The organism is Paraburkholderia acidicola (assembly GCF_002362315.1).
Classification (GTDB): Bacteria; Pseudomonadota; Gammaproteobacteria; order Burkholderiales; family Burkholderiaceae; genus Paraburkholderia; species Paraburkholderia acidicola.
Window position 1 is genome coordinate 230,687 of the sequence record NZ_MTZV01000001.1, and the last position, 57,671, is coordinate 288,357.

Genomic DNA, 57,671 nt, shown 5'->3' on the forward strand with positions numbered 1-57,671 from the left:
TTGGGTTTGATCGCTGCCGGCGCGATCTGCATGCTGGTCGTAGTCGGACTGATGGTGTTTTCGGCCTATGTCGCGCGCCGCGTCGACCAGGCGCTTCCTGCACAGGGCAAGTTCGTCGATATCGGTGCGGACCGGATTCACTACATCGACCGCGGCAACGGCCCGCCGATCGTCTTCATTCACGGCTTGAGCGGACAACTGCGCAACTTCGCGTACTTGCCGCTGCAGGAGCTCGAAAAGACGAATCGTGTGATCGTGCTGGACCGGCCAGGCTCCGGCCATTCCGTTCGCGGTGCGGGCTCGTCGGCCGGGATTGCCGCGCAGGCGCAGACCATCGCGCGGTTTATCGAAGCGCTCGGACTGCACAAGCCAGTGATCGTCGGTCATTCGCTCGGTGGCGCGATTGCGCTCGCGATCGGCCTGAACCATCCACGCAGCGTCGGTCGTCTCGCGCTGATCGCGCCGCTCACGCACATGATGGCGCCGCCACGCGTATTTGCCCAACTGGTGATCCCGTCGTCGTGGGTCCGCGCCATCGTGTCGGTCACGCTGGCCGTGCCGCTCGGTATCCGCCACGGTCCCGCGGCGCTGAAGGCCGTCTTCGCACCCGAGGTAGCGCCGAAAGACTTCGCGATGAAAGGCGGTGGTCTGCTGGGTTTGCGCCCGCGCGGCTTCCGGACGGCATCGACTGATCTGGTGGCAGTGAACGACGATTTGCCCTCGCTGGAGCGTCGTTACGCGGCGCTGCGTATGCCGGTCGATGTGCTGTACGGTCGCGGCGACGAGATTCTCGACTGGCGACATCACGGCGAAGCGCTCACCCACAAGGTGAGTCACGCGGTACTGCATCTGGTGGACGGCGGTCACATGCTGCCGATCACGCAGCCTGCCATGACAGTCGAGTGGCTACGTACGCTAGTGGCCGTGCCGACGGCGCAGGCATCCCCGACGGCTACGACCAACGCATAACACACGGTTGCGGCATCACGGCGCAGGGCCGTGGTGCCGGTTCACCGTCACATCGTCTTGCCACGATCCCGCACGGGCGCATCCTCATCGATACGCAGCAACCGCCCCGCGTTAGCGATCACGATAAACGTCCCGACGTTATGCAGAATCGCCACCCACACCGCACCGAGCACACCGAATGCGGCAAGCGCGATGATCTCGACGGTCCAGATCAAGCCGATCGCCGCATTGATCGTCGCCGTACTACGACAACGACGGCCGAGGCGGATACACATCGGAATACGCCTTAAATCGTCGCCAAGCAGCACGATATCGGCAGACGCTACCGCAATATCGATCCCCCGTTCGCCCATCGCGATGCTCGTCGCGCCAGCCTTGATCGCGAGCACGTCGTTCAGCCCGTCGCCGACCACCAGTGGATGATGTCCGGCATCGAGTTCGCGCATGACGTAGTCGAGTTTGTCGTGAGGCAGCGCCTGCGACACGACGATATCGATGCCGACCTGTGCCGCGACCTGATGTGCCACTGCATCGCGATCGCCGGTCAGCAGGGTTTGTCGTTCGAGACCGAGTTCGCGCAGGCTCGCGAGCGCATCGGCGGCTTCTGCGCGCAATGCATCTGCGAACCCGAACCAGGCGAGCAGCTTCCCGTTCAACGCCAGTCCGACACAAGGTCCGTCGATCTCTTCCGGTGGCGGTTGCAGCGGGCTCGCATGTTCCGCAAGCAGATCCGCGCGCCCGAGCGCCGCAAGACCTTCGGGTGTATCGGCGACCACGCCGAGTCCACGCAACTCACGGGTCCGCTCGTAAGGCGTCACGTCATAACCAATCGCTGCCGCATGGCGCGCCAGTGCGCGGCTCACCGGATGCGCACTGCCCGCCCCCAGCCTTGCGGCAAGCGCGACGGCTTGCACCGTATCGATGCCGGGCTGCGCGAACACGTTCGACACGTGCAGTTCACCATGTGTCAGCGTGCCCGTCTTGTCGATTACCAGCGAATCGATTTCGGCGATCCGGTCGAGAAACGCCGCGTTCCTGAACAACACGCCGTGTCGCGCGCCGACAGCAATCCCGGCTATTGCGGTGGACGGTGCGGCGAGCACGAGCGCGCACGGACACGCGGCAACGATCACGGCCAGCATCGCCGACGAATTGGCCGACGTGAACCAGACTATCGCTGCAATCAGCAGCACGAGCGCGAGATAAGCGCCCATGTAGCGCTCTAGCACCTGCGTAATCGGCGGCTTGACCTGCTCGGCTCGTTGCAGCAGTTCGATGATCTTGCCGAGCGTCGATTGCGCGCCCGCATGCGTGACCTCGATGCGCAGCGGACCGTCGAGATTCATCGCACCGCCGAATACAGCAATCCCTTCGTCGACGTCGAGCGGTAACGACTCGCCGGTGATCGGTCCGTTGTCGACACTGGATCGGCCACGCTGCACGACGCCGTCGGCGGGAATCCGCGCACCGGCCGCGACTTCGACCAGATCGCCCGCACGTATCGCTTCGTAGGCGACTTCCTCGATCGAACCGTCGGCGCGCACGCGTCGCACCTTGCCCGACGTCAGACGGCCGAGCGCGCGAATCGCTTCCTGCGAGCCGAGCACGCTGCGTTCTTCGAGTGCATGGCCGAAGGTCATCACGATCGGCAGCAACGCCGCCGTTGTCATGTCGCCGATCGCCCACGCGGCGAGCATCGCGAGTGCGATCAGGCGGTCGGTGACGCCGTGCAGGCTCGGCGACTTCAGGCTGTGCCATGCGCCCGCGAATACCGGCCCGGCGACCAGTAACGACGCGAGCCCGGCCAGAATCTCGGCAAGCGGCGCGCCGTCCGGCGCCAGATAGCGCCACGCCAACGACAGCACCAGCAGCCCGCCCGCAAGCAGCGCCAGCGCAATCTGTCGCGTTACCGCGCGCCGTTCGGCGGCGGATAGTGCGATCGATGGTGAGTGATCGTCCGCGCTGTCGTCCAGCGTAACGGCATCACGCAGCGCGCTTTCAACAGGCTCGCTCTGCACGTTCATTGAGTTTTCCCCGGCAGCACGAGATTCGATGCATCGTGCGGATCGATCGTCGTCACGTGCCCCGCCTTCGACAAGATCTGCTGGATGCGGTCGCGATAGGCACGAGCCAGCAGACCTGGATCGCGATCGCTATCGAGCGGCGTTTCGAGCTGCAGGATCGTGGTGGTTTCGGCCTGCGCGGTACCGACCCGTTCGGTGGCGTTTGCCTGAGCGTTCTGCAAGGTTTGATCGGCGGTTTGCTGGGCGTTCTGGCGAATCGTTTCGGCGGCTGTACGGGCTTCCGCGATATTGCGGTCAGCCGTTTGTAGCGAGGTCAGCACGGCGTTGAAGGCATCGACGGCTGTGGCTGGAAACGTCGCCTGCACATCCATCCGTGCTACCTCGATACCGAGGCCCGCGTGTTCGGCCGTCAGTGCATCGAGATGACGTTGCACAGCCTGCGCGATATCGCTGCGCAACCGTTCGCGTTTCGCGGCCATCTGCGCATCCACCGATAACCGCTCGGGTCGCGCAACAAGGATTGCGTCGAGATTGCGCGCGGCCGTCACCTCGACGACCGCTGCCGCAACGATCCGCTCGAGCGCCGCATCGAGACGCTCTGTCTGCAGCACGTACGCATATGGATCGACCACGCGGTAATACAGCGTGGCGCTCAACTGCACGATACCGTTGTCGCCGGTCAGTACATAACCGGAACCCGCGAGTGCGTCGGACAACACCGGTTTGCGGTCGAGCAACGACGCCTCGTCCAGAACATGCCCAGCGCTGGCTGCAAGTGGCGTGGCCGGTGCAGCTAGCTCGGCAGCGGTCGGGTCGAAGGCCTTCGCGCGTGGATCGCGCTCAAGCGAGGTAATACGCTGTTCGAGCACACGCGCACTGCCCGGTATCAGCCGCACATTTTCGAACGGTCGTGGCCACGCCATCAGCAAACCCGCATCCTGAGTGCGCACAAAGGCGCCGAATCGCGTGACGACTGCGCGGCTGTCGGCGGGAATGCGCCGAATGTTCGACGCGGCCCACATGCACGCGGCCAGCACCGTGATCGCAGCGATGAACCAGAACGCGACGCGCACCGCCTGAGCGCCAGGTCCTAGCGACGGTGTGTCGGTGGTCGTATTCATGGCGTGCGTTTGCCGCTCTTCGTCGACGGCGGCGCACCGACGCCGATACCGAGGCCGCCAGGTCCCTGCACCAGCACGTTGAACGGCGCCGCATCGGTGCGCAGGATCAGGTTCGTGTTCGCGCCGATCACCGAGTTCAGCGTATCGAGCGAGCGCAGCATCGTGTAGAGATGCGGATCGCCCGCGTAGCTCTTGCCGTAGATCGCGGCCGCATCCTTGCGCGACGAGGCTTCGATTTCCGCGGCCTTCACGTTGGCATCGGCGATCGCGATACGTGCGTCGCGCTCGGCATCGGAGCGAATCTGTGCCGCTTCGCGACGGCCGTCCGCCGTGCGCTGCGCGGCTACGGTCTCGCGTTCGGCGCGCATGCGCTCGACGGTCGCGGACAAGGTGACGGCCGGCAACGTCAGTCGTTCGAGGCCGACCTGCTCGACATGCACGCCATAGGCTGCATAAACCTGTGCATCGACCTGACGACGCAGTTCGTCTTCGAACGCCGCGATACGCACCTGGCCTGGATCGGTATTCACCAGCGACGCCAGATCGAAGTCAGCGGACGTAGTTTGCAGCGCGGAGCCGAGCAGCGAGCGGATCTGGCGCGCGGCTTCATCGGGTTCGTTGCGCACGGCGCGCACAAACCGGCCGACGTCGTTCGCACTGGCCGGCACGCGCCACGCAACATAGGCCTGCACGATGATGCGCAGACCATCGCGCGTGCCGACGTCCTGCATGCCGCTCGACGTGGTATGCAGGCGTAGATCGACGGACTCCGCTGCTTCGATCGGCGCCGGCAGCCGCCACGCAAGCCCCGGTTCGAGCAGCACGCGCACCGGTTCGCCGAAGCGCGTCACAACCGTCGCTTCGCCCGCCTGCACCTGGATGAAACTCGCGACCGCAAATGCCGCGGCGACGCAGAGCACACACAGCGCAACGCGCCAGTAAAAACCGCCACCGCCCGCTGATGCGCTACCGTGATCATGATCATCGTCAGCACCGTGATGGTGATGATGACCGTGTGCATGCGAATGATGAAGACTCACGATATCTCCCGATGCAACCCTGTGTGCAGCAGAACTGTCTGTGTCGATGAGCGAAGCATGGTTCAGTAGGTCCTGTGTTTGCCGGTGGCATCAGCTGCGTCGGCCGGGCCATAGGACCGCAAGTCGAGCGTCGCACGATTGCCGTCCATCAACCTGTCATCGATGATGGTTGTGTGTGCGTTCAGCAGGCCTTTCTGCAAGCCATGCAGGTAGTACTCAAACGCGAACGCGGGGTCGCCCACCTGGGCCGCCGCCATGTCGGCGTTGAAACCGGTCTGCTGTACGCGCGCGGCCGACGTGATCTCCGCCGCCTCCGCATCCGCTCGTGCGGTCGCCGAATGAGCCTGTTGCTGCGCCTCGCCGAGTGTCTGTGCAGACAGTCCACTGGCCTGCGCAACACTCGCCTGAGCGAGAATCTGCGCCGCCTGCACGCTGTGATACGCGACCGATGCCCCCGCCGGCGGATGCACGCTCTCGATGATCACCGCAACGACGTCGATACCGCTTCCCGCGCGGTCGAGTTGCGCCTGGATCGCGTGCTTCACGCTGTCAGCCATGGCGGTCTGACGTGTTTCGAGCAGCGATTCGAGCGTGTGTGACGCGAGATAGCGCACCACCTCGCGATTTGCCATGGCACGTACGGTATCCGGCACATTGGCGACCCGATACAACGCGGCACGTGCGGCTGCATCGGAAAGACCGATCCGGTAATCGAGCCGCACATCGGCGTTCACGGTCTGAAAGTTCTGCCGGTCGCCGCTCCCGCCCGCAATCACCTGGCTCGTCTCGCCCTGATGTGCGACGTCCCATAGACGGTTGAACACTTCGGGTGTGCGTGCATCGGCGGGAACGCGTGGCGCGGCGATGCTGCTGTCTGCCAGCGAGCCGGAGACGACGACCTGATGAACCGCGCCGTTATCGATCGTGCGGCTGGTGCCAAACGGCCACGGCAGTCCGACATGCAAGCCCGGTTGCCAGACCGATACCGGCGCGCCAAAGCGCTCATAAACCGCGCGCTGATCGGGACCGAGGATCGCGATGCCGGTGAGCAGCCATGCGCAGACACCGATCGTGATGCACGCTGCGGGCAGCAGGCGCACGAAGCTGAGCAGCACCCAGTTCTGCCGCAGATCGATGCCGTAGCGTCTGCGTAACTCGGTGCTAAAACGCGCGAGTGGCGAAGGACGCCAGCGCAGCAGGCTCGCGAGCAGACTGTCGGGTACGCCGGCATCGCCTTCGCGTGTACGCCGCGGTGCGAACCATGAAAGTACGGCGCGTAGCGCGAATTCGCTAGCGATCGCCGCACTGAAAACGGCCGCGATGCGCAGCGGCCAGCGCGAGTAAACATCGGCGTACGCCAACCATGCCGACGATGCCGCCGCTACGAGCGCAACCGCAAGCGCCACGCGCAGCACATTGGCCAGCGACGCCGATGCGCGCCCGCGATCGGCACGCATCGACTGGAACAGCTCGGCGACGAGCGTACCGAAGGCCAGCGCGAGCGCGGCCACCGCCAGCACGAGCGCGGCCTCCGGCGGTTGCATGGCCGCCGCGAGCACCAGCCGGATCGGCGGATTCCATGCGAGCCATGCCATGTAGACCGAGAGCGCCGCACATGCCAGCACGGCCCAGGGTTGCCAGCGGATCGAACGCAGCGCTGCGCGCACGGCAGCGCCTGCAGCGGTCCACCAGGAAAGTCGCCAGATAGAGAGAGAACGGGGCAGCAGCAACGGATCGTCTGCGTGCAGCCCGCCGACGTTCGCCAGTCGCGCGGCAAGTGCGACCGCCAGTACGTTGAACCATGCACTCGATAGCGCGGCACACCAGCGGGTATCGAACCAGACACCCTGGATAAACAGCAGACCGCCGAGCAGTGCCGCCAGCGTCAGGCTGATCCATGCCATTCGCGCAGCGGCAAGCGTATCGCTATGCGTGTGCTCGTTGTCGCCTTGCAACTCATGCGGCATGGACATCCCCGGTAGACTTCACCTGACCGGTACTGTCTGTAGGTTGCTTGTCAGGATTGTTGGGCAGCGCCTGTGGCAGGCGAGCCGAATTTAGCGTGCCGGAGTGCGAAATTCAAGCAAATCGTGCGGGCTCCGTTCGAGCGACGGAAGCCCGCAGTTCTCGCGTTGGCTTATGCGCCGCCGGGTGAAGGCGGCACCGGTTGTGCCGATTGATACGCGCCCCACGCCGGAACCGGTGCGCTCGCACCCAGATTGAAAACGATCGTCGCGCCGTTTTTTACAGTATCGAACGGCAACCAGGTGCTGTTGTACGCAGCGCCATTGACCGTCATCGACTGAATGTAGGTTTGCGGCGTGTTGGCGGTGATCGTCAGTGTTTTGCCGTTGCCGAAGTAGATCGTCTCGTTCGTGAACAGCGGGCTCGCAACCGTGAAACCGGGTTCAGCGGGAACCATCGGATACAGCCCGAGTGCCGCCCATATGAACCAGCCCGACGTCGCGCCTTCGTCGTCGTTGCCAGGCAACCCGGACGGCGTGGCCAGGTACTGGGTCGCGGCGATATTGGCCACCACCGCCTGGGTTTTGTCAGGACGGCTCGTCCAGTTGTAGAGCCAGGGCGTCGCAAACATCGGCTCGTTGGTCATGACGAGCTGCGGCTCGAATGCGGTGAGCCGGCTGATCACCGCCTGATCGCCGCCGAGCATGTTGAAGAGACCTCCGATGTTGAACGGCACCATCCACGTATATTCTTCGGCCGTTCCTTCGACTGGGTCCGACGACGTATAGGCCGGCCAGCTACCGTCCTGGTTGCGCGGCTGCAACTGCGTGACCGACACGTTGTTCACCTGGGTCGCATTCGGTTTCATCAGATTGACCCAGTTATGCGAACGTGTGAGCAGCACCGCTGCGTTCGTCGAGTCACCCATTGCCTGCGCGAAACGCGAGACGGCGAAGTCGGTGGTCGCATATTCGAGCGTGGTCGACGACGTGCCGTTCGAGTGGCTCGAATCGACGACGATGTTGTCGTCGTCGGGTAGATAACCGAGCTTTGTGTAATCGCTCAGGCCCGGCAGCACGGCGATGTTCACGCATTCGGCCGACGGGTTGGTCTCGTCGTTGAGCATGATCTTGAGCGCGGAGGCCGTGTCGAAATCGGTTGCGCCGTACAGATAACTCTGGGCGATGATGGTCGACACGGTATCGGCGGGCATCACGTTGCTGTTGTTCGTGCCTTCGATCCACTGCGGAAAGGCATTGCCACACGCAAGACCATCATTGACGAGCGACTGCATCATGTCGCTGACGTCATGCGGAGCGATCACGGCAAGCAACGGCATCAACGAACGATACGTATCCCAGCTCGAAAACGTCGTGTACTGCACACGTGTCTGGCCCGCGCTGTTCTTGCCGGTTTGCCCCGGCTTGCCGTTCGCATCGAGTCCCGACGAACTGCCGAACACCGGATAGTTGCCATTGACGTCACTGATCACCGATGGCGCAAGCGATGCGTGATAAAGCGCTGTGTAGAACTTCGTCGTATTGCTCGCGCTGCCGCCGCTCACCTGGATCGTGTTGAGTCGCGTATTCCATGCAGCGTCGGCGTTTGCCGCGGCGGTATCGAAGGTGACAAGTGCCCCGTTCGCGCCCGCCTGCTCCTGCTGCAGGTTGGCCTGCGCATTGGCGACGCTGGTGTAGGAAAGGCCAACGCGCATGTTGACGACGAGCGGCGTATTGGCCACCGGTGTGAACGTCAGCGTAGCCTTCGAGCCTTGTGTTTTAGCGGTGAAAGACTGGTCGAACGTCGCATAAAAGTAGACGGTGTAGGACTGGCTATCGTTACAGAAATTGCCACCCTTGAACGATCCCGATACCGTCGTCGGCGCACTCTTCCCACCCCATGCGATATTGCCGCCGGACGAATAGTCCTCCGATTTAGCGGTCAACGTCAGTTGCGCCGACTTGCCCGCAGGCCAGGTAAAACGTCCGAGCCCGCTGCGCAGCGTCGCCGTCAGTTCCGTATGAATCCCGTTGCTGAGCGTTACGCCGTAGTAGCCAGGCTTCGTCGTTTCGTTCGTCGAGGAGAATGCGCCGGAGCTTCCGCTTGCAGTGCCCGGCATGACCGGCAGCCCACCACCGCCGTCGTGACACCCTGTGCCGCTCAGATGCGTCAGGCTGAAGTCGCTAATCGTCGTGGCGCCGTCGAAGTAACCGGTCGTCGTCCACTGATTGATCCCACCTGGGTTCGGCGTATCAGGGCCCCACTGCACCATACCGGCAGGCAATCCTGCCAGAAGCGATGTGCCGCCGCCGTTGTTCGTGCCGATACGCTCGTTGACGTATTGCGTCAGCTGCATGACCACAGGTGTTTGTGCCACAGCTGTGGTCGGCGTGGTTGTGCCACCCGTAGCCGGCGTTGCGGCACCCGCGCCACTACCGGCGGGTACGGACGTCTTTGCCAGGCTGTTGACCGAATGAACATCGCCACCACAACCCGCCAGCACACTGACTGCTGACAGCACGCAGAAAATCTCCCTGATTTTGCTCACGGTCGTCTCCGTTCTTTTAATGTCGTTTAGCACATTCGCTAAACGAAACGCATAACCGATGTTTAGCAGGTGTGCTAAACAATATCTTTAAATTCAATTAGTTAGATTATGCGACGGAGTTTAGTCGGGTTGATTCGCACGAGTCAACTGCGTCTGGTCAAAACGCAGTGATGACTCATGCATGCGGAATGTCGAGGGGTCACTTCTTGCGACACCGACCGCGTTAGCGCATCGACGCCGTTGCGGACGAAGGCGTCGATCCCGTCGACGCCTCGCCTGATTTACGGAGCGGGAGGCGTCAGTTTGCGGATCTCATTGTTGGCGATATCAGCTGCGTAGAGGTTACCGCTGGTGTCTACCGCTACGCCCAAGGGATCGTTGAACGAGACAGCACCACCAATGCCGTTCGCCGAGCCAGACTTCGTCGACCCAGCCAGTGTGGTGACCACGCCCGCCGGTGTGATCTTGCGGATCACGTTGTTGTTGCTATCGGCCACGTAGATGTTGCTGCTTGCGTCCACCGATACACCAAAGGGGCCGTTGAACGAGGCAGCCGGGCCTGTGCTATCGGTCGAACCCGATGCCGCGGAACCGGCCAGTGTGGTGACCACGCCAGCCGGTGTGATCTTGCGGATCTCGTTGTTGCTGGTATCGGCCACGTAGAGGTTGCCCGCGCCATCGAGTGCCACGCCACCCGGAAAGCTGAACGAAGCCGCCGCGCCGCTGCCATCGGCCGAACCAGCGGCTCCCGCGCCGGCCAGTGTCGTGACCACACCAGTCGGTGTGATCTTGCGGATCTTGTTGTTGCCGCTATCGGCCACGTAGACGTTGCCGCTCGCGTCTACCGCCACGCCATTGGGATTGCTGAACGAAGCAGCTGCGCCTGTGCCATCGGCCGAGCCGGCCGCCCCCGAGCCCGCCAGTGTGGTGACCACGCCAGCCGGCGTGATCTTGCGGATCTCGTTGTTGTTGCTATCGGTCACGTACACGTTGCCACTTGCATCCACGGCGACGCCAAAGGGACCGTTGAACGAAGCAGCCGCGCCGGTGCCGTTGGTCGAGCCGGCCGTCGCGGAGCCAGCGAGCGTGGTGACCACACCAGCCGGCGTGATCTTGCGGATCGTGTTGTTGTTGCTATCAGCGACGTAGACGTTGCCAGTAGCATCCGCTGTCACTGCAGCGGGGCCGTTGAACAAAGCTGCAGAACCAGTGCCGTCGGTCGCGCCGGACGCCAGCGAACCCGCGAACGTCGTGACGGAGTACGTGGCAGGCGCACAGATCACCGCCACGTTGGTCACGTTGGCCGTCACTGAGCCACTACCGTTGTTGATTGAGCAGTAGATGGTCGGTGACACCGAGCCTACCGTCACCCCATAGCCGGCTTTAATGTTCGCGGGGACCAGCGCCGCAAAAGTAAACGCACCGTTGCCGGTCAGCGTCAGGGAATCCGAACCATTGTCGAGTAACGTGAGCGTCTCCCCGCCCGACAGGCCGGCGACGGTACCGCTGACGGTAAAGCCGGGCCATGGCGACACGGGAGGTGACGCCGTCGAGGTGACCGGTGGGGGTGACGATGTCGACGAGGACGTGCCGGGCGAGTTCGAACCTCCACCACAGGCAGCAAGGACCACGCACAGGGCAGCGGCGGCCAGGGGACTCAGCGGGAACAATTTCATGATTAGTTTGCGCAATGGGTAACGAAGCACAAGGCGTGTGAGACATCACAGCCGCCGGGCAGCACAGTTATGAGCATTTCCAGAAAAAGCACCCTGCCGTATGACCCGCCGTCAGGGTGCGGATATTTCATGTGCCCTGCACAGGGCGCAAGACCATATGCGTATCCGAGTGCCCATTGAGGTAATCGAGCACGTCGTCAAAGCTCACTGCACCCTTGTTCTGGCGATCGATCTCGCCAAAATGACTGGCGGCCCATCCCCAGCCGCTCGCGAGTGCGCCCTGCTTCGTCATCAGATGCGTCGATGGATTAGCAGCCTTGTCGAATAGCGTTTTCAGATGACCCACGATCGTGCTCTGGGTCAGGTCGGGTGTCAGCGACGGCGTGCCGGGCGCGGGCGGCGGCACCCGGTCAAGATGCTCGCCCACCTGAAGGAAGCCACCTTGCAGCATTGGCGCGGCAAACGCTGGGGTCAGCGCCGCAGGAGCCATCATCACGGCGGCTAGCACCGAAGCAGTACACAAAGCCCTCATCACCATGGTTGATCTCCTTGATTCAATGGGCCGCAGCTGTTTGCACAGCAGCCGTCGCGCTCGTGTAAAAGGTCCGAAGCTGCGCACGCATGGGAGCACGGGACGAGTTGGTTAGATAGATCATATGGCCGCCATCGAAATCACCGATGGTGATCCGGCTGGCGAGCGCCGGTAGCGCGCCACCGTTTTGCAGGTCCAGTTCCGTCTGGAAGAACGGGCAAACATTGTCGTGGTAACCGTGCAGCACGAGGACCTTCAGTTTTGGATCGATGGTCATGGCTTCGACCAGGTCGGGCACACTCGTGTCCGACAAGGCGCCGTTGTGATTGTGTATCCAGTAGTTCGCCGCAATGTCGGCGCCATACAGCTGGGTAGGATCGGCAGGCTGATACCCGGTTTCACTCTGAATCAGCGGCTTTATCGCGCCATAGAAAGCGCCATCCTCATAATTGCTGATGCCGTATTTTTGGGGAGATGCTGTGCTTATGCGGCCGTCGTACGCATCGAAAGCGGAATTCGACAGTCCCGATGAAGGCTGGAGACTCGACGGGTATATCGACAGGCCAATCAGGCTGTAATAACTATTATATTGCGACAAACTATTGAACTGGCTATTTTTGGTTAAGGTAGCCAGTGGAATTCCGGTTATCCCTTGCAGATCGGTTAAATATTGCGCCGGCGGATTCGGATTGCCTATCTGGGAGATAAACTGAGTCGTAGTGAAATTTCTCAACGTGTTCGAATAGTCCGCTTCCGACAGGTTTCCCCGTGCGGTACCGAGGCCATACCAGCTGGACACCATGCCTTCGGTCGGGAATATGCCAACCGTGTTCACGTTCTGGTTGGTTGCATAGTTCATCACCGGAGATTGCAGGACATAGCCAGTCAGCACGATCGGCGGTTTGCCGGTTGGGTCGGTCACATAGTGACTGGTGCCCGCCTGCTCCAGCAGATTGGCCACGATCGGCGTACGGATGCCGCTATACGATTCGCCATAGAGATACTTCGGCGAGCTCTGGCGGTTGTAGCGGTTGATGTAGGCCGTAATGAAGTCGCGGAATACCTGTGCATCCATATTGGTATTCCACAAGTCCAGATTGGTCAGTGGCGCGATGGCTTCGGAAAATCCGCTGCCGGGAATATCGACGTACACCAGATCGGTCTGGTCCAGCATCGACTCAGCGTTGGGGATCAGCGGATAGCTGTCTTGCGCGTAGGGACCGGGCGGCACAGCCGGCGCATTCAGATCCAGGCGCTGCGGCGCCCATGAGCCGAGATGCAGCCATATCGAGGGCTCACCGGGGCCTCCGTTGAAAACGAACGTGATGGGCCGCTGATCGTGTGGAATATCGTCGCGCGTATAGGACATATAGAAGATCGACGCTTCGGCGCTTGCGGACCCTGTCGACGATGCAGGCGGCGCAGCAGCGATCAGATGTCCTGCGCGAGCCTCGTACCCGAATGTCTGACCGTTCAACGTCATGGTCAGGTGTTTTTGCGCGGGCGTTTCATTGACCGAACTCAACGGAATATTACCCGCGGCAACCTGGGCGTTCGTGGATCCAGCAGCGCCGTTGGGACCGTTCTTATAAGCAGGGTCTCCGGTGAGCGCGTCCGGATCATTGCCTTCTGCATAGGCATTGGAATCGGTGACTGCGGAATCGGCAGGCCACACAAATGACGCACTGGATGGCGTACCGGTGGTATGCGTTGCCGCCGTCTTGTCGACGCTTCCTCCGCAACCCGATAGAGCCAGTGCGGCGATGGTGAGCGGCACGCCCCAGGACGTGATTTTTTGCATTGTTAATGCACTCCCCTGATGATTGCTAAAAAACAATTAACGGCTTTCTGTTGTGAAGGGACGGTTTTGATAAAACAGGCCTTCGATATCGTGCAGGGAATCTATGAGGACGAAAAATGACGGTCAACCTCTTTCGCTCCAGGTTTGGCACATATCAATTGGAATTGAGGATTTGATGAGAATTCGTTGCTGGTTTTTAGATCTGTTAAAAGAGCTTTGTCACATTAATTCTTTCGAATTAACTACAGCCGCTTAAAGCGCAGTAATGGTTCATGCAAGCGGACGCTCGTATAAGCGGTTTGCTTTAGCGAATTTTCTGGACAAACGGCCCATACGCACGATCGGGCAAGGTACGCGGTTCCGACTACAATGAGGACTCTCCGCTCCCCACCCTCTCGAACCCACGATGACCTATCTCGACGCCAACGAAATTACGGGCTGGCATGCGCATGTCTACTTCGACGCCGAGCGGCGCGATGCGGCCCAGGTGTTAAAGCAGGCGATCGAAGCGCGCTTCGCCGATGTGCTGCAGGTCGGCCGCTTTCATGAGCGCCCGGTCGGCCCTCACCCGTTGTGGTCGTATCAACTCGCGTTCGACCGTGAGCATCTGGTTGGAATTTTCGAGTGGCTCACGTTGAATCACGGCGTACTGGATGTGTTTCTCCATCCGAACACGGGCGACTCGCTGCGCGATCATCGCGATGCCGCCGTGTGGATTGGCCGTTCGTATCCGTTGAATCTTGCCGCACTGGGGCGCTGACGCATTCGTCGCACAGCGCCCCCTCTGCACGACTAGTCCAGCGAAACGCCATCGAACCGGTGGCTGCCGAGCGGCGACAGCAGAAGCCCCTTCACGCGCTTCGATTCCGGCAACGACACGATCGAATGCGCGATCGGCGTGAACGGCACCTGTTGCTTGAAAACTTCCTGCGCCTGCCGGTATAGCGCGGTGCGCGTGGCGACGTCGGAACTGGCACGCGCCTTGACGATCAGTGCATCGAACACAGGATCGCACCACTTCGACAGATTGCTGCCGTGTACCGCATCGCAGCCGAGCAGCGCGCCGAGCCAGTTGTCGGGGTCGCCGTTATCGCCCGACCAGCCGTACAGGATCACGTCATGCTCGCCACTTGCCTTCGCCCGCCGGTTGTATTCGCCCCACTCGTAGCTGACGATTTTCGCGCGCACGCCGATCTTCGCCCAGTCCTGTTGCAGCAGCTGTGCCATCAGTTGCGCGTTCGGATTGTACGGACGCTGCACCGGCATCGCCCACAGCGTGATGTCGAAACCGTTCGGAAAACCCGCCTGTGCGAGTAGTGCTTTCGCCTTCGCCGGATCGAACGGTGCATCCTTCAACTTGTCGTTGTAGGACCACTGCGACGGCGGCATCGGATTGGTTGCGATGCTTGCGTTGCCCGCGAACACCGCGTTGAGGATGGCCGGCTTGTCGACGGCCATATCGAGCGCGCGGCGCACCTCGACGTGATCGAGCGGCGGGTGCTGCGTGTTGTACGCAACGAAGCCAACGTTAAAGCCGACCCCGGACACCAGCCGCAAGGCCGGATTGCGCTTCACGACTTCGACGTCGGCGGGACGTGGGAATGCCGACACCTGGCACTCGCCGCTGGCAAGTTTCTGGATGCGCGCAGCCGGGTCCGGCGTGATCGCGAAGATCAGATGCGCGAGCTTGACGTCGTCGGGACGCCAGTAGCTCGGGTTCGCATCGAAGCGAATCAGCGCGTCCTTCTGATACGAGCGGAACACGAACGGCCCGGTGCCGACCGGCAACTGGTTGATGTCCGCCTCGTGATGCGTGTGGCTCAACTGCGCCGCGTATTCGGCGGAGAGGATCGATGCGAAGCTCATCGCGAGATTGCGCACGAGAATCACGTCCGGCTGCTTCAGATGAAAGCGCACCGTGTAGTCATCGACCTTCTCGATGGTGTCGATGTTCTTGTCGAAACCGAGATCGCTGAAGTACGGAAAGCTGACCGGATAGGCCGTGCGGAACGGATCGTCGGCATGGAGCATGCGATTGAACGTGAACAGCACGTCGTCCGCATTGAAGTCGCGCGTCGGCTTGAACCACGCGGTCGTCTGGAACTTCACGCCATGCCGCAGATGAAACGTGTACGTGCGCTGATCCGTCGATACATCCCAGCTTGTTGCGAGTGCGGGTTCGAGATCGAGCGTACCGCGGCGAAACTGCACCAGTTCGTTGTAGACCGTGTAGGTACTGGCATCGAAGTCCGTGCTCGTGGTGTGTTGCCCTGGGTCGAAGCCCGCCGGGCTGCCCTCGGTGCAGAACACGAGGGTCTTGTCCGGTGCTGCTTCTGCAGATGAAGCAAACGACAGCGAGGCAGCCAGCAGGCCAGCGGCAGCAACGCAACGGGCCGTGCGTGCGAGATATCGGGAGGGTGTGTGGGTCATTCGAAGGCGATGAGTGGATGGCGAAATGAGTTGCAAAATGAGCGGCACAACGAGTTGCAGCCGAAGATTCTCGTTGGCGGCGCAATGGATCGCTAACAATAAATCCGTACAACCATAGGTGCAGCGCTGCTAAGCACAATAGCGCACCACTCACCCCATCGTGCCTGAAAAAAAATGACCCGGCACGTTGTCCACCCGTGCCGGGTCATTCTGCTACCGCACTGCAATCAGGCTGCTATTACTGGGCCGTCGGCGCAGTGATGCCATCGATATCCGGTGCCCATCCCGACGGATTCGAGAATATCAGCGTATTCGCTGCGCCCGCTTTGAACGCACCGCTCACCGATAGCCTGGAGATGGTGCCCCAACCGCCGCTCGGCGGAAACGCAACGGTGACGGGCGCGGCACCGTTAAAGCTGATCTGCGCGGAGCGCGGCGAGGAGTCGCCGTTCGCATAGCCGATCTGAACCGTGTAGTTGCCATCCGCAGGCACAGAGATGCCGGTCATCGTCAGTGTCCCACCGTTGCCGACATACCCAACGTCTGCGCCGCCCGAGCACCCGGAGCAGGACGATACCCGTGCGCCGCCCGCGAGGATGCTGCTGGACGCTTCGGCTTCGTAAGCGGCCTTGAACGGCGGCAGGCGAACCGGACCGGCGACCAGCGCAACGGTGCTGATCTCAGGCGTCGGTGCCGAGCTGTCGGCGCTCGAGATCGTCAGCGAGTTCTGTCCCGTCTGCAGGCCCACGTACACCGTCACCGTGGCGACGCGGCCGTCCCGGCTGGTCGGCGGGAATGCGAGCGTGGTCTGCGTTCCGCCGTTCGTGCTGAGTTCCGCCTTCAGCGTCTCGCGGCTGCGGTTCACGTAGGCGATCTCGACGAAGCCGCCTGGCGCCGTCGATGTCACGTTGCTGAACGTCACGGTACCGAGGCCCTTCACGATCGTGCCGCCATCGCAGGTCGCGCAACGTGTGATCGACGCACCACCGCCGACGGAACTCGGCCGGTAAGTGGTAGATGCGACATCGCTACCTTTGACAAGCAGCATCACGACACCGCCCGCAGGGACGACGGCCGCGGTATAGGAACTCTTGAACGCGCCAAGGTCCTGCATCGCCAGCACGTCACGCACGGTTGCACGCGCAGTCGGTACGAGACCGAGTTGTTGCCAGGTGACCGTCATCGGCGCATCGTCCGCGCCGTTGTTGAACAGCACGACGGCCCGTTGCCCGTTTCCGGACAGCAGCTTCGACCAGACCTGTTGCGCACCCGACTGCCCGACCATCACACCCTGCACACCCAGCAGATCCTGATCGATTGCGATCACTTCGGGATTCGTCATCACCTTGATCGTGTCGGCGGAGATCGGCTTCGACAGATCGTCGCCGAGAATCAGCGGCGCACCTGCGATCGCCCACAGACTCATATGCGCCTGGTCATGAACGGCCGTCATACCCATGCCCGCCACCATCATGTCGGGATCGTTATAGTAGCCGGTGTGCTGTCCTTCGGGATGGTAATTGCCGAGAAAGTTGCCCACCACGCTGCCGAAGTTCGGCGCACCGCTATTCGGCCCGTAGATGTCGCCCGTCGTTCTCCACATCCGGCCGACACCCGCGGCCCAGTCCCAGGGTCCCTGTTGGTAGTCCGGATAGGCGGGATTGCTGCCAATGGTGCCCCAGTCGCAGATGCTGAACGTGATGCGCTGTCCGGTCTGGATGAAGGCGTCATCAATGGCATTGGCAATCGCCGTATAAGCCTGCTGCGGATCGTAGCCCGCGTTATTGCCGCCGCAGAAGTCGACCTTGACGAAGTCGAAGCCCCATTGCGCGAACTGCAGGAAATCGTGCTCGTAGTGCGCGAAATCGCTACCGACGAAATGCGTACCGTTGGTGCGCGTGCCGCAACCTTGCGGGCCGGCGTCGATATAGATGCCCGCCTTGAGACCCTTGCTGTGGATGTATTGCGCCATCGCCTGCATACCGCCCGGCCATTGCGTGTTATCGATGATGAAGTTGCCGTTCGCATCGCGCGTGCCGGAGGTCCACCAGCCTTCGTCGATGTTCACATACTGGTATTTCGTGCCCGTGTTGATCTGCGTATTCAACGCGACCATGCCGTCCGCTACGCCCTTGATCGTGTCGAAGTTAACGTTCTCCGCGAGGCTGTTCCAGGACGACCAGCCCATCGGCGGCGGAACCACGGCGATTTGTCGCGCGGTGCGCCGTTGCTGCATTGCGGCGGATTCGGCGGCGGCACTGGAGGATGCCGCACTGGAAGACGCGGCACTCGCATTCGCCACGCTTTTCGTCACACTGGCGGCCGAGCCGCCTGCACCGGCGTCGCCGCCACAGCCCGACACACTCAATACCAGTCCTAATAACAACGGGACAATACACTGCCTGTAGCCAGACAAAGCCATGTCAGTCTCCTTGTTGAAATCGCGTCGCCGCGTGATGCAGGATGGGTTTCGGAGGTGACTATATTCAGCAGTGCAGCGGGTTTCCAGATTTTTCGTGCTATCCCATCAAGTGAGAGTTTTTATGAGTAGTGGATACGCACGCTGCGGGTATACGCCCGAGTCGACAGACTTGTGTGTCAGCGAGATGACCGTCATGGTCGACGTGTAGCACGACGAACCGGCCGTGCTCACGCGACGGCCGGTGCCGACTTTATTTGCCGGATTGCAGCCGTCTGTCGTGTTCGCCGAGTGCCGGTGCGCTGCGCCGTGCGCCCCGTTCGCGGCGCCGGCGATTCAGCGTAGCAAGCCTGCGTCTGCCTTGCGTGAGCGAGACGACCGCATAGAACGCGACCGGTGCGAATACGAGCCCCAGCAGCGTGGCGGCCAGCACCCCGCCGAATACCCCGGTGCCGATCGAACGACGACTCTCGGCGCCGCCGCCACTCGATATCACCAGCGGCACGACACCGAGCAGGAACGCCGCCGACGTCATCACGATCGGCCGGAAGCGCATCGCTGCGGCATCGACGACGGCGCGCATCAACGGGGCACCGCGGGCGTGCAGATCGCGGGCAAACTGCACGATCAGGATGGCGTTCTTCGCGGACAGACCGATCACGGTGATCATCCCGACCTTGAAGTACACATCGTTAGGCATGCCACGCAACAGCACCGCCGACACCGCGCCGATCACACCAAGCGGGACCACCATCAGGACCGACAGCGGAATCGTCCAGCTTTCGTAGAGCGCGGCCAGCGCCATGAACACGGCGAGCAGCGAGAGGCCCACGAGCAGCGGCGTCAAATGCGCGGCCACGGTTTCTTCGCGTGCCGCATCCACCCAGTCGTACGCAACGCCAAGCGGCAGCGCCGCCGCGAGCCGCTCCATCTCGGCCATCGCCGCGCCCGAACTGTAGCCCGGTGCCGCACGACCGCTCACGTCGAGCGACGGATAGCCGTTATAGCGGCTCAGCACCACGGGACCGACCGTCCAGTGCGTGGATGCGATCGCCGACAGCGGCACCATCGCGCCCGACGAATTGATCACCGCCAGATTCATCAGGTCCTCGACGCTCATCCGCGTCGCGGCATCGCCCTCCACCATCACGCGACGCATGCGGCCCGACGCCGGAAAATCGTCGACGTAATACGAACCGAAGGTACTGCCGAGCAGATCCGACAGCTTGTCGAGCGGCACGCCGAGCGCGTAGGCTTTGGCGCGATCGATATCGAGTTCGATGCGCGGCGCGTCCGGCAGATCTTCCGAGCGTATCGACGCCAGCACCGGGTCGGCCTTGGCCTGGGCGAACAGCTGGGCACGCGCCGCTTTCAGTGCTTCGATACCGACCCCGCCACGGTCTTCGAGCCGCAGCACGAAACCATCCGAGTGACCGAGACCGGGCACGGCAGGCGGCAGCTGAGCATCGATTGAACCGTCGAGAATCTTGCTGAACTGCTCGTTCAGTTTGTCGCGCAGTGCCATCGCGCTGATATTGCGTTTGCTCCAGTCCTTCAGTTCGACGAAGGCCATCGCGACATTCTGGCCGCTGCCCTGAAAACTCCAGCCGATCACCGTCGTCACGTTCGCAATCGCGGACTCGCGGTGCAGGATCTGTTCGACACGTTCGGCTGCAGCCAGCGTGCGCGCCTGGGTCGCGCCCGCCGGCATCTGGATCATCACCTGCATCTGCCCTTCGTCTTCAGTCGGCAGGAAGCCGCCGGGCATTTGCCAGTACAGCACCGCGCAGAGTCCGACCAGCACGACATACGCGCCGAGCACCGGGCCCATACGTCGCACGGTGCGCGAAGTCAGCCAGCGGTAGCCTTTCGAAGCGCGTTCGAAACCGGTGGCGAAACCGGTCGCGCAGCGCGCGGCAAACCCGAGCGGACCGCGCCGCGCATCGCGCTGCTGCGGCGTCTGCTTCGGCGCCTTCAGCAGGTTGGCGCAGAGTGCCGGCGTCAACGACATCGCGAGGAACGACGACACCAGCATCGAGGCAATCATCGCCACCGAGAACTGCCGGTAGATCCCGCCGACGCCGCCCGGAAAGAACGCCATCGGCACGAACACCGCGGTGAGCACGACGGTCACGCCGATAATCGCGCCCGTGATCTGCGACATCGCCTTGCGGGTCGCCTCGCGTGGTGCGAGCCCCTCTTCGTCCATCACGCGGTGCACGCTTTCGACGACCACGATTGCATCGTCGACCAGAATGCCGATCGCCAGGACGAGGCCGAACATCGTGAACACATTGATCGACAGACCCAGCGCATACATGGCGAGAAACGCGCCCATCAGCGTGACCGGAATCACCACGGTCGGCACCAGCGTATAGCGCAGGTCGCGCAGGAACAGCCACATCACGCAGAACACCAGCACCACGGCTTCGAGCAGCGTGATCACGACTTCGTGAATCGCAATCTGCACAAAATGCGCGCCGTCGAACGGGATCTCGACCTTGACGCCAGGCGGCAGGCTCTTCGCCAGTTCGGCGAGCCGTGCGCGAATCGCATTCGATGTTTCGAGCGCATTGCCGCGCGGCCCGAGCTGAATACCGACGGTGGCCGACGGGTGACCGTTCAGCCGCGAATAGAACGAATAGTCGGCGCGACCGATCTCGATGCGCGCGACGTCGCGCAAACGCACGGCGGACCCGTCGGGTTTCGCCTTCAGCACGATCTGGCCGAACTCTGCCGGCGACAGGAGCTGACCCTTCACGATCACCGACGCGGTGGTCTGCTGGCCAGCGACGAACGGTGCATCGCCGACCGTGCCGGCCGTGATCGCGGCATTCTGCGCGGCAATCGCCGTGTTGACGTCGCCCGCGGCGATATCGTATTCGCGCAGCTTCACCGGGTCGATCCAGATACGCAGCGCTTCGTCCGCATCCCAGAGCTGGGCCGAGCCGACGCCGGGTGCGCGCTTCAGTTCACGCAGTACGTAGCGGCTCAGGTAATCGCTGAGTTCGACGGAATCGAGTGTGCCGTCGGTCGAGGTCAGCCCCACCAGCATCAGGAACGTATTGGCGGCCTTGAAAACGCCGATCCCCTGCTGCACGACCTGTTGCGGCAAGCGCGGCTCGACCTGCTTCAGACGGTTCTGGATGTCGACCATCGCGATGTCCGGGTTCGTACCGGGCGTGAACGTCGCGTCGATTTCCAGGTTGCCGAGCGCGTCGCTGGTCGTCTCGTAGTAGAGCATGCCGTCCGCGCCGTCGAGACTCTCCTCGATCACGCTCGCCACGTTATTGTCGACGTTCTCGGTCGACGCACCCGGATAGGTGGCCGAGATGATGATCCGCGGCGGAGCAAGGCGCGGATACTGGGCAATAGGTAATTGCGGAATCGCCAGCGCACCCGCCACGATAATGGCAAGTGCAACGATCCACGCAAAGACCGGGCGGTCTATAAAAAATGATGGCACGCGCGAACCTGATCAGCTCTGGATTAGAGTAAACGCCGATGCACCGGGTATTTGCCCGACGTCGGCCAGCACGTTACCACAGCCATTTATGCGGAAACGACCTGGACTTCGTAAAATTTGAAATGCCGCTCTGATTTTGGCACACTCCGTATCCGTCCGAACCGATCCCCCTGCCGAGGCGTTGCCGCGCGCTGCGCCGCACACACGGTTTTGTCTTCCGGCTTTGTCTTCCGGCTTTGTCTTCCGGTTTTGTCAGCATTTGCCCGCACCACCTGTTTTTCACCCTACTGGTAACCGTTCGGAATGCCGGCTCCGTTTTTGTCTATCGTCTCTCCGTTTTTCCGGTCTATTTCAACGGGTTATTCAAGCTCACGCAGAATTCTTTCAAAAACACAAAATCATGCTTGTAACACATTCTGGATACTCCAATACAGGCTTCAGTGCGTTAATTGGTACTGAATCGCTAGGAATAGCGACACCGCACACACTGGGGGAATGATGAAAGCGAACAGGAAGGTTTTCAGCAACGTCGTGGCATCGTCGCTGATCGTGAGTCTGCTGGTCCTCGCCGGATGCAACAAGACCAGTCCGACCGATGCCAACCAGGCGGCTTCGGCGGCCTCCGCCGTCGAGCCTGCCTCGGCTGCCGCAAGCGCCTATACGCCGCCGACCGCCGATCAGCTTGAACAGATGGTCGCGCCGATCGCGCTGTTCCCGGACAAGCTGGTCGCCCAGGTACTGGCGGGCGCCACCTACCCGGATCAGGTCAGTGCAGCTAACCAATGGCTTACGCAGAACCCGTCGCTGAAAGGCGCCGCCCTGCAGAACGCGGTGAACCCGCAGCCCTGGGACGTCAGCGTGAAGTCGCTGACGGCGTTCCCCGCGGTATTGGGCCAGATGGCCGGCAATATCCAGTGGACGACCGCGCTGGGCGAAGCCTACGTGAACGATCCGAACGACGTCATGAACGCGATCCAGGTGATGCGTCAGCGGGCCCAGCAGACCGGCAATCTGAAGTCGTCGCCGCAACTGGCGGTTTCGTCGGTGGCGCGCCCGGCACCGCCGCCGCAAGTCTATTCGAACGATCCCGATGAGCCGGATGTGTATGCCGGACCCGCCGTCGTCGAGCCGCCGCCGCAGACCATCGTCATCGAGCCGACCCAGCCCGATGTGGTGTACGTGCCGACCTACAACCCGGCCGTCGTCTATGGCGAGCCCGTTCCGGTCTATCCGGGCTATGCGTATAGCCCGCCGGTCTACTCCACCGGCGATATCGTTGCAGCGGGGGTCATCTCGTTCGGCGTCGGCATTATCGTCGGCTCTGCGATCAGCCATCACTATGGATGGGGATGGCATTCGTGGGGAGTGAACTGGGGCGGCGACCGTCGCGGCTATGGCGGCGGCGGAGGTTATGGCGGTGGTGGTGGTGGCGGTGGATGGCATCGTCCGTCGGTGGTCTACAACAACACGACCTATGTCTCGAAGTCCACCACGGTCATCAATCGCGTGAATAACATCAACAACTCGCGCGTCACGAACAACAACTACGGCACGAACAATAACTTCGCGCGTAACAACACGACGAACAACGTCGTGAACAACAACCAGGGGCGTCCGAACTTCGGCGCGGCTCCGGGGAACCTGAACCGCGCGCAGGGACAGGGACAGGCACAGGCTCATCCGGGCCCGATGACGGTGCCGCATTTCACGCAGAACGACCTGCGTCCGGGCGCACGTCCGGCGCCCGCGGAAGCCCAGCGCGCCGGTCAACCGCCGCGGCCAGAAGGCGCTCGTGAAAACAGCTTCGCCGCTGGCACACAACGTCCCGCAAACGGCGCCGCGATACCTGGACGCAATGAGCAGGCGCGTGGCGAGGCCGGGCGTGAAGCGCAATTCAATGGTGGACAGCGGCCCCAGGGAGAGGCGCAATTCAACGGTGCGCAGCGGCCCCAGGGGGAAGCTGCGATGGCGCAGCAACACAACGAGCAGCAAAGACAGCAGCAGGAACAGGAGCAACAGCAGCGGCAGCAGGCCGAAGCGCAGCAGCGCGCGCCTCAGATGAATCAGGAGCGTGCAAATCAGGCTGCCGCTCAGCAGGCCCGTGAAGCGCAACGTCCTCAGGAGCAGGCGCGGCCGCAGGAACAGCCGCGTCCTCAAGAGCAGCCGCGGCCGCAACCGCAGCAGCAACACTTTCAACCACAACCGCAGCCGCAGCAGCAACACTTCCAGCCGCGTCCGCAGCCACAGCCACAGCAGCAGCACTTTGAGCCGCGTCCTCAACCCCAGCCGCGGCCGCAACCACAACCGCAATCGCACCCCAGTGGCGGCGGTGGCGGTGGCCACCGCGAAGAACAGCGGCACTAATCGCTGGCAGCACGCGGTGCCGGCTGGTTCGGCGGCATCGCTCGATGCACCTGCAAGGCCGGCCTCGCGCCGGCCTTCGACTTGGACTTAGACGCACCCCGCAGTCCCACTCGGCTTAACCGGCTGTGTAATCGGCCGCAGACAACGACGCGGACCGCCCTTCAACACCGAAGCGTTCCAGCACGAAGTCGATCATGCTGCGCAGCTTCGCCGTCGGACGACGGTCCTGCGCGTAGATCAGATGCATCGGCGTGGGTTTGTACGACCAGTTGGGCAACACAGGGAGCAGGCGACCGGCGGCGAGATCGTCGGCAAGCAAGGCTTCCGGCTGCAACACGATCCCCGCGCCGTGCAATGCGGCGGTCCGCAAAGCCGTGCCCTGATTCGCGGTGAAACGGCCCTTCACGTCAACTTCACAGGTTTCGCCGGCCGGCCCAAGCAGATGCCAGCGGTCGTAGCGTTGCCAGTACGACAGGCCCAGGCAGTTATGGCTACTCAACTGCCGGGGATGGTCGGGCTCACCGTGGCGTGCCAGATAGGCCGGCGCGGCGGCCAGTACCCGACGATACGGCCGCAATGGCCGCGCAACGAGTCCTGCCGCGTGGATCTCACCGATCTGGATACCCAGTTCATAACCCTCGTCGATCAGGTCGGGCGGGCGGTTATCGAGCGTCAGATCCACGCTGACGTCGGGGTGCCGGGCCAGGTACTCGGCCAGCACCGGGACGAGACTTTCGTTGCCGAAGCTGACGGGCGCAATAAACCGCAGCCGGCCACGCGGACTCGCCTGCAGTTCCAGCGCACTACCCTCGGCCAGTTCGACTTCGGCAAGCACCTGCCTGCAACGCTCGTAATAGAGCCGCCCGACTTCGGTCAGTTGTTGCCGGCGCGTCGTGCGATGAAGCAGACGGGCACCGAGCCGCTCCTCGATGGTCCGGATATGTTTGGCTGCCATGGTCGGCGAGACCTGGCTAGCCTCGGCTGCGGCGCTGAAACTGCCGCTCTCCACCACGCAGATGAACATCGCCATACTGGCCAGCTTGTCCACGATTGAAAACCTGTAGGTTTCGAATGGGTGAAATCATCGCATGTTTATCTGCGCGGGACGGTGCGTAACACTACGAACCCTGGCGCCCGGTTCTGCGGCGCCACTTACCAGCCACTTACCGGAGAACTGTTATGCCCACCTTGCACCTCGAAATGCACCCCGGCCGTACGCTCGAACAGAAGCGCGCCTTTGTCCGCGAAGTGACGCGAGTGACGGTCGAAACGCTGGCCTGCCCGCCGGAGAGCGTGGACGTCGTGATTACTGAAGTGTCGCGCGAGGCCTGGGGTAAAAACGGCAAGCTGCTCGCGGATGGTTGAAAAGCATCGCCCGATCACACCAGCACTTCGGTGTTTTCATATAAACGGTCGAGCAGCGTGCGCAGCACTTTCACTTCCGCTTTCGTGAAACAGTTCAACGCGATCGCCTCATAGTGCTGTGCAATGGGCACGATTTCGCGCGTCAGCGCCGCCCCTTCTTCCGTCAGCGAAAGCCGCAGCGCACGCGCATCCTCTTCGCTGCGCTCGCGGCACACGAACCCCTGTTCGATCAGACGATCGATGATGCGCGACAGCGCCGACATATCGACACACGCCCGCACGACCAGTTCGGACAGCCGCTGATGCGGCGTATGTCCGAGCGACGCGCACACGCGCCATTCCGTCAGGCTCAACCCGTAGGGTTTGAGCGCCTTTGAAAAAGCGTTGCCCATCCGGCTGCCGGTCCTCGCCACCAGGTAGGGAATCGCCGCTTCCAGATCGTGATTGACCGCGATCGAGGTCTGCCCTTTCTTTGCCATGTCCGCCCTGCCCGTCGTCATTTGATTGCGGATTCAAGTATACCCTCGGGGATCTTGCGCGGACCAGAGCCCGACGTCATGTTTCGTCACCCAGGGTGTTCCCGTTTGATTAATTGAAATTTCAAGTATAGACTGCACGCTCCATTACTTGATTTTTCAACCATGCCGCTATGAAAGACAAAATCGCACTGGAAGAGCACTTCGCCATCGACCTGACCATCGGCGATTCGCAGGTCTATGCGCGCCCCGAGGTATGGACGCACCTGCGCGCCAACCTGCTCGATTTCGAGCAGCAGCGGCTCGAGAAGATGGACGAATGGGGCACGGCGTTTTCGATCCTGTCGCTGAACTCGCCCGCGGTGCAGGCCATCCCCGATCCGCACAAGGCACTCGTCGTCGCGCAGAAAGCCAACGATATCCTTGCGGAACAGATCAGTCGTCATCCGACGCGCTTCGGCGGTTTCGCTGCGGTGCCGCTGCAGGATCCGGACGCCGCGGCACGCGAACTCGAACGCTGTGTGACGCAACTCGGGTTTCACGGCTTTCTCGTCAACGGCTTCTCGCAGGTCGGCGACGAACGCACGGTGGCCTACTACGACGCGCCCCGTTTCGCGGACTTCTGGCAGCACGCTGCCGCGCTGAACAAACCGTTCTACATGCACCCGCGCGATCCGCTGCCGGAGCGCGAGCCGATCTATGAAGGACAACCGTGGTTGACCGGCCCGACCTGGGCCTTCGCTGCGGAAACGAGCGTGCACGCGTTGCGTCTGATGTCGAGTGGTCTGTTCGACCGCCATCCGCAGTTGCAGATGATCCTCGGGCATTTCGGCGAAGGCATCCCGTTCAACATCTGGCGGATCGATCACATCCTTCGCAAAGGCCGGCGTGGCATGCCGTGCGAGCACGAGATCGGCGATTATCTGCGCAATAACGTGCACATCACCACTAGCGGTAACTTCCGCACGCCGACGCTGCTATCCACGCTGCTCGAAGTCGGCAGCGACCGCGTAATGTACTCAGTCGACTATCCGTTCGAGAAACATGAAGACGCGGCGCGCTGGTTCGATCACTGTGAAATCAGCGAGAACGACCGGCGTAAGATCGGACGCGACAATGCGATCCGACTGTTCGGTCTGCAATGAAAACGCATGAGCGCGGAGAACCCATGAGCGCAGCCCCCACCGCCGCGATCGATATCGCGGCCATCGTCGACGCGCGTCCGGTCGGTCGCTTCCAGGTGTGGCTGATGATGCTGGTGGGTCTGTCGGTCGTGATGGAAGGCTTCGACGTGCAGGCGATGGGTTTCGTCGCGCCGTCGATCATCCATGCATGGGGTGTATCGCGTGCCGCGATGGGACCCGTGTTCGGTGCGAGTCTCGTCGGTATGCTGCTGGGTTCGCTCGCGCTCGGCCCGCTCGCCGATCGTGTTGGACGCCGTCCAGTGCTGATCGGCTCGACTGCGTTCCTCGCCGTCTGCATGCTCGCCACCGCATTCACCACGACGCTGCCGCAGTTGCTGACGTTACGTTTGATCACGGGCCTTGGGCTCGGCGGCATCATGGGTAACGCGATTGCGCTCGTCAGCGAGTACAGTCCCGCACGCAAACGGGCCACGCTGATGATGTGGGTGTCATGCGGCTTCACCGGGGGTGCCGTGCTCGGCGGTGTGATCTCGGCGGCGCTGATTCCTGTCGCGGGCTGGCAGGCGGTCTTTCTGCTAGGCGGCTCGATTCCGCTCGTGATTGCCGCTGCGATGGTTGCGTACCTGCCGGAGTCGATGCAGTTCCTCGTGCTGCGGCAACGCGGGCTCGAACGCGTCGGCGGGTGGTTGCGCAAGATTGCGCCGGATCTCGCGTGTCCGCCCGGCACCCGTTACCTCGTTCACGAACGGGCGACCGACAGCATGCCGGTCCGCGCGCTGTTCGAAGCCGGCCGCGCACGCGTCACGCTGCTGCTGTGGGCCGTGAATTTCATGAACCTGCTGAACCTGTTCTTCCTCGCCAACTGGCTGCCGACCATCGCCGCCGATGCCGGCTACGACGTGGCGCACGCCGCGCTGATCGGCACGATCCTGCAGGTTGGCGGCGTAGTTGGCACGATCGTGATGGGGCCGCTGATCGATCGCTGGGGGTTCTTCCGTGTGCTGACGCCCTGCTACCTGATCGCCGGCATCGCGATCGCCGCGATCGGACAGACCGCGCAGATGTCGCTCGCATTGATGCTCGTGTGCGTCGCGATCAGCGGCTTCGGTATCGTCGGTGGGCAGCCGGCCAACAACACGCTCTCCGCGTCGATCTATCCGACTTCGCTGCGCGCGACCGGCGTAGGCTGGAGTCTGGGTGTGGGTCGCGCGGGATCGATTGTCGGTCCGATCGTCGCGGGCACGTTGATGCAGTTGCACTGGTCATCGGCGCATCTCTTTCTGGCCGCGGCCGTGCCTGCGCTGGCGTCGTGTGCTGTATTGATCGTGCTCGCGCGCGACCGGTTGTTCGCGACTGGACACAACGCGGTGTCTGCGCAAGAAGCGGAACCGGTTCAGTGAGGACTAGCGCCTTCGCGTGCATCGCGACACCGGGCTTCAGTCACGCGGTGCAGTGATAAAGATTGTCAGTACTGCCGCGGCGGCACGCCGTCGAACGCATCCTGCAGCAGCGCGCGAATCGACATGTAGTCAATTTCGCGCGGGTTCCAGTAGGGATTCGCGCTTGCGATCTGCGCGGCCCGGTCGAGATCGCTCGCTTCCATGCCGATGTCCTTGAGCGCGACCGGCGCGCCGTTCGTCCGCGCCAGTTCGTAGATGCCGGTGGCCGCATTGTCGTGTCCGACAGCGCGGGCAATGCGGGTCATCGCGTGTGGCGCGGCTGCCGCGTTGTAGGCAAGCGCATGCGGCAACACGATCGTGTGAGTCTGCGCATGCGGAAGATTGAAACTGCCGCCCAGCGTGTGACACAGCTTGTGATGCAGCGCCATCCCGACACTGCCCAGCACGTGACCGCACAGCCACGCGCCATACAGCGCATCCGAACGTGCCTCGATATCGAGCGGCTGGGCTACGACCTTCGGTAACGCACGTGCCAGCGCGGCGATACCCTCTTGCGCCATCAGACTGATCACCGGATTCGCATCGCGCGAATAGAGCCCTTCCGCCGCGTGTGCGATTGCGTTGATCCCGCTCGTCAGCGACATCGGCGCAGGGAGTGTCAGCGTCAGTTCCGGATCGTAGATGACGGTTTTCGGCAGCACGCGCAGATCGGTGCCAGTGCGTTTCAGGCCGTCTTCCGTCAATCCGAAGATCGGCGTCATCTCGCTGCCGGCGTAGGTGGTCGGCACGGCGAGAATCGGCAGCCCCGACTCCAGCGCGATCGCTTTTCCGAGGCCGATCGTCGAGCCGCCGCCCACGGCGATTGCGCAGTCCGCGTTCAGGTGTTGCGCAACGGCGCGTGCCTCGATGGCCAGTTCGAGCGGTACGTGCATCACGGCCCGATCGAAGACGCCCGCGGCCCGTGTGCCAAGCCGCGCGGCGATCACTTCGCCGAGCGCACGCTGTTCGGGCGTGCAGAGAATCAGCGCACGCTCGGCGCTCAGGTGCAACACCTCGCGTTCGAGATGCTGCAAGCTGCCCGCACCGAACACCACACGCGCGGCGCGCGCCGTGTAGACGAAATCAGGCGTTGGCATCGGTTGCCTCCGCTGCGGGCGACGCCGACGACGGCGACGACGCGCTCTGCTGCCCCACCTCGTAGTCCACCTGATGCCGCGCCGTGCGGGTATCGCCGAGTTGCTGCCTGACGCGCAGATGCTCGGGATGGTTCGCATACGCATCGAGCGCCTCGCGCGATTCGAAGTCGCTGACGAGGACGACATCGCACGCGTAATCGACAGCGCTGGAATCGATGCCGATTTCCAGATGACGCATACCCGGAATCCGCCCGCGCAATCCTTCAAAGCCCGCTCTAACGCGTTCGCATGAAAGACGTTTTTCCTGCGCGGTTTCGCCGCGAACCTGCCACATGACGATGTGCCGGATCATACGGTCGCTCCTGCAGAAGCAGGATTCAGCACGAAGTCGTAGTCGAGCGTGTAGAACGGCACGCTCATCGACGTACCGTCGGGCGCAACGCCGGGCGCGTGCTTCACCCATTCGACCACCAGTGTCGAGCGCACGCCGAACACCGCGTCCGAATCGAGGTACTGGTCGCCCTGGCGGAACACGTGGGTGATCAACGTCTCGTAGCCCGGCGCCTTGATCCAGAAGTGCAGATGCGCAGGCCGCCACGGGTGCCGCCCGAGCGCATCGAGCATGTGCCCGACCGGACCGTCGTGAGGGATTGGATAGGCTTCGGCAAGAATCGAGCGGAAATGGAAACTGCCGTCGTCCTGCGTGTGCAGTTGGCCGCGCGCGCTATGCACCATTTCGCCGACTTCGCTCGAGGTTTTCTGCACATCGTAAAAGCCGTCTTCGTCGGACTGCCAGACATCGAGCGACGCGCCCGCGACCGGTTCGCCATCCACGCCGCGCACATGACCGCGCACGAAACAGGGGGCGCCGAGCGCACCGTTCGACAGATCGTCGCCGTTCTCATAGACGGGCGCACCGTCGACGAAAAACGGCCCCAGCACCGTCGCTTCGGTGCAGGCGGGCGGCTTGCGGTTGTTTTGCGTCGTGACGAGCATCGACAGGCCGAGCGTGTCGGACAGCAGCACGAACTCCTGGCGTTTGTCGTCGGTGATATGGCCGGTATCGGTCAGGAACTGGATCGCTGCAAACCACTCGGCTTCGGTGAGCTTCACCTCGCGCGCAAACGCATGCAGATGCTGAACCAGGCTCGTCATCACGGTATGCAGCCGCGCGTTGCGGCAGCCGTCCATCGAGGCGAGCACCGCCTGGGTAATCGTGTCTTCACTGATATTGCGCATCGCGGGTGTCTCCGTTTTTCGCGGCCGCAAGCCGCGCCATATGCGGATAGTAATCGCCGATCGCCTGGAAAAAAACGCGCTATAGTGAAATGATATTTCCATCAGGCGGAAGAATAAGCGTATGGATCGATGGACCCAGATCGAGTTTTTTGTCCTGACTGCGGAAACCGGCAGCCTGTCGAAGGCGGCGGAAAAGCTCAACATGTCGAACGCGGCGGCAAGCCGGACGCTGACCGCGCTGGAAGACCGGCTCGGTGCGAGGTTGATCGAGCGGACGACGCGCCGGCTCTGGCTGACCGATGCCGGGCGCGAATATCACCGGCGCTGCAGTGCGTTGCTCGCCGAAATGGCCGAAGCCGATGCGGCCGCCGGCGACGCGGCGATGAACCCGAGCGGCACGTTGCGTGTGACGAGTTCGGTTTCCTTCGCGATGATGCATATCGCGCCGTGGCTGCCAGAATTCAGTCAGCAATACCCGCAACTGTCGGTGCAGATCATGGCGGCCAACCGGTATCCGGACTTTATCGAAGCCGGCATCGACGTCGCGATTCGCACACGCGAGCACGAAGGCGATTCGGGTATCACAGTGCGGCGGCTGGCGGAAACGCGCCGCGTGCTGGCCGCGTCGCCCGGTTATCTGGCGAAGCACGGTCGCCCGAAGACTCCGGACGATCTCGCCCGTCACCGCATGCTCGTCTATCACCTCGCAGCAGATCCCTACGTGCTGCACCTGACGCGCGGCACCGAGACCCGCGATCTACCGATCACCAGTGCGCTCGATTCGAACGAAGGCCAGGTGATCTGCGCAGCCGGTTATGCGGGGATGGGCATCGTGATCCAGCCGCTGTATATCGTGCACGACGATATCGTCGCCGGGCGCCTCGTACCGGTGCTCGAGGACTGGCAACTCCCCCGCCTCACGATCAATCTCGCGTATCAAAGCAGACGGCACCAGCCGGCGAAGATCCGGGTGTTCACCGAAGGGTTGATCGAGCGGGTTGAACGGCTCGACCTTGCGCGGAAATGGACGGACGTACCCAGCCGATGACGGTGGGTTGATCGCCGGGTTACGCCTTCTTCTTGCGCGCCGCGCTGCCGGCGTGCCTTCGCGCCGCCGGTTTGCGCGTGGCTTCGCTCCCCGCATCCGACGTTCGCTCGCGGCTCCACTGCTCGAGCAGCATGCGGGTCTGATCGCCTATCGTCGCCTTCAGGAGCGCAGCGTTTTCAGCATCGACGCTTTCCCAGTTGAGCAGTGTCAGCACCGTACGATGCGCGACGTGAAAAATCACGATTTGCCCGTGCAGACTGAACATCCTGATCAGCGTGACCGGATCGTCGACCGCGCGCCCGGTGATGCGTGCAACCAGCGCCGCGGCAGCCGCGTTGAACGGCTTGCGAACCCGGTTCATCAGGATTTCGGTGGCGCTGGCCGGCTCGGACCCGGATTGCTCGCGCGCGAAAAAAAGGCGCTTGCCCGGCACGGCGGCCTTGGCGTAGATGCTGTCCGCGGTGGCTTCCTGGATGCGGATCAGCGCGTCGATCAGTTCGCTCGTCTTCGCGTCGTCGTTGCTCAGCACTTCGTGCGCGTTCTCGATGGCGGGGCCGAAAATCTCCCACGCGTCGTCAGCTAGCGCTTCGATACACGCGCGATAGAGCCCTTCCTTGTTCTCGAAGTAATACTGCAGCGCCGGTGCGTTGACGCCGGCAAGCGCGGCGATGTCGCGGGTCGACGCGCCATCGAAACCGTTTTCACCGAACAGCTCGACCGCCGCGTCGATGATTCTGCGCCGCGTCTCGTCGCCTCGCGCGTAACCGCCCTCCTGCGGACGGCGAAGCTTCTTTACGTCGTTCATAGACCCCTCTCGTATCAGACGGATACAAATATATCACTTGACACAATTTTAACGACTGGAATAATTATGCCAACTGGAAAAAATTGGAAAACACGATGTCAACCACTGCGGGAACCTCTCCGGGCAATCTGCCCACCGACCAAGCATCCGCCGTGCCGGGCCGCCGCCCCGGGCGCCGCACGCTGCTGATCGGCCTTGGCATCATTGCGCTGATCGTGGCTGCGGTATGGCTCGGGCGCTGGTGGACCGTCGGGCGATTCATCGAAACCACCGACGACGCCTATCTGCAGGCGGACAGCGTCACGGTTGCGCCGAAAGTCGCCGGTTACGTGACCGAGGTCTACGTGGCCGACAACCAGGTCGTTAAACCCGGCGATCCGCTCGTGCATCTCGATGCACGCCAGTACCAGGTGGCGCTCGACCAGGCCCTCGCCACCGTCGATGCACGCCATGCCGACATCGCGCGCGCCCAGGCGGAAATCCAGCAGCAACAAGCCAATATCGAACAGGCGCAGGCCCAGCAGCAGGTGGCGCGGGTCAGCGCCCGCCATGCCAGCGACGAAGTGCAGCGTTACGCTCCGCTCGTCGCGACCGGCGCCGAAACCAGCGAACGCCTTGCCGAGCTGACCAGCACGCGCGACCAGGCCGCCGCCACGCTTACCGCAAACGCGGCCGCGGTCGATGCGGCCCGCACGCAGATCGCCTCCACCAACGCCCAGCTCGCGCAGGCCCGCGCACAGCTCGAAGCGGCCCAGGCGAGCGCGCAGCAGTCGCGCCTCGATCTCGAGAACACCGTTGTGCGCAGCGTGCTCGGCGGCAAGATCGGCGATCGCTCGGTGCGGGTCGGCCAGTATGTGCAGCCCGGCACGCGGATGCTGACGGTCGTGCCGGTGCAGAGCACCTACCTCGAAGCAAACTTCAAGGAAACGCAGATCGGCCACATGCGCGTGGGACAGCCGGTCGAAATGCATATCGATGCGTTGCCGGGCCAGACGCTGCATGGTGTCGTCGATAGTTTTTCGCCGGGCACGGGTTCGCAGTTCGCCCTGCTGCCGCCGGAAAACGCCACCGGCAACTTCACGAAGATTGTCCAGCGTGTGCCGGTGCGCATCCGTATCGACACCGGCCCGGAAACCCGCAGCGTGCTGCTGCCGGGACTGTCGGTGAGCGTCGAGGTCGACACACGCTCGGCGCGCGAACGCGACCAGCGTATCGAAGCCGAGAATCATCGTGGCTGAACCGACCGCTAACGCCATGTCTGCCGTCCCTCCGGCAGCACCGGCCCCAGAGCGCGCGAGCGTCACCGACTGGATCGCGGTCGCCGCGGGTTCGCTTGGCGCGCTGATGGCCACGCTCGACATCTCGATCACGAACTCCGCGCTGCCGCAGATTCAAGGCGAAATCGGCGCGACCGGCACCGAAGGCACGTGGATCTCGACCGGCTACCTGATGTCCGAGATCGTGATGATTCCGCTCGCCGCGTGGCTCACGCGCGTGTTCGGTCTGCGCAATTTCCTGCTGGCCAACTCCGCACTCTTCATCGCGTTCTCGATGATGTGCGGCTGGTCGCACACCCTACCGATGATGATCGCCGGCCGTATCGGCCAGGGCTTCACCGGCGGCGCACTGATTCCCACGGCGCAGACCATCATCCGTACGCGGTTACCGCTGTCGCAGTTGCCGGTCGGTATGACGATGTTCGGGCTGATCGTGCTGCTTGGACCGCTGCTGGGCCCGGTGGTCGGTGGATGGCTGGCCGAGAACATCAGCTGGAGCTGGTGCTTCTTCCTGAACCTGCCGGTCTGTCTCGCGTTGATGACGCTGCTGATCGTCGGTCTGCCATCGGACCGGCCGCATTGGGAAGCGTTTTTCAAGGCGGACTGGCTCGGCATCGTCGGTCTTGCGATCGGCTTGAGTTCGCTCACTGTCGTGCTCGAAGAAGGTCAACGTGAGCGCTGGTTCGAATCGAGCGTGATCGTCGGGCTGACGTGGCTCACGGTCGCGGGCTTCGTGCTGATCGCGCTATCGCAGCTCACTGCTAAAAAACCGATCATGCGTCTGAGCCTGATGCGCAATCCGCGCTATGCGAGCGTGATCGTGATCGTGTCCGCGGTCGGCGCCGGGCTCTACGGCGTGTCGTATCTGGTGCCGCAGTTTCTCGGCATCGTAGCCGGCTACAACGCACAGCAGTCCGGCGCGATCATGCTGTTGTCGGGATTGCCCGCCTTCCTGATGATGCCGGTCCTGCCGAAGCTGCTCAGCAAGGTCGACTTCCGGATCCTCGTAATCAGCGGGCTGCTGCTGTTCGGATTCAGCTGCATGCTCGACATCGGTCTGACCGCGCAGAGCGTCGGCCACGACTTCCTCTGGTCGCAGCTGATACGCGGCACCGCGCAGATGCTCGCGATGATGCCGCTGAACCAGGCATCGATGGCCGCGGTGTCGCGCGAAGACTCCGGCGACGCCGCCGGTCTCTACAACATGGCGCGCAACCTGGGCGGCTCGATCGGACTGGCGGTCATCGGCACGGTGATCGACCGACGCACGACGTTCCACACCGCGGTCATCCGCGAATCGCTGAGCGCGAACTCGCTGCTCGGACAGGACCACATCGCCGCGAGCGCGGCCGGCTGGTTCGCGCGCACCGGCGACATGGCTTACTCGCAGATGCGTGCGCTTGGGCAGATCGCCGTGCAGATCCAGCAGCAGGCCGTTGTGATGACCTACTCGGAAACCTTTTACCTGCTCGGTATCGCGCTGCTTGCGTGTATCCCGCTCGCGTTGCTGCTAAGAACGCCGCCCCGGAATGTGCCACCGCCGTCCGCCGGCCACTGAGAATCGAAACGATCGCCATGATGTCTTTCCGCCTTTCCGCTTTATCCCTTGCCGCGCTGGCTTCTGCGCTGGTTTCTGTAGCAGCGCTGACGGCCTGCTCGGTCGGCCCCGACTATCGCGGCGCCCCAACTGTCGCCAGCGACGCCACCGGCAGCGGCACGTTCGTGCGCACACCGGCTGCGGGCGTTGCGGCCACGCACGCGCCGAACCAGTGGTGGCTCGCACTCGGCGACCCGCAGCTCAACGATCTGATCGACGCGGCATTCGCCCACAACCCCGATCTGCATATCGCCCAGGCGCGTCTGCGCGAGTCGAGAGCACAACTGCAACAGCAGCGCGCCAACGAACTACCGAAGGTCTCCGCCGACGCCGCCGCGCTGCGCACGCGCGAACCCGATCTCGGTTCGTTCAGTGCGCTGCAATCGCCGGGCGGTGCGGGCTCGTCGACGGGTGGCGGGCCGTTGCAGTTCTACACGGCCGGCTTCGATGCGACATGGGAGATCGATCTGTTCGGCGGCACGCGCCGCGCGATCGAAGCCGCGTCGACGGAAGCGCAGGCTGTCGATGCCGACCTCGCCGATACGCAGGTCTCGCTCGCCGCGGAAGTCGCCAGTGCCTACGTCGATCTACGCGACCAGCAACAGCGTCTCGTGCTCGCGCAGCACCAGGCCGAAGTCGAACAGCACATGCTGACCTTGACGCAGCAACGACGCGCACGCGGCACGGCTGCCGACATCGACATCGAACGTCTGACTACGCAGGTCGAGAACACGCGCGCGACGTTAATTCCGCTCGATGCGCAGGTGACGGATTCGCTCGATCGTCTGGCCGTGCTGACGGGCCGCGCCCCCGGCGCGCTCGACGCACAGCTGGCCGGCACGCAGCCGCTGCCGGTGATGCCTGAGTCGGTGGCGATTGGAGACCCGGCATCGCTGCTGCAACAGCGGCCCGATATTCGCGCAGCGGAGCGCAGGCTCGCGTCGAGCAATGCGCAGATCGGCGAACACATCGCCGATTTTTTCCCGAAGGTCACGCTGCTTGGCGATCTCGGGTTTAGTGCTGGCGACCCGGGGCATCTGCTGCGCAAGAGCAACTTCAGTTGGGTCGGTGTGCCGTATCTGCAATGGAATCTGCTTGATTTCGGCCGCACGCTTGGCAGCGTGCATGCGGCCGAAGCATCGCGCGACGAGGCCGAGGCACGTTATACGAAGGCCGTGCTCGGCGCGCTGCAGGACGCGAATTCGTCGCTGTCGCGCTATGGGCACCAGCGCGAGCATGTCGTGACGTTACAGAAAGTAGAAGCATCCGCCGATCATTCGGCTACATTGATGCGGCAACGCTATACGGCGGGGGTGTCGAACCTGATCGATCTGCTCGATACGCAGCGTGAGGAATTCACCGCGCAGCAGAATGTGGTCGCGGGGCAAGCGGAGTTGTTGAAGGATTTTGTGTCGCTGCAGAAGAGTCTGGGGCTGGGGTGGCGGGTGCAGCAGGGATAAAGGTTGATCGCCGAATTTGCGCGGACCGATAAACCCGGTCCGCGCGAAGCGGTGCCAACCGATCCCCGCTACGGTGAGACCGTCAAAGCCGGGCTCGTCTTGATCGACAGGGAGTTGACCGTGCACTTGCCGCTAAGCGGCTGATTGAGCGCGCTGAGCGTGTTGGTCGCGTTGTTCCAGGCGCCGTTGATGGTCGTCGGACCGCACTCACCGAGACCGCTGACTACGTAGCCAAATCCGAAGTTTTCAAGGCTGAAAGTCGTGGCACTGGTCGCTACCAGCTTCCACGGCAGACCGTTGAGCACCGGTAAACCGCACAAACCGCCCCCGGTGATAGCCGCAGAATTGATCTGCGCATAGGAGCCATCCGAAGCCACCACGCCGCTCATTGTGATGGTACAACTCAGGTTCGCGTAAATCTGGGTGCTGTTTGTGATCGAACCCGTCGCGCTGAACGAAATGCCTACCGGTCCAATTGTCGCAGCGAACGTCGCTGCAGAAAACGCGACACACATCGCAACGACGGCGCCACCGCACACGCGCGTCTTTAATGATTTCATGATCTCCCCTCCTTAAGCCGGTCTGCGCCACGCAATGTGGCGCAGACCGATCCCCGTTACGGCGAAGTTACGGCGAAACCGTGAAGGCCGGGTTCGGGTTGACTGACAGGCTGTTGATCGTGCAGTTGCCGCTAAGCGGCTGGTTAGTCGCGGTCAGGGTGTTGGTTGCGTTGTTCCAGGTGCCCTGGATCGTCGACGGACCGCAGTTCGAACCGAGCACGCTGAAGCCCACATTCGCCACATTGCCTGCTGTCGTGCTGGTTGCGACCAGCTTCCACGGCAGACCAATGATCTGCGGCACGCCGCACAGCCCACCACCGGTTACGACCACCGAATTGATCTGCGCATACGAGCCATCCGCAGCGACCACGCCGCTCAACGTCACGCCGCAGGACACATTCGGAGCGATCGGATTGCTCACCACGATCGTGCCGGGCGCGCTGAACGACTTCCCTGCCGGTGCAATCGTCGCCGCGAGCGCCGCCGTAGACAGAACAGCACACATCGCGACAACTGCACCACTGCACACACGCATCTTCAAGGATTTCATGATTTAACTTCCTTATTTGTGGCAACAGAGTTGCCGGAGGATGAACACAGCACAGCGATGCGCAATGGCGCCGCTATTCGAAACACTGCCCTGCTGAACTACCGAACTACTGAACGGCCAAACTTCCGCTGACCGGACCGCGCAGCGCGCTTCGTAACCCCGCTGCCGCCGGTGTCGCCCGTTCGACCGGGTATCGGATAGATACCGCGGACGCTCGGACCGCATGCCTGATACGAAGGTCTATTGCACGAGCGAACCGGGCGCGACAAAGAACCGTGTCACGCCGGTACTGCCGGCTGAGTGGATCGAGGGACTGCCGGATGCCAGGTCCGTCGCTGCAAGGCCGACGGGACCGGGATTCGATTGCGGGACTGGCGGCATCGTGTGCGACACGCGCTCGCGTCCATTGAGGTGATCTGCCATCCATGTCTCCATTCAACGATTATTAGCTATATCGCTATTTTTATTCGTTTTGCATTTATCGCCGGCGTCTTAACCGATTTCCGGATCAATCCAATCCGTTAAGCAACACTCTTCCCGCTCCCTTTTATCGTGAAGGAAGACCGGTCACACGTAATATGCACATTGCGTTTGATTGAGCGATACCCTCGCGGCACACCCAAAAGCGTGCGCGTCTCTCATGCAATGTGGTTCCTCGTGGCTATGGACGTTGTCTGTACCGTGTCCTCGCTGGCCTGTATTCGGATAATTGTGCTGGGCGTACATTAGTCCCGCTGGCGTCGGGTGTACATAGAGCCTTTGATCCAAACCGGTGCAGGCAGCCAATGGTATTGCCCAGATTCGCTCTCCGCAATGTTTCAAACAGTCGAATTAATCGGCACACCCGTCGAACCCCGGTGATCAATGCGTCTCGCGATGCAATATGAGTTATTGTGAATAAAAGGTACCCGCCGCTTAATGTTTGGCACAATGCGCCGTCAATGCGTCTGGGTGGATAGTTAAAACGGAGAGCATGCATGTCGTTATCGCGTAACGCCGGGAAACTCAATGCCGGGAAAAGCACTACTGAAAAACGCACTGCAACATCGATATGGGGATGGTTGGGATGGATCGCCTGCGGGGTCGCGACGATCGCAGTGACGCTGGGCTTGATGGCATGGTTGGCGCCTGCACAATCCGGCAGGATTGCGGCGACGGTGACACCCGCGACAACCCCGCCGCAGCCAGTGGAGACGGGCAAATCCGCCGCACAGGTTGCACCTTCTCTACCCGTGCCGCAAGGGCCTGCCGCAGGCAGTCCTGTCGACATGCTCGCGCGATTGGCAGCTGCGCGTAGCAACGCCGCATTCCAGCCCGGCGGCATCACCAGCGACACCATGAGCGATGCGCTGCAGCATGCGTTTTCCTATCCGAACTTTAGCGCGCTGGAGAATCGCGCCGATGCGGAGGGTCTGTTCGAAGCAGCGGCATGGGCGGATGCCTGCGCGCGCGGCACATTGAGCGCAAGCGAGCAGTCGTTGCGCTGCAGCGATACGCGCCTGCACGACGCGCGCTACGCCGACGATCTGCTGCACAAGGCCGCGGCGGCCGGTCAACCCGCAGCCTTACTCGCGCTTGCGAACCTCTATCCCGCGGAATGGCTCAACGTCCCGCTCGCGGGCAGCGATACGCTCGGCGACCGCGTGCTGACACTCGCGGCCCAAGGCAACGCAAGCGCGCTTGCGCTGCTCAGCCAGTGGTGCGCCTCGCCCAAAGCCTGCACCGATCCGCAGTTGACGCGCAACACGCTGGCGCTGCTGCAACTGAGTCTCTTCAAGACCGGGACATCGGAGGTCGGCCTGTATCTGATCGGTAACGCCGACGAGCAGCGGGCGGCCATCAACCGCGCGGACTCACTCCGCAAGTTGCTAAGTTGGCCGTCCTAGCGCGGCACGCCATCGTCTTCATCTCCGGGCGCCGTATCCGCTCCACACTCAACGCCGGTTCGATCCCGACACCACATCGATCCACACCGCCAGCACCAGGATGCTGCCTTTGACGATCATCTGCCAGTAGGCATCGACGTCGAGCATCGACATGCCGTTGTCGAGGCTCGCCATCACCAGTGCGCCGATCAGTGCGCCATGCACGGTGCCCGAGCCGCCGCGCATCGACGTACCGCCGATAAAGCACGCAGCGATCGCATCGAGTTCGCCCATGGTGCCGGCCGACGGCGAGCCGGCCGCGAGTCGCGCCGTGTTGACGATGCCGCCGAACGCGCACATCAAGCCCATCAGCGCAAAGATGGCCAGCTTCACGCGGTTGGTGTTGATGCCAGAGAGCCGCGTCGCCTCGAGATTAGAGCCGACCGCATAAATACGCCGGCCGAATACCGTCTGCGTCGCGATGTATGTGAATACGCCGAGCAGCGCGAGCAGCAGCAACACCGGCACCGGAATGCCGCCGTAGCGGTCGAGCGTCGCGACGAACGCCAGCAAAATCGCACCGGCGCCGACAATCTTCACGATGTCCTGCCACAGCGGCACAACCGGCAACTGATAACGCTGGCGCGAGCGCCGCTGCGAGACCGTCAGCACCGCGATCAGCACGAACAGCACGACCGCGAGGACATCGCCGGCTAGACGTGGCAGATAGCCCTGACCGATAAACACGAAGCCATCCGATACCGGCGCGATCGTCGAGCCACCGGTCAGACCGAGCAGCACACCACGAAACGCGAGCATGCCGCCGAGCCCGACAATAAACGACGGCACCCGCCGGTAGGTCGACCACCAGCCGCTGAACATGCCCACCAGCACACCGAGCACGAGCACCACCGGCATGGTCGCCGCCAGCGGCCAGTGGCGGTTCACATCGAGAATCGCCGCCACGCCGCCCAGCAGCCCGAGCAGCGACCCGACCGACAGATCGATCTCGCCGGCAATGATCACGAACACCATGCCGCACGCGAGCATGCCGGTGATCGACATCTGACGCAGCAGGTTCGACAGGTTGCGCGGTGTCACGAAGGCGCCCTGCGTGAGAAACGAGAAGAACGCCCAGATCGCGGCCACTGCAATGAGCAGCGCGAGGATCTTGTAGCGCGCGAACAGTTGCTGGGCCTGCTGTGCCGCATCGAAGGACGGCTTCGATACCGTGCGCTTCGGCTGGCCGGAGGTGGCGTCGGGAATCATGCCGCTCATGCTGCACTCGCTGAAGTGGGATGGGAAGAAGACGGCGCGGACTGCAGCGCGGCGGCGAGAATAGATTCCTGCGTGAGGCCGTCGTTTGGAAAATCGCCACGCAGTTGCCCTGCTCCGATCACCAGCACGCGGTCGCTGATACCGAGCACTTCAGGCAATTCCGACGACACCATCACGATTGCCACGCCGCGCTGCGCGAGCTGGAAAATCAGTTTGTAGATCTCGTACTTCGCGCCGACATCGACGCCACGGGTCGGCTCATCGAGAATCAGCACCTTCGGATCGGTGAGCAGCATTTTTGTCAGCACGGCCTTCTGCTGATTGCCACCAGACAGACTCGCGATCGGTAGCATCGGGTTCGCGGCGCGCACCGACAACAGCTTCATCTGCGCGTGGATCGTATCGAGTTCCGCGCTCGAATCGATCCGGCCTGCGTGTGCAAAACGGTTCAACACGGCGAGCGTGATGTTGTAGCCGACGCCGAGCTGCGGCACGATGCCGTGCCGCTTGCGATCTTCGGGCACCATTGCGATGCCCACGCGGATCGCATCGAACGGTGTGCGCACGCGCAGAGGCTTGCCTTCGAGCTGCAACGTCGCATGGCTCACGCCATTCCACGCACCGAAAATAGCCTGCATCAACTCGGTCCGCCCCGCGCCGACCAGTCCTGCCACACCGAGAATCTCGCCACGCCGCACGTTGAACGAAACGTCGTCGACGCGCTTGCGGCGCGGGTTCGTCACATCGAATACCGTGACGTGCTGCACTTCGAACACGACCTCGCCGATCGCATGCTCGACACGCGGAAACAGGTTCGCGATTTCGCGGCCGACCATCAGTGCGATGATCCGCTCGGTGGTGAGCGTACTCATCGGTTCGGTGGCGACATGCCGGCCGTCGCGAATCACCGTCACCGTATCGCACACCGCTTCCACTTCGTCGAGCTTGTGCGAGATATAAACGCACGCGACACCGCGCCGCTTCAGGTCGCGCACGATGTCGAGCAGGATGTTCGTCTCAGTCGCGGTCAGCGACGACGATGGTTCATCGAGAATCAGCAGTTGCGCTTCTTTGGCCAGCGCCCGCGCGATCTCGATCAGTTGCTGATGGCCGCCGCCGTAGTTCATCACGGGCTGCGCAACGTTGATGCCGTCGATGCCGAGCCCGCGCAGCAGTTCGTCGGCGCGCTGATACATCGCCGCGTAGTTCATGCGCCCGCCAGGCAGCGTGATCTCGTTGCCAAGAAAGATGTTTTCGGCCACCGACAACTGCGGTACCAGCATCAACTCCTGGTGGATGATCACGATGCCGGCGCGCTCCGTGTCGCGCACGTTTTGCGCTTCGAGCGGTGCGCCCTTCCAGAGAATCTCGCCGTCCCACGTACCGTGCGGATAGACGGCCGACAGTACTTTCATCAACGTCGATTTACCAGCGCCGTTCTCGCCGCACAGGCCGACGCATTCGCCTGGCATCACGGTCAGATCGATGCCGTCCAGCGCTTTTACGCCGGAGAACGTCTTGACGATGCGGTGCATCGCCAGCAAGGGAGTCGCCATTCACTGTTCCCGTTGCAGGAGAAAACGCGGCGCGCCCCACGCCGCCGTAGATCGCGGCGTGGGGCGGCACGCACTCAGGCCGAACTCACGCGAGGCGTTACTGGCTCGCGATCTGCGCCTGCGTATAGAAGCCGTCTTTCACGACGATGTCGACGTTCTGCTTGGTGAGCAGCGTCGGCTGCAGCAGCACCGTATCGACCTTCTTGCGACCGTTGTCGTATTGCGCGTTATAGGCCGGCTTCTCACCCTTCGCAAGCTGCACAGACAGCTTGGCAGCTTCGCTTGCGATCAGCTTGAGCGGTTTGTAAACCGTCATCGTCTGGGTCCCGGCAATCAGCCGCTTGACCGCCGCGAGGTCCGCGTCCTGCCCCGAAATCGGCACCTTGCCGGCCATGTGCTGCGCCGCGAGCGCCTGGACCGCGCCACCCGCGGTGCCGTCGTTCGACGCAACGATCGCATCGATCTTGTTGTTATTTGCGGTAAGCGCGTCTTCGACGATACGCAGCGCGGTCGAGGCGCTCCATTCGGGCACCCACTGCTGGCCGACGATCTTGATGTCGCCGCGATCGATGGCCGGCTTGAGCACCTTCAACTGCCCTTCGCGCAACATCTTCGCGTTGTTGTCGGTCGGTGCGCCGCCGAGCAGGAAGTAGTTGCCCTTCGGCTGCGCATCGAAGACGCCCTTCGCCTGCAGTTCGCCGACTTTCTCGTTGTCGAACGAGATGTAGGCATCGACGTCGGCATCGAGAATCAGCCGGTCGTACGAGACGACCTTGATGCCGGCTTTCTTCGCCTCGGCAACGACGTTGCCGAGTGTCTTCGAGTTGAACGGCACGATCACGATCACATCGACGCCGCGCGAGATCAGATTTTCGATCTGCGAGATCTGGCGCTCCTCGCTCGCGTCCGCCGATTGCACCGACACTTTCGCGCCGAGCTTTTCGGCGGCGGCGACGAAGTAGTCCCGATCGCGCGACCAGCGTTCGACGCGCAGGTCGTCGATGCAGAAGCCGATTTCGGGGTGATCCTTGCTTGCATGCGCGAGCGGCGCAGCGAGCGACAGACTGGCGAGTACCGCTCCACAGACGAGCGAACCCAGAACGGAACGGCGGGTGGCAAATCTCATGTCTCACTCCTCTCTTTTAATCACCGGTATACCGGTGTGGACGGCTCGCAGGGTGGACCCTGCGGCCGGATAGCAACGCGGGCCTTTGTCATGCTTGCAGTGCTTTCGGCTCGTACGGTTCTGGCAACCGCTCAGCGGCCGCCGTAGATCGCCTGATTCACGACGCTCTCCAGATACTCCTGGCGGCCGCTCGCATGCTGCGGATCGAGGCCGCGCGCAAGCGCGTCGCTAGCGAGCGACGTAAGCGAATAGCCGCCTGCCAGAATCCTGCGACCGAACTCCGTATCCCAGCCCGCGTAGCGCTGTTGCCGGAACTGTTCGAGGCGATCGTGCTCGATCAGCTTCGCGGCGCGCTCGACGGCAAGCGCGAGGTTGTCGATTGCACCGATGTGGCCATAGAACAGATCTTCCGCGTCGATACTCTGGCGCCGCACCTTGGCATCGAAGTTCATCCCGCCGGTCGTGAAGCCACCATGCCGCAGAATTTCGTAGAACGCGAGCGTCAGCTCTTCGACGCTGTTCGGAAACTGATCGGTGTCCCACCCGTTTTGCGGATCGCCGCGATTCGCGTCGACACTGCCGAACACACCGAGCGCGAATGCTGTCGCGATCTCGTGATGAAACGAATGGCCCGCCAGTGTCGCGTGATTCGCCTCGATGTTCACGCGAATCTCGTTCTGCAAGCCGTATTGCGTCAGAAAACCATGCACGCTGGCGACGTCGTAATCGTATTGATGCTTGGTCGGTTCCTGCGGCTTCGGTTCGATCAGCAGCGTGCCCTTGAAGCCGATGCGGTGCGCGTGCTCGACGACCATGTGGAGAAAACGCGCGAACTGTTCGCGTTCGCGCGAGAGTTCAGTGTTGAGCAGCGTGTCGTAACCCTCGCGGCCGCCCCACAGCACGTAGTTTTCGCCACCCAGTTGATGCGTCGCGTCGAGCGCGTGACGGACCTGCGCCGCGGCAAATGCGAACACTTCGGGGTTCGGATTGGTCGCCGCACCGGCCGCATAGCGCGGATGCGAAAACAGGTTCGCGGTGCCCCACAGCAATCCGACGCCACTGTCCTGCTGCTTGCGCGCGAGGTAGTCGACCATGCGCGCGAAGTTCTCGCTGTATTCCTTGAGATTGCGGCCTTCTGGGGATGCGTCCGTGTCGTGGAACGTGTAGTACGGCGTGCCGAGCTTCGAGAACAGTTCGAACGCGGCGTCGGCCTTCTGCTTCGCACGCTCCATGGCGTCGCCGGGTTCGTGCCACGGCCGGCGGAACGCGCCGTGACCAAACACGTCGGCGCCCGGCCAGACGAAGGTGTGCCAGTAACATACGGCGATGCGCAGATGGGCTTCGAGCGTCTTGCCGAGCACCATCTTCGTCTTGTCGTAGTGATGGAACGCCAGCGGGTTGTCCGAGTCCGGTCCTTCATAGTGGATCGGCGGAATGTGCTCGAAATACGACATCGATGTCTCCTGTGTATGTCTAGTTCTATGTCTATGCTGCGCTGCAATGCTCGCGCGCTCGGGGCGAATGCGGCTCGCCAGGTGACGCCATGCTGCCGTGCCCGCGCAAGACCGGCAATTACGAAATTGCGTAAGCGGCTTGATGTTTCTTACCGCCTCGCCGCGCATACCGCGCAGGGCGGAGGTTCCCGGACTAGAATTGCTGCACGTTTCGTAATCGTTTCGTAACCGCATCATCCCGCGAGCCCCGCCCACCGATGACCCGAGTCCAGACGCACCCCACGCCTCAGACGACCCATCGGATCGCGCTGCTGTTCAACGCGAACAAGATCTACGACCGCGAGATCATCGGCGGAATTGGCAAGTACCTGCTGTCCACGCGGGTCGCATGGGACCTGTTTCTCGAAGACGATTTTCGTTGCCGCCTGACGGGTATCGAGCGTTTCGAAGGCGACGGCATCATCGCGGATTTCGACGACCCGGCTGTGTCGGATGCCTTGCGCGGTTGTGCGCTGCCCGTCGTCGCGGTGGGCTCATCGTTCGAAGACCCAACGCACTATCCGCCCGATCTGCCCTACATCGCCACCGACAACGCGAAGCTCGTCTCGCTCGCGTACACGCATCTGATCGGCGCAGGGCTGGCGCATTTCGCGCTCTACAGCCTGCCCGAGGCCGAGGAAAACCGCTGGGCGCAGCAGCGCGAGCGCGCCTTCACACACCTGCGCGCCGCAGACGGTCACAGTGCCGCCGAAATCAGCGCCGAGATTTATCGCGGCCTGTCCACCAGCGCGCCTTCGTGGAATCAGGCAAGCGAACAGCTGACCAGCTGGCTCGCCGGCCTGCCGAAACCGGTCGGCATCATCGCAGTGACCGATGCACGTGCCCGGCATCTGCTGCAGGCGTGTCTGATGGCCGGCATCGCGGTACCGGAGCAGGTGGCAATCATTGGCATCGACAACGATCCGCTCACACGGACGCTGACGCGCATTCCGCTGTCGTCGGTGATTCAGGGTACCGAGGAAATGGGCCGCACCGCCGCGTACCTTTTGCATCAGATGCTGCACGGTGCGCGTTTTCCGGGCCGGCGCATTCTGGTGCCGCCGGTCGGTATCAACGTGCTCGAATCGAGCCGTCATCAGCCGCTTGCAAGCCCCTATGTGATGCGCGCGCGTCACTTCATCCGTCAGTACGCGTGTCAGGGCATTCGCACCGAGCAGGTCGCCGATTACGTCGGCGTGTCGCGCTCGTCGCTGGAAGAACATTTTCGCCGCGAGCTGAGCTGCACCGTGCATCAGGCCATCCTGCGCCACAAACTCGATGCGGCGAAGGCGATGCTCGAGAAGCGCGACGTGTCGAGCGCGGAGGTCGCGATCCGCTGCGGCTTCACCTCATTGCAGTACATGTACGCTGTGTTTCGCCGCGAACTCGGCTGTACGCCGCGCGAATATCAGGAGCGCCCGCGCCCGACGACATCGACGAACTGATACACGGCACCCTCTTCTCTCTTTCTTCCAGACCCATGATCAGCACAGCGCAAATATCTTCCGAAACGTGGGGCCGGTTGCCAGGCGGCGATCCGGTCAGTTTGTTTACGCTTCGCAATACGCACGGCATGAAAGTCGCGATCAGCGATCTCGGTGCAACGCTCGTGTCGTGGCACGCGCCGGATCGGGCCGGACGGCTCGGCGATATCCTGCTCGGTCACGACAACCCCACCGACTATCACGCGGCGACGACCTATATGGGTGCGCTGATCGGCCGCTGGGCCAACCGTATTGCCGGCGCGCACTTCACGCTCGATGGCATCGACTACGCGCTCGATCGCAACGAGGGCGACAACTGCCTGCATGGCGGCGCTGCCGGATTTCATCGCGCGTTGTGGCAGGCTTCCGACGAGGACGGCACGCTCGTGATGCGGCTGGAGTCGCCAGAAGGCGATGGGGGCTTTCCCGGCAACGTCACGGTACAGGTGCGCTATGCACTCGATGACGACGGCGCGTTGACGCTCGATTACGAAGCCGTCACGGATGCACCGACGCCGCTCAACCTGACAAGCCATCCTTACTTCAACCTGACGGGCCAGGCCGGAACCGACGTGCGCGGCCATGTCATCTCGATCGATGCGGACGCATTCTTCGAAGTCGATCCCGCGATGATTCCGGCGAAGCGCGCGGATGTCGCCGGCAATGCATTCGATTTCCGGCACAGCGCGCCGCTCGGCGCGCGGCTCGACTGGCCGCACGCGCAGCTCGCGCGCGCCAGTGGGTTCGATCATTGCTATGTGCTGCGCGACGCCGTGGATGAACCTGGCGAGATGCAGCCGTGCCGCCGCGTTGCGAGTGCCTACGACCCGGGCAGCGGCCGTGAACTGATCGTCGAAACGGATCAGTGGGGCTTGCAGTTCTATACCGGCAATCACCTGCAAGGCGTAAGCGGTCGTCAGGGCGTCGTGCTCGCGCGGCATGCGGGGCTGTGCCTCGAAGCCGGCGGATTTCCCGACCAGATCCACATGGCCGACGGCGAGCGGACCGTGCTGCGGCCGGGCAAGGTGTATCGCCAGCAGACGCGTTATCGAGTGGGTGTGCGAGGCTGAGTGGCTTCGCGCCGCTCACATCGAACGGCTCGAGCCAACGACAAACGACCGGCGCACAGGCCGGTCGTTTGCATTGCGTTGCGATGCAACAGACGCCTACTTCTTCGCCGCCGCGGCAATAACAGCCGCCACCGCCTTAGGCTGGCTCAACATCGCGACGTGACTCGACTTGACACGCGTCACGGTCGCGCCGATCTGCGTCGCCATGACCTGCTGCAAGCCCGGATCGATCATGTGATCCTGCTCCGCGAGCACAAACCACGACGGCTTCGTGTGCCATGCGGCGGTCGTGACCTTGTCGTCGGTACAGCCCGAGAACCACGGACCTTGCGTCGCTGCGACGAGACGCGCTTCCGGCAGCGGCAGGTCCTGCGCGAACTGATGGACGATCGCGTCGGTGGACAGCGTCAGGAAGCCGCCGGAATCCTTCTGCAACTGGCTCACCCACGTCGGCGCCGGCTTGCCCTTCAGCATGTCGTTGATCGACACGCCGCTATCCGGTGCGAAGGCCGCGACATAGACGAGTGCCTTGACCTTGTCGTCGTTACCGGCCTGGCTGATGACGACCCCGCCCCACGAATGGCCGACCAGCACCACCGGGCCTGTCTGCGCGTCGATCACGCGTTTCGTCGCGGCGACGTCATCCGCCAGCGAAGACAGCGGGTTCTGCACCGCCACCACGTGCGCGCCACGCGCTTCCAGCAACGGAATCACCTTGCTCCAGCTCGATCCGTCGGCGAATGCGCCGTGGACCAGCACGACGTTGGTGCCCTTCAGGTCACCCTGCGCCTCGGCCTGCGCAGCCTGCGCGGCCTGCACGGAGAACAGGCCACCGAACAGGCAGGCCGCTGCGAACCACTTCTTCATCCGGGTATTCATGCTGGGTCAACTCCTCAAAGGTGATGTCGAGGCCAGAGCATCGCAAACGGCGCTCCGCACCGGTATCGGTCAAATGACCGACCCGGGCGGGAAGCCGCTTCGCGTATAGTCGTCGCCACACTTCTGCTTACGATTTGAGGAACCCGATCATGCCGGCCGGCGGCCTGGACATACGCACCTTCGACGCCGTCAAGGCGCTCGCCTTTATCGGCGACCTCAGCATGGGGCAACCCACCGATCACTCGCTGCGCACCGCGTGGCTCGCCGTGCAGATCGCCGGCGCGGCCAGTTTCAGGGCGGACATCTGCGATACGGTGCGCGAAGCATCGCTGCTGCGCTGGTCGGGCTGCACGGCCAACGCGGCGGAGTTCACGAACACCTTCGGCGACGACGTCGCCGGCCGCGCGGCGATGCTCGCCGAGCGTCCCGACTGGGCCGAACTGCTCAACGCGCAAGGCGGCCCGGCGCAGGCGATTGCCCCGCTCGCCCAGATTCATTGCGAGGTATCGGGTGAAGTAGCGCGCATCCTCGGCCTGGGTAGCGAGACCGAAGCGACGCTGCGGCATATCTTCGAGGCGTGGGACGGCAACGGCATGCCGAACCAGTTGAACGGCAACGCGGTCCCAGCGGCGGTGTTCGTCGTGGCGCTAGCGGGCGATCTGGAGATTTTCAGCCGGGTTTACGGGCTTGAACACGCACTCGTACTGATCGCGCACCGCGCGAATTTCCGCTATCCGGCCACGCTGACGATCCCCGTCAATACGCACGCGGCACAGTGGCTCGATACGCTCGCGCAGCTCGCGCCGGCCGCACTCGACGCCGCCTTGCTGACGCCGCAGATGCAGCACAGCACGTCGCCCGACCTGATCGCCGATGTACTCGACCTGAAACTGCCGTGGATGACCGGCTATTCGCGCACGGTCGCCGCGACCGCTGCAGCCTGCTGCGCGCGCCTCGTCGCCGATCCCGAAGCGGGTGAACGTGTCTATCGGGCCGGTCTGATCCACGGGATAGGACGCGCGGCCGTACCGAATGCGATCTGGGACACGCCGTCGCGCCTGTCGGCTGCACAGTGGGAGAAGATTCGTCTCGTGCCCTACTGGACCTCGCGTGCCGGCAAGCAGATGGATCCGTTGAATCAGGCGACGGAACTGGCGTCGTATGCGTACGAACGCCTGGACGGCAGCGGGTATTTTCGCGGCGTGGGTGGCCCGGCACTCGGCCTTGAAGCGCGCATTCTTGCTGCGTCGGCCGCGTGGGTCGCGTTGCGTTCGACGCGGCCGTGGCGCGACGCGCTCTCCGATGTCGCAGCCAGCGAATTGCTACGTGCCGAAGCCGCACAGGGACGCTTCGATAGCGAGGTCGTCGAAGCGCTGCTCGCAGGCGAACCCGCTACGCAATCGGCTGCGCCGCGCAGCACGCGTTACGCGACCGAAACAACGCGTCTATCCTCGCGCGAGATCGATGTGCTGAACCTGATCAGCCACGGCGCCAGCAACAAGGAAGCGGCACGGGCGCTCAATCTCAGTCCAAGCACCGTGCGCACGCATGTCGAGCGGGTGTTTCGCAAGCTCGAATGCACGACGCGGGCCGCGGCGACGTTGAAGGCGTCGGCGATGGGATTGCTGCGCTAGTCGCAGCAACTGCCCCGCTCAGACTGGCTCCAGATTTCTCGCGCAGGATGGATCTAGTGAAGGAACCACGCATTGATTATGCTGGCGGGAAAATCATCGTCCAAGAGACTCCCCGTGAACGAAAAACCAGGTCCCCTCTCGAACCGCGCCCGTGTGCGGCGCGAACCGGAACGGGCGCGCTACGAGCGCGCCGTGCTCGATGCAATCGTCGATGCGGCGTACTTCTGCCACATCGCCTTCACCGATGTGCGCGGTACGCACTGCATCCCCACCGCGTGCTGGCGCCAGGGTGACTACCTGTACGTGCATGGCTCGAACGGCAGCCAGATGCTGAAAGCCGCCGCCGACGGCACCCAGGTCTGCGTGACCATCACGCATATCGATGGGCTGGTGCTTGCGCGGTCCGCATTCAATCACTCGATGAACTATCGGACCGCCGTTATTTACGGTGTTTGCGAAGTTGTGGAAGGCGAACATAAGGCCGAATCGCTCGATGCACTGGTCGAGAAGATCGCACGCGGCCGCTCGCACGAAGCGCGGCGCGCCAATGCGAAAGAACTCGCGGCGACGACGGTGCTGCGCGTACTGCTCGACGAGTATTCGTGCAAGGTCCGCACGGGCGGTCCGAACGACGACGAGGCCGATCTCGACCGGCCAGTCTGGGCTGGTGTGCTGCCGTTGGAACTGGTGCCGAAAGCGCCCGAGGCGCACGATGCGCGGGTCGAGGCACCCTCGTATGTCACTGAATGGGAAAGCGGCGCGAGCATGCCGGGACGCGCTGGGTAGGTCGCTACGGGTGAACTGTGTCTGGTATCGCCCGTGCGTCGAGAGAGCCGGCGCGGCACGCAAGCGCCGGCTGATACTACTGCTTACCGCGGCGCGTTCAGCTCCTGTTCGCGCCGCTGCCGCGCCTCTTCGTCAAGCCGCGTGTCTTCCAGTTCCTGCAGCACCGCATCGAGATCGACAGGGCGCGTGTCGGCTTCAACGTGTCCGGTCAACTTCGCATCGACGTCGAGGCTGCCCGCCTCGAACAGCGCCCAGATCTCCGTTCCGTAATCGGTGTCGAGCAACTGCGGCGCGAACCGTCCGCAATACGTCGCGAGATTGTCGACATCGCGTTTGAGCATCTCGGCGGCTTCGCTGTTACCGGCAGCATCGACGGCTTGCGGCAGATCGATGATCACCGGGCCATCGGCGGCCAGCAGGATGTTGTATTCGGACAGATCACCGTGAATCACGCCCGCGCACAGCATCCGCACCACCTGGTTGAGCAGTAGCGTATGCAGTTCGAGCGCGCGTGCTTCGGTCAGATCGACATCGTTCAGACGCGGCGCGACATTGCCCGCACCGTCGACCACCAGCTCCATCAACAACACGCCATCGGTGCAGATGTACGGCTGCGGCACACGCACCCCGGCGTTGGCCAGCCGGAACAGCGCATCGACCTCTGCGTTCTGCCAGTGTTCTTCCTGCACCTGACGACCGTAGCGCGTGCCCTTCTCCAGCGCGCGCGCTTCCCGGCTGTTCTTGACCTTGCGACCCTCGCGATACGACGCGGCCTGACGGAAGCTGCGCTGTTTCGCGTCCTTGTAGACCTTCGCGCAACGCGCCGAGGTGCCGCTGCGCACCACATACACGGTGGCTTCCTTGCCGCTCATCAACTGACCGACGACTTCATCGATGAGCCCTTCTTCGAGCAGCGGTGCGAGCCGTTTAGGGATTTTCATACGCCTCCCGGATGCGGTCCGCGAGACAGACGGGCGAAGCGAGGGAGGTGTGAGCGCGCTATGGTGATGCGCGCGGCGGGCTGGCGGGCAAACGCCGCGAACGCTGTCGCCCGCGAGGTTGTTGCCGGAGAAAAGGGAAAAGTCATGCCGGATTATACGGTGCTAAGTGGACCTGGCCGCTGCGTGCCACAAGGTCCACGGATAACCGGCTAGTCCGCCAACCGCTTTGGACGCGCCTCGCGCTCCAGATACCCGAGACAAAGCGACTCGAGTTGATGGCGAAATTTGCGCATCATCGATTGCGGCGACTTCGCCTCGAGCAGCAAACGGATGGGGCCGAGCAATGCGCCCATGAGCATGAACGTGGTCATGCCAACGTCGTCAAAATCCGCATCGGAAGCCGTCTTCAGCATGGCCTCCAGCGCCACGCGGTTGCGCGCCCCGACCTGGCGAACATAGCTGCGCGAATCGAGTTCGAGGGCAACCGCGTAGAGCGCACGCGCTTCGTCGAGGTCCTCCGTCTTTGCTTTCACGAATGCGCTCACGACCGTCTCCACCATCGTCGACAGATAGGCGTTGTGTACCGACGCAGCGGCATCCTCCATCGTTCGCACGATCCTTTCCAGATGCCGCTGCAGCACGGCAAAAAGAAGCGCCTGCTTTTGCGGAAAGTACTGGTAAAGCGTTCCCACCGATACGCCGGCTCGTTCGGCGACCCGGATCGTCGTCAGGCGCTGCAGCCCTTCCGCCAGCAAAACCTGAATAGTCGCATCGAAAATCGCGTCCACAGTCGCCTGGGAACGCGCCTGCTGAGGCTGTTTGCGGGCGTCCAGCCCCTGTCCGTTATCGATGCGCATATGCGAATTCACAATCTGAATGATTGTTCGTATTCTAGTCGAACGTCTTGCAGCGACGAAACCACCATCGAATCATCGGAAAGAAGGAGTGCATCAATGGCTGAAGTAACGCGTGCCGGTACTTTTCAACTTGGCGACCTGCACGTTACACGCATGGGTTATGGCGCGATGCAACTGGCAGGTCCGCGCGCTTTCGGGCCGCCGAAAGACCGCGCGGCGGCGATAGCCGTGCTGCGTAGTGTGATTGAAAGCGGCATTACCCACATCGATACGAGCGATTACTACGGCCCGCACGTGACGAATCAGCTGATCCGCGAGGCGCTCCATCCGTATCCCGACGCGCTCACCCTGGTTACGAAGGTCGGTGCGCGCCGTGGCAGCGATGGGTCATGGAATGTGGCGATATCGGCGGCCGAATTAGAATCGGCGGTGCATGACAACCTTCGCCATCTCGGTGTCGATGCGCTGGATGTCGTGAACTTTCGTGTGATGTTCGACGTACTGGCACCGGCCGAGGGTGACATCGAAGAGCCGTTGACGGCGCTCGCAAAGCTGCAGGAAAAAGGTCTGATCCGTCACATCGGGCTGAGCAATGCGACCGCGCGACAGGTGGCGCAGGGACGCACGATTACCGACATTGTCTGCGTGCAGAACAGGTACAACCTGGCTTTCCGTAACGATGACGCGTTGATCGACAGTCTTGCGAAAGACGGTATTGCGTACGTGCCGTTTTTTCCGCTCGGCGGTTTCTCGCCGTTGCAGGCCGATGCGCTGAATCACGCTGCCGATCAATGTAACGCGACACCGATGCAGGTAGCGCTTGCGTGGTTGCTGCAGCGCTCGCCTAACATTCTCCTGATACCTGGAACTTCGTCGGTCGCGCATCTGGAGCAGAACATCAGCAGCGCGAGTCTTCATTTGCCGGAGGATGTCCTCGCGTCGCTGGACACGATCGGGGCCGCGAAAACGTAAGGCCAGGTCGGTCGCGTTTCGCGACTGACCTGGCATCGGTGAAGTCGGCCCGGAGGTCATTCGTACGTAAACACCCCGCCGAACTTCTCCATATATTCAAGCACCATCCCCGAGCCGCGCACGACGCAGGTCAACGGATCTTCGGCGACGAACACCGGCAACCCGGTTTCTTCGGCAAGCAGACGGTCCAGATCGCGCAGCAGCGCACCGCCGCCCGCGAGCATGATGCCGCGCCCGGCGATATCGGCGCCGAGTTCCGGTGGCGTGTGTTCCAGCGCGATCTTGACCGCCGATACGATCTGATTCAGCGGATCGGTGAGCGCTTCGAGAATCTCGTTGCTCGACACGGTGAAGCTGCGCGGAATGCCTTCCGACATGTTGCGCCCGCGCACTTCCATTTCCTTGACTTCAGAGCCCGGGAACGCCGAACCAATCCCTTTCTTGATCGCTTCGGCGGTCTGTTCGCCGATCAGCATGCCGTAGTTGCGGCGGATGTAGTTGACGATCGCCTCGTCGAACTTGTCGCCGCCGACGCGCACCGAGCCCTTGTACACGATACCGCCCAGCGAGATCACGCCGACCTCGGTGGTGCCGCCACCGATATCGACCACCATCGAACCCGTCGCTTCCGATACCGGCAGGCCAGCACCGGTTGCTGCGGCCATCGGTTCTTCGATCAGATAGACCTTCGATGCGCCCGCGCTGTGTGCAGCCTCCCTGATCGCACGCCGTTCGACCTGGGTCGAGCCGCACGGTACGCAGATCATGATGCGCGGCGACGGCGCGAAAATATGCGGTGCATGCACCATGCGGATGAACTGTTTGATCATCTGCTGGGTGATGGTGAAGTCGGCGATCACGCCGTCTTTCATCGGGCGAATCGCTTCGATGTCGCCTGGCACCTTGCCCAGCATCTGCTTGGCTTCCTTGCCGACCGCCAGAATGGTTTTCTTGCCGTTCGGCCCGCTCTCCTGACGGATCGACACGACCGAAGGCTCGTCGAGGACGATACCCTTGCCGCGCATGTAGATCAGTGTGTTTGAAGTACCGAGATCGATCGCCAGATCGTTTGAGAAGTAACTGCGCAGAAAGCCGAACATTCAAAATCCTGTCTCGCCCGACGCGGGCGGTTGGCCCACTACGGGCAAGCCTGCCGCGGTGGGGAGACGAGAGAGTAACAGTTTCGAAGATGGCGAGGCTTCGTGGCACTTGCACGAGGTTAGCTGCGGGGACACAAAAACCGGGGAGTTCGGCGCTTCGCTGGCCCCTCAACTCCACGCTCTCAAGACAGATCGGCCTTGCGCCGCGGGCTCGACGACCGCACCGACTCTATGGCCGCACCCGGCACGCCAGGCCACTTTCTGGTACTTCTCACCCATTTGTTCGGCGCACTGTAACGAATCGTCTCGACCTCTGCGCGCCTGTTTTCCGGTCCGACGGGCATGCCATCGTCAGTCGCGATCGCTCCCGATTCCTTTTGTTTCTTGCGTTCCGCCAGCTCGTCTGCCTTTGCCTGTTCATCCATCACGTTGTTCTCCCGCTATGAGACAGTAATCTGGGTTGCGCGCACAGTCCTGAAGACCTGAGACGACAACCTGGCGTTTCATTTAACGCGCCAGCGTTGACTAGCCGGTGCGACCACCGACACCGAGCCATTTCCTGGCTTCACTTATCCACTGCTTCGGCTTTCTGTAGGGAGTATGGGCCGGCACCTCCGGGGTTCCCGGTGTGCTGCCCTCAGCCGTGGTCTCCTGCGCAGTTCGTCGTTTCCTGCTCTCTTCCAGTTCTTCGAGGTTAACTTGATCGTCGATCATGATTTGCTCCTAATAGGCGAGGTGAAACACTTCACCCGCGACAAAGGCGTCTGTGTAAATCGCGGAAACCATCGCGACCAGGACCCGCCCCGTGCGCAACCACGCGAGCAGTGTCGAACGCGCGTTCTCAGCGCAGAGAATGCGAGGACGAGTACGACTGAACAGGTTCGATGGCTCTGGCCTGCGGGTGAAAAGGCAGAGGAACGGTGCGTTGATTGGTGTCGGTCAACCGTGCGAGCGCACTCGGTTAACTCAAGAATCGGCCCGGCATCAAGGCCTGAAGGATTTCCAGAACCAGTCGCTGGTTTGAACCCACTGTATACCCTCTGCGCGGGAAGTACAGCGATTCCGGTATACGCAAGAATGCGTACCGTCAACTCATTTTCATGATCTTTTCGTGGCCTGGTTCGTCTCCAGCCAGGCCGCCATTGCCGCAAACCGGCGCCGCGTCTCATGCGCAAAAATTCGCGCGGCCAGCGGATCGAACAGTAGACCCAGCAGCCTCGGACGCAACTTCAGGTTGAACGTGTAGATGAGTTCGGAGGTGCCGTCCGGCAGATCCCGGTGACGCAGCGACGCACCCCAGTACTCGAACAGGCCACTCGGCGCGACGATCGTCGCCGCAGCGAGCCGGGGCGGTTCATAGCTGACGAAGCGGGTCCGCATACCGGGTCCGTGCAGCGCGCCTCGACCGACGTTCAGCGTCACTGCACCGACATACGGGTAGGTCCCGCCGCCCTCGACTTCCGCCTTCGACAGCAAGGTGTCCCATTCCAGTCGCTTGTCATGGTTGTGAAAGGCTTCGAATGCGGCAGCCGCCGGGGCTGGCATTACGAAGACCATCTGCCGTCGAGCCATTGCCGATCCGCTTCTTCCGATGAACGCCCTCATGGTAGCCGCTGCCCTCGGCGTTAGTTCAGAAAATCCTGAAGTAATTGTTTTGTTTCCAGGATTCTTCGCTTTTTCGGCCAACTGCACCATGGGCTTCAATCTGTTAGCAAAGTAACCGACGCTCCCACGCCCGCTTGAATCGAGGCTCGACACATGCAGCTGGACATCTTTCGCTCGCTCTGGGGGTACCACGGCAACCGTCGAGCCGCCTTCGCCAGCGCACGCGCTGCGGGGCTCGCTGGCATCGAGGCACGGCTGCCGCTCGAGGTCGAAGCGCGCATCGCGCTCGCCCAGGACCTTGCCGATCACGCGCTCGACTACATCGCGATCTGCTTCACCGATAGCGCCGTGCTGCCCGACCAGCGCGCGACGCCCGCCGCGCATCTGCTCGACCTGAACCGCAAGCTCGACTGGGCCGCCGAACTGACGCCGCGCTTCGTCAACGTGCTGGCCGGCAACGACCGCTGGCCGCTTGCGCAGCAAGTCGACTTCTTCGGCGGCGCGCTCGAACTGGCGCAGCGTCATGCGCTGATCTGTAGCTTCGAGACGCATCGCGCGCGTTCGTTGTACAGCCCGTGGGTCACGCTCGATCTGATCCGCCAGTTGCCGGCA

The 57,671-nt window shown here is 62.7% G+C and carries 48 protein-coding genes and 1 pseudogene (2 of these 49 running past the window's edge); 17 read left to right on the top strand and 32 right to left on the bottom strand.

Going from position 1 to position 57,671, the window contains the following annotated elements:
- Nucleotides 1-969 carry the 3' portion of an alpha/beta fold hydrolase gene (locus tag BWP39_RS00685; protein WP_096716467.1) on the top strand. It extends 15 nt beyond the left edge of the window, so the window shows 969 of its 984 coding nt (coding positions 16-984); its start codon lies off the left edge, out of view; it ends in the stop codon at nucleotides 967-969.
- Nucleotides 970-1,016: 47 nt separating this feature from the next.
- Here BWP39_RS00685 and BWP39_RS00690 read toward each other — a convergent pair whose 3' ends face one another.
- The 8 genes from BWP39_RS00690 to BWP39_RS00725 form a co-directional block, all read right to left on the bottom strand.
- Nucleotides 1,017-2,993 (bottom strand): heavy metal translocating P-type ATPase, encoded by a 1,977-nt coding sequence (locus BWP39_RS00690; RefSeq protein WP_096716468.1) that lies wholly within the window; start codon nucleotides 2,991-2,993, stop codon nucleotides 1,017-1,019.
- Nucleotides 2,990-4,114: an SPFH domain-containing protein gene (locus BWP39_RS00695; protein WP_096716469.1), complete on the bottom strand. Its 1,125-nt coding sequence runs from the start codon at nucleotides 4,112-4,114 to the stop codon at nucleotides 2,990-2,992. Before BWP39_RS00695 ends, BWP39_RS00690 begins: the two co-directional genes overlap by 4 nt.
- The gene (hflC, locus tag BWP39_RS00700) at nucleotides 4,111-5,154 is read right to left on the bottom strand and encodes a protease modulator HflC (protein WP_096716470.1); all 1,044 of its coding nucleotides are present in this window, start codon (nucleotides 5,152-5,154) and stop codon (nucleotides 4,111-4,113) included. The genes BWP39_RS00695 and hflC overlap by 4 nt, the downstream gene beginning before the upstream one ends.
- Before the next feature lie 62 nt (nucleotides 5,155-5,216).
- Entirely contained in the window at nucleotides 5,217-7,127 is a 1,911-nt protein-coding gene (gene hflK, locus BWP39_RS00705; RefSeq protein WP_207556514.1) for a protease modulator HflK, read from the bottom strand.
- A 164-nt stretch (nucleotides 7,128-7,291) separates the two neighbouring features.
- Entirely contained in the window at nucleotides 7,292-9,667 is a 2,376-nt protein-coding gene (locus BWP39_RS00710; RefSeq protein ID WP_133116807.1) for a GH92 family glycosyl hydrolase, read from the bottom strand.
- A gap of 281 nt (nucleotides 9,668-9,948) precedes the next feature.
- The gene (locus BWP39_RS00715) at nucleotides 9,949-11,202 is read right to left on the bottom strand and encodes an NHL repeat-containing protein (protein ID WP_207556515.1); all 1,254 of its coding nucleotides are present in this window, start codon (nucleotides 11,200-11,202) and stop codon (nucleotides 9,949-9,951) included.
- A 268-nt stretch (nucleotides 11,203-11,470) separates the two neighbouring features.
- On the bottom strand, nucleotides 11,471-11,881 hold the full coding sequence (locus tag BWP39_RS00720) for a hypothetical protein (RefSeq protein WP_096716473.1): 411 nt from the start codon (nucleotides 11,879-11,881) through the stop codon (nucleotides 11,471-11,473).
- Nucleotides 11,882-11,897: 16 nt separating this feature from the next.
- Entirely contained in the window at nucleotides 11,898-13,676 is a 1,779-nt protein-coding gene (locus tag BWP39_RS00725; protein WP_096716474.1) for a S10 family serine carboxypeptidase-like protein, read from the bottom strand.
- 406 nt (nucleotides 13,677-14,082) lie between these two features.
- Between BWP39_RS00725 and BWP39_RS00730 the strand changes: the two genes are divergently transcribed.
- The gene (locus BWP39_RS00730; protein ID WP_096716475.1) at nucleotides 14,083-14,436 is read left to right on the top strand and encodes a DOPA 4,5-dioxygenase family protein; all 354 of its coding nucleotides are present in this window, start codon (nucleotides 14,083-14,085) and stop codon (nucleotides 14,434-14,436) included.
- 32 nt (nucleotides 14,437-14,468) lie between these two features.
- Here the strand turns inward: BWP39_RS00730 and BWP39_RS00735 are convergent, their stop codons facing one another.
- The 3 genes from BWP39_RS00735 to BWP39_RS00745 form a co-directional block, all read right to left on the bottom strand.
- Nucleotides 14,469-16,106 carry an ABC transporter substrate-binding protein gene (locus tag BWP39_RS00735; protein ID WP_096716476.1) on the bottom strand — a complete coding sequence of 546 codons (1,638 nt, stop codon included), beginning with the start codon at nucleotides 16,104-16,106 and terminating at the stop codon, nucleotides 14,469-14,471.
- A gap of 238 nt (nucleotides 16,107-16,344) precedes the next feature.
- Nucleotides 16,345-18,528, bottom strand: coding sequence for an alpha-galactosidase (locus BWP39_RS00740; RefSeq protein WP_207556516.1), 2,184 nt, complete (start codon nucleotides 18,526-18,528; stop codon nucleotides 16,345-16,347).
- 250 nt (nucleotides 18,529-18,778) lie between these two features.
- On the bottom strand, nucleotides 18,779-21,991 hold the full coding sequence (locus tag BWP39_RS00745) for a multidrug efflux RND transporter permease subunit (protein ID WP_096716477.1): 3,213 nt from the start codon (nucleotides 21,989-21,991) through the stop codon (nucleotides 18,779-18,781).
- 498 nt (nucleotides 21,992-22,489) lie between these two features.
- Here BWP39_RS00745 and BWP39_RS00750 point away from each other — a divergent pair, with 498 nt between their 5' ends.
- Nucleotides 22,490-24,355, top strand: coding sequence for a DUF3300 domain-containing protein (locus BWP39_RS00750; RefSeq protein WP_096716714.1), 1,866 nt, complete (start codon nucleotides 22,490-22,492; stop codon nucleotides 24,353-24,355).
- Nucleotides 24,356-24,470: 115 nt separating this feature from the next.
- Here the strand turns inward: BWP39_RS00750 and BWP39_RS00755 are convergent, their stop codons facing one another.
- The gene (locus BWP39_RS00755; RefSeq protein ID WP_096716478.1) at nucleotides 24,471-25,403 is read right to left on the bottom strand and encodes a LysR family transcriptional regulator; all 933 of its coding nucleotides are present in this window, start codon (nucleotides 25,401-25,403) and stop codon (nucleotides 24,471-24,473) included.
- Between the two features lie 131 nt (nucleotides 25,404-25,534).
- Here BWP39_RS00755 and BWP39_RS00760 point away from each other — a divergent pair, with 131 nt between their 5' ends.
- Nucleotides 25,535-25,720 (top strand): 4-oxalocrotonate tautomerase, encoded by a 186-nt coding sequence (locus tag BWP39_RS00760; RefSeq protein WP_096716479.1) that lies wholly within the window; start codon nucleotides 25,535-25,537, stop codon nucleotides 25,718-25,720.
- 14 nt (nucleotides 25,721-25,734) lie between these two features.
- On the opposite strand, the gene BWP39_RS00765 is transcribed toward BWP39_RS00760, so the two are convergent.
- Nucleotides 25,735-26,199 (bottom strand): MarR family winged helix-turn-helix transcriptional regulator, encoded by a 465-nt coding sequence (locus BWP39_RS00765; RefSeq protein ID WP_096716480.1) that lies wholly within the window; start codon nucleotides 26,197-26,199, stop codon nucleotides 25,735-25,737.
- 170 nt (nucleotides 26,200-26,369) lie between these two features.
- Between BWP39_RS00765 and BWP39_RS00770 the strand changes: the two genes are divergently transcribed.
- Nucleotides 26,370-27,341 (top strand): amidohydrolase family protein, encoded by a 972-nt coding sequence (locus tag BWP39_RS00770; protein WP_096716481.1) that lies wholly within the window; start codon nucleotides 26,370-26,372, stop codon nucleotides 27,339-27,341.
- Nucleotides 27,342-27,364: 23 nt separating this feature from the next.
- The gene (locus BWP39_RS00775; protein ID WP_096716482.1) at nucleotides 27,365-28,741 is read left to right on the top strand and encodes an MFS transporter; all 1,377 of its coding nucleotides are present in this window, start codon (nucleotides 27,365-27,367) and stop codon (nucleotides 28,739-28,741) included.
- Nucleotides 28,742-28,806: 65 nt separating this feature from the next.
- On the opposite strand, the gene BWP39_RS00780 is transcribed toward BWP39_RS00775, so the two are convergent.
- The 3 genes from BWP39_RS00780 to BWP39_RS00790 are packed head-to-tail and all read right to left on the bottom strand — an operon-like array spanning nucleotide 28,807 to nucleotide 31,116.
- Nucleotides 28,807-29,877 carry a maleylacetate reductase gene (locus BWP39_RS00780; protein ID WP_096716483.1) on the bottom strand — a complete coding sequence of 357 codons (1,071 nt, stop codon included), beginning with the start codon at nucleotides 29,875-29,877 and terminating at the stop codon, nucleotides 28,807-28,809.
- Nucleotides 29,864-30,229: a Dabb family protein gene (locus BWP39_RS00785; protein WP_096716484.1), complete on the bottom strand. Its 366-nt coding sequence runs from the start codon at nucleotides 30,227-30,229 to the stop codon at nucleotides 29,864-29,866. The genes BWP39_RS00780 and BWP39_RS00785 overlap by 14 nt, the downstream gene beginning before the upstream one ends.
- Nucleotides 30,226-31,116: an intradiol ring-cleavage dioxygenase gene (locus BWP39_RS00790; RefSeq protein WP_096716485.1), complete on the bottom strand. Its 891-nt coding sequence runs from the start codon at nucleotides 31,114-31,116 to the stop codon at nucleotides 30,226-30,228. Before BWP39_RS00790 ends, BWP39_RS00785 begins: the two co-directional genes overlap by 4 nt.
- 121 nt (nucleotides 31,117-31,237) lie before the next feature.
- Here BWP39_RS00790 and BWP39_RS00795 point away from each other — a divergent pair, with 121 nt between their 5' ends.
- Nucleotides 31,238-32,164, top strand: coding sequence for a LysR family transcriptional regulator (locus BWP39_RS00795; RefSeq protein WP_096716486.1), 927 nt, complete (start codon nucleotides 31,238-31,240; stop codon nucleotides 32,162-32,164).
- 19 nt (nucleotides 32,165-32,183) lie between these two features.
- Here the strand turns inward: BWP39_RS00795 and BWP39_RS00800 are convergent, their stop codons facing one another.
- A complete protein-coding gene (locus BWP39_RS00800; RefSeq protein ID WP_096716487.1) occupies nucleotides 32,184-32,969 on the bottom strand; it encodes a CerR family C-terminal domain-containing protein in 786 nt (261 codons plus the stop codon).
- A 95-nt stretch (nucleotides 32,970-33,064) separates the two neighbouring features.
- Here BWP39_RS00800 and BWP39_RS00805 point away from each other — a divergent pair, with 95 nt between their 5' ends.
- Genes BWP39_RS00805 through BWP39_RS00815 form a run of 3 tightly spaced genes read left to right on the top strand, consistent with a single transcriptional unit; the run spans nucleotide 33,065 to nucleotide 37,303 of the window.
- Nucleotides 33,065-34,207 (top strand): HlyD family secretion protein, encoded by a 1,143-nt coding sequence (locus tag BWP39_RS00805; protein ID WP_096716715.1) that lies wholly within the window; start codon nucleotides 33,065-33,067, stop codon nucleotides 34,205-34,207.
- A 16-nt stretch (nucleotides 34,208-34,223) separates the two neighbouring features.
- Complete coding sequence (locus tag BWP39_RS00810; protein WP_096716488.1) at nucleotides 34,224-35,804, top strand: MDR family MFS transporter; 1,581 nt, start codon at nucleotides 34,224-34,226, stop codon at nucleotides 35,802-35,804.
- 17 nt (nucleotides 35,805-35,821) lie between these two features.
- Entirely contained in the window at nucleotides 35,822-37,303 is a 1,482-nt protein-coding gene (locus BWP39_RS00815) for an efflux transporter outer membrane subunit (RefSeq protein ID WP_096716489.1), read from the top strand.
- Between the two features lie 68 nt (nucleotides 37,304-37,371).
- Here BWP39_RS00815 and praB read toward each other — a convergent pair whose 3' ends face one another.
- The 3 genes from praB to BWP39_RS00830 form a co-directional block, all read right to left on the bottom strand.
- On the bottom strand, nucleotides 37,372-37,863 hold the full coding sequence (gene praB / locus BWP39_RS00820; RefSeq protein WP_235851346.1) for an alkane oxidation protein activator PraB: 492 nt from the start codon (nucleotides 37,861-37,863) through the stop codon (nucleotides 37,372-37,374).
- 67 nt (nucleotides 37,864-37,930) lie between these two features.
- A complete protein-coding gene (praA, locus tag BWP39_RS00825; RefSeq protein WP_096716490.1) occupies nucleotides 37,931-38,413 on the bottom strand; it encodes an alkane oxidation protein activator PraA in 483 nt (160 codons plus the stop codon).
- Nucleotides 38,414-38,653: 240 nt separating this feature from the next.
- Nucleotides 38,654-38,836: a hypothetical protein gene (locus BWP39_RS00830; RefSeq protein WP_096716491.1), complete on the bottom strand. Its 183-nt coding sequence runs from the start codon at nucleotides 38,834-38,836 to the stop codon at nucleotides 38,654-38,656.
- Nucleotides 38,837-39,390: 554 nt separating this feature from the next.
- Between BWP39_RS00830 and BWP39_RS00835 the strand changes: the two genes are divergently transcribed.
- Entirely contained in the window at nucleotides 39,391-40,299 is a 909-nt protein-coding gene (locus tag BWP39_RS00835; protein ID WP_133116808.1) for a hypothetical protein, read from the top strand.
- A 48-nt stretch (nucleotides 40,300-40,347) separates the two neighbouring features.
- Here BWP39_RS00835 and BWP39_RS00840 read toward each other — a convergent pair whose 3' ends face one another.
- The 4 genes from BWP39_RS00840 to xylA all read right to left on the bottom strand — a co-directional run bounded on the left by BWP39_RS00840 (nucleotide 40,348) and on the right by xylA (nucleotide 45,692).
- The gene (locus BWP39_RS00840; RefSeq protein WP_096716717.1) at nucleotides 40,348-41,547 is read right to left on the bottom strand and encodes a sugar ABC transporter permease; all 1,200 of its coding nucleotides are present in this window, start codon (nucleotides 41,545-41,547) and stop codon (nucleotides 40,348-40,350) included.
- Nucleotides 41,548-41,552: 5 nt separating this feature from the next.
- On the bottom strand, nucleotides 41,553-43,112 hold the full coding sequence (gene xylG, locus BWP39_RS00845) for a D-xylose ABC transporter ATP-binding protein (RefSeq protein WP_096716493.1): 1,560 nt from the start codon (nucleotides 43,110-43,112) through the stop codon (nucleotides 41,553-41,555).
- Nucleotides 43,113-43,209: 97 nt separating this feature from the next.
- A complete protein-coding gene (xylF, locus tag BWP39_RS00850) occupies nucleotides 43,210-44,238 on the bottom strand; it encodes a D-xylose ABC transporter substrate-binding protein (RefSeq protein ID WP_096716494.1) in 1,029 nt (342 codons plus the stop codon).
- A 131-nt stretch (nucleotides 44,239-44,369) separates the two neighbouring features.
- Nucleotides 44,370-45,692, bottom strand: a complete 1,323-nt coding sequence (xylA, locus tag BWP39_RS00855; RefSeq protein WP_096716495.1) for a xylose isomerase — start codon at nucleotides 45,690-45,692, stop codon at nucleotides 44,370-44,372.
- A 257-nt stretch (nucleotides 45,693-45,949) separates the two neighbouring features.
- On the opposite strand from xylA, the gene BWP39_RS00860 reads away from it, so the two are divergent.
- Nucleotides 45,950-47,176 carry a XylR family transcriptional regulator gene (locus BWP39_RS00860; RefSeq protein ID WP_096716496.1) on the top strand — a complete coding sequence of 409 codons (1,227 nt, stop codon included), beginning with the start codon at nucleotides 45,950-45,952 and terminating at the stop codon, nucleotides 47,174-47,176.
- A gap of 35 nt (nucleotides 47,177-47,211) precedes the next feature.
- Nucleotides 47,212-48,285, top strand: coding sequence for an aldose epimerase family protein (locus tag BWP39_RS00865; protein ID WP_096716497.1), 1,074 nt, complete (start codon nucleotides 47,212-47,214; stop codon nucleotides 48,283-48,285).
- 96 nt (nucleotides 48,286-48,381) lie between these two features.
- On the opposite strand, the gene BWP39_RS00870 is transcribed toward BWP39_RS00865, so the two are convergent.
- The gene (locus BWP39_RS00870; protein WP_096716498.1) at nucleotides 48,382-49,164 is read right to left on the bottom strand and encodes an alpha/beta fold hydrolase; all 783 of its coding nucleotides are present in this window, start codon (nucleotides 49,162-49,164) and stop codon (nucleotides 48,382-48,384) included.
- Between the two features lie 149 nt (nucleotides 49,165-49,313).
- Between BWP39_RS00870 and BWP39_RS00875 the strand changes: the two genes are divergently transcribed.
- Both BWP39_RS00875 and BWP39_RS00880 read left to right on the top strand, forming a co-directional pair.
- Entirely contained in the window at nucleotides 49,314-50,798 is a 1,485-nt protein-coding gene (locus BWP39_RS00875; protein ID WP_096716499.1) for an HD domain-containing phosphohydrolase, read from the top strand.
- A 114-nt stretch (nucleotides 50,799-50,912) separates the two neighbouring features.
- Nucleotides 50,913-51,584, top strand: coding sequence for a pyridoxamine 5'-phosphate oxidase family protein (locus tag BWP39_RS00880; protein ID WP_207556517.1), 672 nt, complete (start codon nucleotides 50,913-50,915; stop codon nucleotides 51,582-51,584).
- Nucleotides 51,585-51,667: 83 nt separating this feature from the next.
- On the opposite strand, the gene BWP39_RS00885 is transcribed toward BWP39_RS00880, so the two are convergent.
- From BWP39_RS00885 to BWP39_RS32210, 3 genes and pseudogenes are all read right to left on the bottom strand, one after another.
- On the bottom strand, nucleotides 51,668-52,525 hold the full coding sequence (locus BWP39_RS00885; protein WP_096716501.1) for a PA4780 family RIO1-like protein kinase: 858 nt from the start codon (nucleotides 52,523-52,525) through the stop codon (nucleotides 51,668-51,670).
- A 209-nt stretch (nucleotides 52,526-52,734) separates the two neighbouring features.
- A complete protein-coding gene (locus BWP39_RS32205; RefSeq protein ID WP_235851360.1) occupies nucleotides 52,735-53,130 on the bottom strand; it encodes a hypothetical protein in 396 nt (131 codons plus the stop codon).
- 93 nt (nucleotides 53,131-53,223) lie between these two features.
- Nucleotides 53,224-53,382, bottom strand: a pseudogene (locus tag BWP39_RS32210) (TetR/AcrR family transcriptional regulator); the annotation flags it as partial.
- Nucleotides 53,383-53,478: 96 nt separating this feature from the next.
- Here BWP39_RS32210 and BWP39_RS00895 point away from each other — a divergent pair.
- Nucleotides 53,479-54,354, top strand: a complete 876-nt coding sequence (locus BWP39_RS00895; RefSeq protein ID WP_096716503.1) for an aldo/keto reductase family oxidoreductase — start codon at nucleotides 53,479-53,481, stop codon at nucleotides 54,352-54,354.
- A 56-nt stretch (nucleotides 54,355-54,410) separates the two neighbouring features.
- Here BWP39_RS00895 and BWP39_RS00900 read toward each other — a convergent pair whose 3' ends face one another.
- The 4 genes from BWP39_RS00900 to BWP39_RS00915 form a co-directional block, all read right to left on the bottom strand.
- Complete coding sequence (locus BWP39_RS00900; RefSeq protein ID WP_091013251.1) at nucleotides 54,411-55,454, bottom strand: rod shape-determining protein; 1,044 nt, start codon at nucleotides 55,452-55,454, stop codon at nucleotides 54,411-54,413.
- A gap of 182 nt (nucleotides 55,455-55,636) precedes the next feature.
- Nucleotides 55,637-55,879 carry a hypothetical protein gene (locus BWP39_RS00905; RefSeq protein ID WP_170043812.1) on the bottom strand — a complete coding sequence of 81 codons (243 nt, stop codon included), beginning with the start codon at nucleotides 55,877-55,879 and terminating at the stop codon, nucleotides 55,637-55,639.
- Between the two features lie 100 nt (nucleotides 55,880-55,979).
- Nucleotides 55,980-56,168, bottom strand: a complete 189-nt coding sequence (locus BWP39_RS00910; RefSeq protein WP_096716505.1) for a hypothetical protein — start codon at nucleotides 56,166-56,168, stop codon at nucleotides 55,980-55,982.
- Nucleotides 56,169-56,552: 384 nt separating this feature from the next.
- Nucleotides 56,553-56,999 (bottom strand): SRPBCC family protein, encoded by a 447-nt coding sequence (locus BWP39_RS00915; protein ID WP_235851347.1) that lies wholly within the window; start codon nucleotides 56,997-56,999, stop codon nucleotides 56,553-56,555.
- Between the two features lie 213 nt (nucleotides 57,000-57,212).
- Here BWP39_RS00915 and BWP39_RS00920 point away from each other — a divergent pair, with 213 nt between their 5' ends.
- Nucleotides 57,213-57,671, top strand: partial view of a sugar phosphate isomerase/epimerase family protein gene (locus BWP39_RS00920; protein ID WP_096716507.1) — the 5' portion only. It continues 387 nt past the right edge of the window; 459 of the gene's 846 nt are visible here — the first part of the coding sequence; the start codon lies at nucleotides 57,213-57,215; its stop codon lies beyond the right edge, outside the window.

What these genes read in the sequence shown, in the direction of transcription:
- BWP39_RS00690 (WP_096716468.1), bottom strand. Translation starts at nt 2,993, where the DNA reads ATGAACGTGCAGAGCGAGCCTGTTGAAAGCGCGCTGCGTGATGCCGTT.
- BWP39_RS00695 (WP_096716469.1), bottom strand. Translation starts at nt 4,114, where the DNA reads ATGAATACGACCACCGACACACCGTCGCTAGGACCTGGCGCTCAGGCG.
- hflK (WP_207556514.1), bottom strand. Translation starts at nt 7,127, where the DNA reads ATGTCCATGCCGCATGAGTTGCAAGGCGACAACGAGCACACGCATAGC.
- BWP39_RS00720 (WP_096716473.1), bottom strand. Translation starts at nt 11,881, where the DNA reads ATGGTGATGAGGGCTTTGTGTACTGCTTCGGTGCTAGCCGCCGTGATG.
- BWP39_RS00725 (WP_096716474.1), bottom strand. Translation starts at nt 13,676, where the DNA reads ATGCAAAAAATCACGTCCTGGGGCGTGCCGCTCACCATCGCCGCACTG.
- BWP39_RS00730 (WP_096716475.1), top strand. Translation starts at nt 14,083, where the DNA reads ATGACCTATCTCGACGCCAACGAAATTACGGGCTGGCATGCGCATGTC.
- BWP39_RS00735 (WP_096716476.1), bottom strand. Translation starts at nt 16,106, where the DNA reads ATGACCCACACACCCTCCCGATATCTCGCACGCACGGCCCGTTGCGTT.
- BWP39_RS00740 (WP_207556516.1), bottom strand. Translation starts at nt 18,528, where the DNA reads ATGGCTTTGTCTGGCTACAGGCAGTGTATTGTCCCGTTGTTATTAGGA.
- BWP39_RS00750 (WP_096716714.1), top strand. Translation starts at nt 22,490, where the DNA reads ATGAAAGCGAACAGGAAGGTTTTCAGCAACGTCGTGGCATCGTCGCTG.
- BWP39_RS00760 (WP_096716479.1), top strand. Translation starts at nt 25,535, where the DNA reads ATGCCCACCTTGCACCTCGAAATGCACCCCGGCCGTACGCTCGAACAG.
- BWP39_RS00765 (WP_096716480.1), bottom strand. Translation starts at nt 26,199, where the DNA reads ATGGCAAAGAAAGGGCAGACCTCGATCGCGGTCAATCACGATCTGGAA.
- BWP39_RS00770 (WP_096716481.1), top strand. Translation starts at nt 26,370, where the DNA reads ATGAAAGACAAAATCGCACTGGAAGAGCACTTCGCCATCGACCTGACC.
- BWP39_RS00775 (WP_096716482.1), top strand. Translation starts at nt 27,365, where the DNA reads ATGAGCGCAGCCCCCACCGCCGCGATCGATATCGCGGCCATCGTCGAC.
- BWP39_RS00780 (WP_096716483.1), bottom strand. Translation starts at nt 29,877, where the DNA reads ATGCCAACGCCTGATTTCGTCTACACGGCGCGCGCCGCGCGTGTGGTG.
- BWP39_RS00785 (WP_096716484.1), bottom strand. Translation starts at nt 30,229, where the DNA reads ATGATCCGGCACATCGTCATGTGGCAGGTTCGCGGCGAAACCGCGCAG.
- BWP39_RS00790 (WP_096716485.1), bottom strand. Translation starts at nt 31,116, where the DNA reads ATGCGCAATATCAGTGAAGACACGATTACCCAGGCGGTGCTCGCCTCG.
- BWP39_RS00795 (WP_096716486.1), top strand. Translation starts at nt 31,238, where the DNA reads ATGGATCGATGGACCCAGATCGAGTTTTTTGTCCTGACTGCGGAAACC.
- BWP39_RS00800 (WP_096716487.1), bottom strand. Translation starts at nt 32,969, where the DNA reads ATGAACGACGTAAAGAAGCTTCGCCGTCCGCAGGAGGGCGGTTACGCG.
- BWP39_RS00805 (WP_096716715.1), top strand. Translation starts at nt 33,065, where the DNA reads ATGTCAACCACTGCGGGAACCTCTCCGGGCAATCTGCCCACCGACCAA.
- BWP39_RS00810 (WP_096716488.1), top strand. Translation starts at nt 34,224, where the DNA reads ATGTCTGCCGTCCCTCCGGCAGCACCGGCCCCAGAGCGCGCGAGCGTC.
- BWP39_RS00815 (WP_096716489.1), top strand. Translation starts at nt 35,822, where the DNA reads ATGATGTCTTTCCGCCTTTCCGCTTTATCCCTTGCCGCGCTGGCTTCT.
- praB (WP_235851346.1), bottom strand. Translation starts at nt 37,863, where the DNA reads ATGAAATCATTAAAGACGCGCGTGTGCGGTGGCGCCGTCGTTGCGATG.
- praA (WP_096716490.1), bottom strand. Translation starts at nt 38,413, where the DNA reads ATGAAATCCTTGAAGATGCGTGTGTGCAGTGGTGCAGTTGTCGCGATG.
- BWP39_RS00830 (WP_096716491.1), bottom strand. Translation starts at nt 38,836, where the DNA reads ATGGCAGATCACCTCAATGGACGCGAGCGCGTGTCGCACACGATGCCG.
- BWP39_RS00835 (WP_133116808.1), top strand. Translation starts at nt 39,391, where the DNA reads ATGTCGTTATCGCGTAACGCCGGGAAACTCAATGCCGGGAAAAGCACT.
- BWP39_RS00840 (WP_096716717.1), bottom strand. Translation starts at nt 41,547, where the DNA reads ATGATTCCCGACGCCACCTCCGGCCAGCCGAAGCGCACGGTATCGAAG.
- xylG (WP_096716493.1), bottom strand. Translation starts at nt 43,112, where the DNA reads ATGGCGACTCCCTTGCTGGCGATGCACCGCATCGTCAAGACGTTCTCC.
- xylF (WP_096716494.1), bottom strand. Translation starts at nt 44,238, where the DNA reads ATGAGATTTGCCACCCGCCGTTCCGTTCTGGGTTCGCTCGTCTGTGGA.
- xylA (WP_096716495.1), bottom strand. Translation starts at nt 45,692, where the DNA reads ATGTCGTATTTCGAGCACATTCCGCCGATCCACTATGAAGGACCGGAC.
- BWP39_RS00860 (WP_096716496.1), top strand. Translation starts at nt 45,950, where the DNA reads ATGACCCGAGTCCAGACGCACCCCACGCCTCAGACGACCCATCGGATC.
- BWP39_RS00865 (WP_096716497.1), top strand. Translation starts at nt 47,212, where the DNA reads ATGATCAGCACAGCGCAAATATCTTCCGAAACGTGGGGCCGGTTGCCA.
- BWP39_RS00870 (WP_096716498.1), bottom strand. Translation starts at nt 49,164, where the DNA reads ATGAATACCCGGATGAAGAAGTGGTTCGCAGCGGCCTGCCTGTTCGGT.
- BWP39_RS00875 (WP_096716499.1), top strand. Translation starts at nt 49,314, where the DNA reads ATGCCGGCCGGCGGCCTGGACATACGCACCTTCGACGCCGTCAAGGCG.
- BWP39_RS00885 (WP_096716501.1), bottom strand. Translation starts at nt 52,525, where the DNA reads ATGAAAATCCCTAAACGGCTCGCACCGCTGCTCGAAGAAGGGCTCATC.
- BWP39_RS32205 (WP_235851360.1), bottom strand. Translation starts at nt 53,130, where the DNA reads ATGGAGGATGCCGCTGCGTCGGTACACAACGCCTATCTGTCGACGATG.
- BWP39_RS00895 (WP_096716503.1), top strand. Translation starts at nt 53,479, where the DNA reads ATGGCTGAAGTAACGCGTGCCGGTACTTTTCAACTTGGCGACCTGCAC.
- BWP39_RS00900 (WP_091013251.1), bottom strand. Translation starts at nt 55,454, where the DNA reads ATGTTCGGCTTTCTGCGCAGTTACTTCTCAAACGATCTGGCGATCGAT.
- BWP39_RS00905 (WP_170043812.1), bottom strand. Translation starts at nt 55,879, where the DNA reads ATGGATGAACAGGCAAAGGCAGACGAGCTGGCGGAACGCAAGAAACAA.
- BWP39_RS00910 (WP_096716505.1), bottom strand. Translation starts at nt 56,168, where the DNA reads ATGATCGACGATCAAGTTAACCTCGAAGAACTGGAAGAGAGCAGGAAA.
- BWP39_RS00915 (WP_235851347.1), bottom strand. Translation starts at nt 56,999, where the DNA reads ATGCCAGCCCCGGCGGCTGCCGCATTCGAAGCCTTTCACAACCATGAC.